This is a genomic window from Halovibrio salipaludis (genome assembly GCF_002286965.1).
Lineage (GTDB): Bacteria > Pseudomonadota > Gammaproteobacteria > Pseudomonadales > Oleiphilaceae > Halospina > Halospina salipaludis.
Map to the genome: position 1 here is coordinate 114,451 of NZ_NSKD01000007.1, position 56,702 is coordinate 171,152.

Sequence of the window (56,702 nt, forward strand, 5' to 3'; positions counted from 1 at the left end):
GCATCGATGACCGCGACATCACCCACCTGCCCATGCACGGCCGCGCCCGTGCCGGTATCGGCTATCTGCCGCAGGAGGCCTCGGTCTTCCGGCGCCTGACCGTGGCGCAGAACCTGATGGCGATCCTGCAGACCCGCAGCGACCTGACAAAGGCCGAACGTGAGGAACGCATGGAGTCACTCCTGCGTGAGTTCCACATCAGCCACATCCGCAACAGCCTCGGCATGAGCCTTTCCGGCGGCGAGCGCCGCCGCGCCGAGATCGCCCGCGCGCTGGCGGTGGAGCCGGCCTTCATCCTGCTGGACGAGCCCTTTGCCGGGGTAGACCCGATCTCGGTCAGCGACATCAAGCAGATCGTGCGCCAGGTGCGCGATCGGGGCATCGGTGTGCTGATCACCGACCACAACGTGCGTGAGACGCTCGACATCTGTGAAACCGCCTACATCGTCAGCGAAGGCCACATCATCGCCTCCGGCACCTCCGAGGACATCCTCGCCAATCAACAGGTCAAGGAAGTCTATCTGGGCGACGAATTCCGTCTGTGACACGGTCCTCCCAAAACCGTTGTCGCCCCGCCCAATTGGCCTGTACACTCGATCCAAAAGACGTTAAGCAAAATTCCTGCCGGGCTACTACAGGGCCGGATTAAGGTTACGTAAATGCGGGACAATCAGTAACGGGAAAGCAGTCGATGGTCATGAAAGCGTCCCTGCAGCTGAAGATGGGCCAGCAGCTCACGATGACGCCCCAGCTTCAGCAGGCAATACGGCTACTCCAGCTCTCCACACTCGACCTGCAACAGGAGATCCAGCAGCAGCTGGAATCCAATCCCATGCTTGAAACCGCCGAGGAAGCCGAGGCGGAGGCTGAGGCGGGAACTGACGACAGCGACACCGCTGACACCAGTGAGCACAGTGACAGCAGCGAGGAGGCCCGGGAATCCGGTGAGCCGGAAGGATCGCAGGAGGACGGATCACAGGAAACCGCTGACGCCGAACCCGAAAGCTGGGAAAACGAGAACTGGCAGGACAACAGCGAGATCCCCGACAACCTGCCCGTGGATACCGCCTGGGACGACGTCTACCAGACTGCACCCGCCACGCCCGCCAGTTCACGCCCCGAGGACGAAGGCGGCGAATCGGACTTTGAGAGCCGCAACAGCCGCGGCGAGACCCTTCAGGATCACCTGCACTGGCAACTCAACCTCACCCCCATGTCCGAACGCGACCGCGCCATTGCCCACGCCCTGGTGGATGGCATCGACGATACCGGCTACCTGACCCAGAGCCTCGAAGAGATCCACCAGGGCCTGAGCGCGCCGGACGACGAGGATCCTCTGGAGATGGACGAGGTTGAAGCGGTACTGCACCGGCTGCAGCACTTCGACCCGCCCGGGGTGGCCGCCCGGGACCTGCGCGAGTGCCTGCTGATCCAGCTCAATCAGCTGCCCGCGGACACTCCCTGGCTCAAGCAGGCACGGCTGGTGATCAGCCACTACATCCAGCTGCTCGGCAGCCGTGACTACCGCCAGCTCATGCGCCGCAGCCGGCTCAGCGAAGCGCAGCTCAAGGAGGTCCTGGGGCTGATCCAGAGCCTGCACCCCCGCCCCGGGGACGCCATCGGCGAGGAAGAAACCGAATACGTGGTCCCGGACGTGATCGTCACCCGCCAGGAAGGCCGCTGGAAGATCGAACTCAACCCCGAGATCGCGCCCCGGCTGCAGGTGAACAGCCTGTACGCCTCGCTGATCCGCCAGTCCGACTCCAGCGCCGACAACACCTACCTCAAGGACCAGCTCCAGGAGGCCAAATGGTTCATCAAAAGCCTTCAGAGCCGTAACGAAACCCTGTTGAAAGTCGCCTCCCAGATCGTCGATCATCAACAGAGGTTCTTCGAGGAAGGCGAGGAAGCGATGAAGCCGCTGATCCTCTCCGAGATCGCCCAGGCGGTGGAAATGCACGAGTCCACCATATCCCGCGTCACCACCCAGAAGTACATGCACACCCCGCGGGGCATTTACGAACTGAAGTATTTCTTTTCCAGCCATGTGAGCACGGACGAAGGCGGCGAGTGCTCGTCCACAGCCATCCGTGCCATGATCCGCAAACTCATCAACGAGGAGGAAAGCCGAAAACCGCTGAGCGACAACCGTATAGCGACTATACTCAGTGATCAGGGCATCAATGTGGCACGCCGCACGGTGGCGAAATACCGCGAGGCGATGCACATTCCACCCTCGAACGAACGCAAACGTCTCGTCTAGAGGGTTTTACGCCTGTATGATGGCCACCTTCCGGTGGCCGGGCCGAACCGGAAACAGGAGCGGACTATGCAACTCAACATCTCAGGTCACCACATCGAGCTGACTGAAGCCCTCAAGGACTATGTCCGGAGCAAGATGGACAAACTTGAGCGACACACCGACCAGATCAGCAACACCCAGGTGACACTGTCGGTGGTCAAACAGCGACAGACCGCCGAAGCCACGCTCCATGTAACCGGGGGCGAAATCAACGCCAAGGCCCAGCACGACGATATGTACGCGGCGATCGATCAGCTTGTGGACAAGCTTGACCGGCAAATTCTCAAACACAAGGAAAAGCAGGTGGAACGCATGCACGGTGCGGCCACCCGCTGATCCCAAGCGGTATCCATGGTCCATTCATCACTGTCCATTGAATCCATCCTTGCCCCGGAACTGGCCCTCTGCGGTGTTCCGGGGACCAGCAAGAAACGCATCCTCGAGACCATTGCCGAAAGGGTGGCCCAGCACTACCCGGAGCTTGAGGAGAACCAGATCTTCAACAATCTGGTGGCGCGGGAGCGCCTCGGCAGCACCGGCATCGGACAGGGCATTGCCATTCCGCACTGCCGGCTCGAGGACTGCAAGCGCGTGGTGGGCGCGCTGCTGACGCTGGATGAACCCATCAACTTCGATGCCATCGACAGTGAGCCGGTGGATCTGCTGTTCGTGCTCCTGGTGCCGCAGAACGCCACCAGCGAGCACCTTGAGCTGCTCAGCCAGCTCGCGGAGAAGTTCAATGACCGCGGCCTGTGCCGGCGCCTGCGCCAGTGCCAGGACTCGCAGGAACTCTATGACCTGATTGTCGCCAGCGAGAAGGCATCGCCGTAACGTCGACCCATCCAGCCAGCGGGAGATCGGGCTGTGAAACTGACCATCGTGAGCGGCCGCTCGGGCTCCGGCAAGAGCACCGCGCTCCATGTGCTGGAAGACCTCGGCTACTACTGCATCGACAACCTGCCCATCGGACTGCTGCAGCCGCTGACGCGCAAGGCGCTGGAATCGGACGAGCAGCAGAGCGACATCGCCGTCAGCATTGACGCCCGCAATCTCTCCGCGGACATTGCCGATTTCGAGAACCTCTACCGCCAGCTCCAGCACCCGGACCTGAGGGTGGAGGTCATCTATCTGGACGCTGCGGACAGCATGCTGCTGCAGCGCTTCCACGCGACCCGCCGCAAGCACCCCCTGAGCACACCGGGACGCTCGCTGTCCGAGGCCATCCAGGACGAGAAAGCCCTGCTGGAACCCATCGCGCGGCTGGCGGACCTGCACATCGACACCACCGAGCGCTCCATGTACGAGCTGCGCGACATGGTACGCGAGCGGATCGTGGGGCGGGACGAACAGCAGATGGCCCTGCTGATCCAGTCCTTTGGCTACAAGCACGGCGTGCCCATCGACTCGGATTTCGTCTTCGATGTGCGCTGCCTGCCCAATCCCTTCTGGGACGAATCCCTGCGCGGCTATACCGGCCTGGATGCCCCCATCCGTGAATACCTGACGGGCCAGCCCGGCACCACAACCCTGCTCGAGGACATCAAGGGGTTTCTGGACCGCTGGCTGCCGGAATTCCACACGGTGAACCGCTCCTACATGACGATCTCCATCGGCTGCACCGGCGGCCAGCACCGCTCGGTCTACATGGCCGAGGAGCTGGCGGCGCACCTGCGCCAGGCCTTCAATACCGTCCAGGTCCGGCACACCGAGCTGCCCCACGCGCAACCGACGCCCTGAACACAGCGGAAGCCCAATGATCCGAGAATCCATCACCATCATCAACAAACTGGGCCTGCATGCCCGCGCCGCCGCCAAACTTGTAAGCTGCGCCGAACAGTTCGAAAGCAGCATCCAGCTGGGGCGTGACGGGCGGGAAGTGGACGGCAAGAGCATCATGTCGGTGATGATGCTGGCAGCCAGCTGTGGTACGGACATTGAACTGATCATCGAGGGCGCGGACGAGACCGACGCCCGGGACGCGCTGGTGGAACTGATCAACAACCGTTTTGACGAGGACGAATGAGCGACGCTGATACCCCAGGGCAACCGCAGGAAGAGCTGCCCAGCAAAAGCCAGGCGAAACGGGAGATGCAGGATCTGCGCGAGCTGGCTGCGGCCCTTGCCGCCCTGCCCGAGGAGCGTATCCACCAGCTGCCCGCCTCCAGCGCCCTCATCGAAGGGCTCCTGGAAGTCCGGCACCTGCCGGACGGCGATCCGCGCCGGCGCCAGACCCTCTACCTGGGCCGCCAGATCCTCGAGGAGGACGAACAGGCCCTGCGCCGGGCCGTGGCCGGTCAGACCGCGGGCACACCGGAACACACCCGCCGCCTGCACATGGCCGAGCGATGGCGTGAGCGCCTGATCCATGAAGGCAAGCCGGCGCTGACCGAGTTCATGGACCGTTACCCACAGACCGATGTCCAGCACCTGCGCCAATTGATCCGTAATGCGGCCAGGCAGTCGGACAGTGGGGATCGCAACAGCCCGCGCCGACGCCTCTACCGCTACCTGCGCGAGCGCATTGACGAGGGCGAGCAGCTGTAGGAAATCGCTTACACGGCGGATGGGCGATGTCCTATTTCCCCGGAAACGGATCTGACTAGAATAGGCAGTGGCAGGGACGCAATGCGGTGCAGGAGGCACCTGGTCAAAGGGACGGACAGCGCTCAGGGAGTCGGGCAGGGCCGGTGCAGTTCGGGAGGCAGGGAAGCCGCCCGTCTGGACCACCTCAATCACCCCGTACCGTCATCTCCGGGTCTGTTCTGTTCCCACCCCAATCGCGAACAGACAGGAGCACATCACGATGAAAGGAATCGTTTCCGCAACCACCCGCCTGCTGGCGCTCGCGCTGGTTCTGGCAGTCATGCCAGTCATGGCCCAGGACGCCGCGGAAGAGACCGAAACCGTCAACATCAATACCGCCAGCGCGGATGTGCTGGCCGAAGCCCTTCATGGCGTGGGGCCGGCCAAGGCGGATGCCATTGTTTCATGGCGCGAGGAGCAGGGTGAGTTCACCACCCCCGAGCACCTTGAGGAAGTGGACGGCATCGGCCCGGCCACTGTCAGTGACAACCGGGAGAAGATCCGCCTCGACTAGAGGCGTCGATGCTCCCATACCGGGATGGCGCTGCGGGTGCTGGCCAGCTGGTCGCGGTCCAGGACCGCACTGACCACACCGGGCCCATCCTCGGAGCGCTCGGCGACCACGCTGCCCCAGGGATCAATGATCATGGAGTGGCCCCAGGTCTGCCGACGCTCATCGTGCTGACCGCCCTGATTGGGGGCACAGATCCAGACCTGATCCTCAATCGCCCGGGCCCTAAGAAGCGGCTCCCAGTGGGCCTCACCGGTCCGGTGGGTGAAGGCGGAAGGCACCACCACCCATTCCGCGCCTGCCTCCCTCAGCCGCCGGTAAAGCTCCGGAAAGCGCAGGTCGTAGCAGATGCTGAGCCCGAGCCGTCCTGCCGGGGTATCCACGGTCACCACCTCATCGCCGGGTTCGAACAGATCCGACTCCTGATAGCGGCCCTGGGAATCCCCCACCATGGCATCAAACAGATGGATCTTGTCGTAGCGGGCCACCCGCTCACCCTGATCATTCCAGACTATGCAGGCGGCCCGCACACGGCCATCGGGCACCACGGTGCCATCCGGGCGGGTGCCCATGGGCAGGGAACCGGCCACGATCCAGAGGCCCAGGCGTGCGGCCTCGCGACCCACAAAGGACTGGATGGAGCCGTCCTCCCCGCGCGCCTCGGACTGGCCCAGCTCGGCCAGCCGCCGGTTCTGGAAGGCCGCGAAATTCTCCGGAAGAACCGCCACGCGGGCCCCGTCCCCAGCCGCCTGCTCCAGCAGCTCGCGGGCGCGCACCAGGTTCTGTTCCACCTCAAAACCACTGACCATCTGAATGGCCGCTACCGATACGGATGCCGTCATCGCCTGATCTCCCCTGCAGGCCTTGCGGGGGCTTCCACACCCACCTCGGGCCGTTCATAGCTTTCCAGATCCGACTCCGTGTCAAACAGGTTCCGGAGTTCAATCTCCGGGTCACTCCAGGTGCCCTCCACGGTATAGGTGGCACTGGTCACACGACTCAGGATACCGCCAAACACCTTATCGAGCACGAAAAGCGCCCCTCCGATGGGAGGCGCATAGCCGAACAGAACCGCTGCCAGTGGCAGATTCTGGGTAACCGGCAGCACCACCACCAGGCGCATATCGAGTGCCTCACTGATCAGATCCGCCTCACCGCTCATGCGGAACCCGCCGGAAGGCGCCTGGATCGACACAGCCGGATCAAAGATCAGGCGCCCCTCGTGGATCAGCACTTCCCCTTCGATATGGTCAAACGGGACACCGGACTCATAGACGTCCGAAAAATCCAGCTGCAGGCGCCGCCAGAGCGTATCCGTGTTCAGCAGGCCAAAAACCCGGAACACGCGCGCGCCCTCAATGTCCTGATCAATGATGCCATCCTCAAGCCGGAAGTCCATGGCCGCGCGCAGACCGGAGAGACTGAAATCCGTGGGCCCGCCGGGCCAGGCCATGTTCAGAGAGGCCTCGGTCCGCTGGCTGCTGATCGGAACCATGGTTTGACCGATCAGCGCTTCCAGCCCCTTGAGGTCCCCGCCCTCCAGGGTTCCGGAGAACTCGGTGACGCCATTGCTGGCCGTGGGCTGCCAGACCATGCTCCCATCCACGGCCAGATCCCCCATGGTAAACGCCAGCGGATCCAGGCGGATACGGCTGCCATCCGGCGCCAGCACCAGCGACAGATCCGTCAGCCGGCGCTCCCCGACAACAAGGCGGCCGATGCGTATCTCCATATCGGGCCAGTCCCGGGCGCCGGTGCTCAGTATGGCGCTGTCCAGCTCTGGCGCTCCCCCGCCATCAGGCGCCGTTGCCGGGAGCATCAGGTGATCGAGATCCACCGCCAGTGCCCGCTCACCGCCATTCCCAAGGGTGCCACTGATCCAGTCCGAATCCAGCTGCACCTGCCAATCGCCCCCTGAGTCCGCCTCCGCCCGAATGCGAAGCGGTGACAGAGTCCAGTCGCTGAAACGCGGCTCACCAATACCAAGCTCGACCCTGAGCGGCGGCAGGTCGGGCCGTTCCCGCGCTGCGCTCTGGCCAGGGGCTGCCTCTTCGCCCACCGGAACGTCAGCCAGGGCCCGCCACCACTGTTTCAGGTCGGCGCGCGGTAGATTCCCGGTGAGGCTGAGAACCGGCTCCTCCGGAAGCGCCGTGCGCCGCACGCCCAGACCAATGCGCCCGCGCTCTACCCTCCCGTCACGCATCACCAGCCGGAACGCACCCAGTGGCTGCCAGTCCCCCTCGATGCGCACGGCCTCCGAATCCGCACCGCCGAAGTCCACCTGGGCTGTCAGGCTGTGACCCTCACCGGCTTCCTTGCTGAACGGTGCCGGCCAGTCCAGAACGAGGTCTGAAAGATCGCCATCCAGCCGCAGGGAAGGGCCTTCCGTGGGCCGGAAGGCCGCACTGTAGTCGAGCTGGCCGCTGACCCGGGGTAGCGGATGACCCAGCCACTCCGCCAGCCTTGGCACCGCCAGACCTCCCTGCTGGCGGAAAACCGGGGCCTGTTCCGGGCCATCACGCACCTGCAGCGTCACCGGCTCCCCCATGAAGCGCGCATCCAGGTCCGTATTGCTGAATCCGTCATCCGTGGAGAACCGGATCGGCCCGTTCACATCCCGCCACTCAAGCTTTGCTGGAAGGAAGCGCACACGACCCTCGGCCAGGGCAAACCGGAGATCCACCTCCGGGTCCCGCGCCTGGCCCGGCCACAGGCTGAGAGACAGGTCGACATGGCTGGAGCCGGTCACGCGGAGGTCTCCCAACCAGTCACCAGTGATCGCTGCAAGAGGACTGCTGCGCCACTGCTCCGTTAGCAGCTCGCCCTCGCGACGGGCCCCGGTATCCACATCCACGCGCAGCCCTTCCCCATCGTCACCCGTTACCCGGATCTGACTGGGCTCAAGCTCAACACCGGCCACCACGCCTTCATCCAGCCGGATATGGCCCTCGTCACCCTGCACCCGCACCTGCCCGGCAGCGCCCTCCAGTGTTGGCCACTCAGGATCGTAGGTCAGCTCAGTGTCCCGGAAGCGGTACGCCATACTGGAGGTGAAGGCACGATCACGGGCAGTTTCATCGGCATCGTCACCGCCGATATCCCCATGACCGTAATACCACCCACTGGTCACGGTGCCCCTGCCTACGGCCTCGGTGAGGAAGGAATAGAGTTCCGGGGGTACCCGTTTACGGGGTACAAAGCGGCCCAGCATGCCAGTTCTGCCGCCAGCAATGCCGACCCGCAGTGACAGCGTATCCGAGCTCCCCTCATGCAGCCGCAACCGGAATCCGCCAGAGGCATCCATACCCTCGTGCCGCCCGACAAGACGCCGTGCCGCCACCTCCCAGCCATCACTGCGACGTGACCAGTGGACGCGACCGGCGAGGCGCTGGAAACGCCAGTCCGTGTGGAACAGCTCCGGGAATCCGATGCGGGACGGGCCGGATTCAAGGGTCACTCGACCTTGCCGTGGGCCGGTCTCAAGGTAGCCGTCCAGCCCACTGCCCGAAGGCGCCCCTTCGACCGCCGCCACAGCAATGTCTTTGAAGGCACCCCGCAGCCGCCAGTCGCCGTTGTCGGGGACGGTGATTTCAAGATGCTCCATCAGGCCTGTGGGATCATGGCCGGCCAGGCGCTCCTGCTCCTCTTTCGGCAACAGGCCGCTGTGGCGCACCAGCGAGCTGGCCGCCCCCAGATCCAGGCCCTGTGCGGCCACTGTCAGGCCATCACTGGTGCGTTCCGCCCGGACGGAGAAGGCGCCGGCTTCCTGTCCGCCCCAGCGGAAGGCCGAGCCGCGCGTCTCCAGAAGCCAACCCGCGTCCGTTTGCCGCCACAGCAGATCCGCACTCAGATCCCTGAGCCGGGTGACAGGAGCTACCGGCGATGCCAGACCGAGCTCAGGCAGCCGCAGCGACACCCGTGCCCGCTGGAGCCGGGCCCGACGGAACCTCAACCAGGTCTCGGCCCGGGCATTGAGCGAATCAACCGCCATCCCGCGCCATTCATAGGGGGTGAGCAGGTCACTGAAAACGCCAGCGGAATCCAGATCCAGGAAGAGGTCCCCGGTGAAGCCGCTACTCAGAAGGTGCTGCCCTTCCAGGGCAAAGGCGCCGAGGCGCCGGCGCTCATCGCCGCCCCTGACCAGATGCCCACTGGCGGAAAACAGACCGTCCTCAAAGCGCACGTCCATTGCCGGAACACTGAGTGATACAGGCTCCCCGGAAGCCGGCTCGACGCGCAGTCGCAGATCCGTCAGCGTTACAACGGGATCGGACAGAAGCCGTCCCGCCTGGTCGATCCATTCGCCCAGATGCCCATCCAGGGCCGCCAGCGCCCCCGAGGCGGCACCGGCCGGTCCCCCGGGCTCCTCGTCACTGTCGGATGGCTGCCACAGGCCGGCAACCGCAATCCCGCCATCCGGGTGCTGCACCAGTGTCGCCTCGGCCCCATTGGCACGGAGCTCGCGGAACACCAGACGCAGACGCACCAGCGAGGCCCAGCTGTCGAGCCGGATCTTCAGCTGCCCCAGTGAGGCATCCGTCTGGCCCGGCTCTCCGACCGTCATTTCCCCAACCCGGAGGACAGGATCCAGCCCCTGCCAGTCACCGCTGAGACCACTGAGGTGCACGGGCCTGTCAAGCGCCCGGGTCAGCGCTGTTTCGATCTCGGCTTCGAAATGATGGAGGTTGGCCATGACCTGACGGCCCAGGCCCACGTAGAGCGCGGCGACAATCAGCAGCGTCAGGGCGCTGATCCAGACGACCGTTACCAGACGGTTGAGCAGTGCCCACAGCACCGGGCGGACACCCCCCGATGCGGCCCTGCTCATAAACCGCACCCCCGGGAAAAGCGGGCTGTGGCGCTAGAGCAGGACCACATCGTACTGCTCCTGGCTGTAGACCAGCTCAACCTGGAACTTGATGGTCTTGCCAATAAAGGTCTCGAGGTCCGCAACGTTATCCGAATCCTCGTCCAGAAGCCGGTCGATCACGCTCTGCGAGGCCATCACCAGCAGCCCCTCCACATCGTAGGCGCGATTGACCCGCATGATCTCGCGGAAGATCTCGTAGCAGACCGTCTCCGGTGTCTTGAGAAACCCCCGACCATTACAGACCGGGCAGGGTTCGCACAGCAGCTGCCCCAGGCTCTCGGTGGTGCGCTTGCGGGTCATCTCCACCAGACCCAGTTCGGACACGCCGGTGATCTTGGTCCGGGCATGGTCCCGTTCCAGCATCTTCTCGAGCATGCGCAGCACCTGGCGCTGGTGCTCCGGGTCGGCCATGTCGATGAAGTCGATGATGATGATGCCGCCGAGATTACGCAGTCGCAGCTGGCGGCTGATGGCGCGGGCCGCCTCCAGGTTGGTCTTGAAGATGGTCTCTTCGAGATTGCGGTGACCGACAAAGGCGCCGGTATTCACATCGATGGTGGTCATGGCCTCGGTCTGGTCGATCAGCGCATGACCACCGGATTTGAGCTGCACATGGCGGCTCAGCGCCTTCTGGATCTCATCCTCGACACTGTAGAGGTCGAAAAGGGGGCGCTCGCCGGGATAGAACTCGATCATTTCGCGCAACTGCTCGACAAAGCGGTCCGCGAATGCCAGCAGTTTCTCGCAGCTTTCCCGCGAATCGATACGGATCTTCTCCGTCTGGACCCGCACCAGATCCCGCACCGTCCGGATGAACAGCGGCAGGTCCTCGTAGATCACCCCCGGGGCCTGAACATCACGGGCGCCTTCCATGATGGACGTGGACAGGCGGTTGAGGTAGTCCATGTCCCGCCGGATATCGTCCTCTCCCACACTCTCGGCAGCAGTACGGACAATGTAGCCCCCGGCGTCCAGCTCATAGTCCCTCGCCACCGACTGGATCAGCTCACGCAGGCGTTTTCTCTCGGCTTCATCCTCGATGCGCTGCGAGATCCCGATGTGGGACATGGCCGGCATGTAGACGAGATAGCGTGACGGGATGGAAAGATGGGTGGTCAGGCGTGCGCCCTTGGTGCCAATCGGGTCCTTGGTCACCTGCACAATGATCGACTGGCCCTCACGCAGCAGCGAACGGATGTCCGGAACCGTGCGTGGCGCGCTGCTGTCGCCGTCACCACCGAGTTCGGCCACATCCGAGGCATGGATGAAAGCGGCCCGCTCCAGCCCGATATCCACAAAGGCCGCCTCCATGCCCGGAAGCACCCGTACCACCTTTCCCTTGTAGATATTGCCAACAATGCCCTTGTTGCGGGTCCGCTCCACATAGGCTTCCTGGAGCATGCCGTTTTCCACCAGGGCCACCCGGGTCTCGACGGGCGTGACGTTGATCAGGATTTCTTCACTCATCAGACGTCACCCACCACTGATGCACGGGCTGATCCACCTGATGCAGCAGGTCCGTGACCGCCTCCAGAGGCAGCCCCACCACAGCGGTATAGCTGCCGGACAGCTCCGAGACCAGCGCCGCCCCGCGCCCCTGGACCGCGAAGGCTCCGGCCTTGTCCAGTGGTTCGCCCGTGGCCACATAGTTATCAATCTCGGCGCTGGACAGCGGACGCAGCCGCACCCGTGAGGCAACCACCCGTTCACGGACGGCGTGGGGGCCAGCCAGCGCCACACCACTCATCACCTGGTGCTCGCGCCCGGACAGCCGGGCCAGCATGGTCCGGGCTTCCTCGGCATTGGCGGGCTGGCCCATGATGCGGCCATCCATGACCACCGTCGTATCCGCCCCCAGGAAGAGGCGTCCGGCATCATGCCACCCGGCCTGACAGGTCAGCGCCTTCTGCCTGGCCAGCCGCAGAACATAGAGATCCGGTGCCTCATGCTGACCCGGGGTCTCATCGATGGAGACAGGGGCGACCTCGTGCCGGATCCCGATCTGATCCAGCAACTCACGGCGCCGCGGTGAGGCGGAGGCCAGTACCAGTGGCTGGAAGGCTGGACTGCTCATTCGTATTACTCCAGCTTACGATTCACGAAATCCCAGAAGCTCCGGAAGACCGGCCATATGAGACCACTGGTAACCGCGGGAAGCAGGTAGTCAAAGCCGCCGCCCGCCTCCCCCAGCAACTGGTGAAGGAAGTGCACCACCATGTGCGCCAGGCCGATCATGAGAAAAACCACGAGCGACTGCTGCGCCAGGGGGAACAGTTTCATCCGCTGATGGGCGGCCAGCACCATGAAGGCGATCAGGGCCATGGCCAGGGCATTCATACCCAGAATATCCGCGCGCAGCACATCCACCAGCAGGCCCAGACACCAGGCCAGCACAATACCGAAGGTCTGTGGCGCCCGCAGCACCCAGTAGATCACGACAAGCCCGATCCATTCCGGGCGCCATTGCCCGATCTGCTGCGGGAACAGCGAGATGGTGCCCACCAGGGCGACAAGGGCACTCAGGATAGCCACCGGGTAACTGACCGAACGCTGCACCATGCTCAGTCCTCCTCCCCAGTCGCCGGTGATGGCGTGTCCCCGCCGCTGATCGAGCCACCGCTGAACACCACCAGCACCTGGCTGCTGCTGTTGAGCCTGGCCATGGGGCGGGCCTCGACCCGGGCAAAGGGCTCACCCGGATCGTGTTTGATGCTGTTGATCCGCGCCACCGGATACCCCTGGGGAAAACGCCCGCCCAGCCCGGAGCTGACCAGCAGATCCCCGACCTCAATATCGGCGGTATCCGGCACATGGGCAAGCTCCATGCGATCATGCTCGCCGGTGCCGAACATGATCGCACGCAGCCCATTGCGGTTAACCTCCACGGGAACCGCATGACTGTTGTCGGAAATCAGGATGGCGCGGGAGGCATGGGCACTGGTATGCACAATCTGCCCCATGAGGCCCTGGGCATCGAGCACCGCCTGACCTTTGCTCAGCCCATCGGATTCGCCCTTGTTCAGGATGATCTCATGGGTCAGTGGGTCCGGTGTCACGCCGATCACATCGGCGACGAGCACCCGGTCATCCAGCTGTTCAGAAGCGTTCAGGAGTTCCCGGAGACGAGCATTCTCTGCAGCAAGGGCAGTGTAGCGCTGGGCGCGGCGCTCCAGCACCAGCAGCCTGGACTCCAGGGCTTCGTTCTCCTGGAGCAGCTCGGAGCGGCTGGTGGTCAGCTCCCCCATCCAGTCCAGGAAGCGGTCCGGCGCATGCCCCAGCCAGTAGACCGGCGTCAGACCGGTCATGAGCCAGCTGCGAACCCGGTCACCATAGGGCAGGTACAGGTCCGAGCCGACCAGCACTCCGGACAGGAGCACCACCAGCACCAACCTGGGACCAATGAGTGGGCCTTGCGTGAAAAGCGTGTTGATGGACCGTCCCCCGTTCAGAACGACAGCCGCCGCTGGCCCCGGGACGGCAGCGGCGGGTCTTCTTGCGATTCAACCGGAACCGGTGGCGACTCTGTCAGTCGTCCTGGGAAAACATGGTCACGCCGCTCTTGTCGATGCGCTCGAGCGCCTTGCCACCACCCCGTGCCACGCAGGTCAGCGGATCTTCCGCCACCACCACGGGCAGGCCGGTTTCCTCACTCAGAAGACTGTCGAGGCCACGCAGCAGCGCACCGCCACCGGTCAGAACAATGCCACGCTCCGCGATATCGGAGGCCAGCTCGGGGGGCGACTGCTCAAGCGCACTCTTGACGGTCTGAACAATCTGCGACAGCGATTCCTGCAGCGCCTCCAGGATCTCGTTGCTGTTGAGCGTGAACTGGCGCGGCACGCCCTCGGCGAGGTTGCGCCCACGCACATCGATCTCGCGCACTTCCAGCCCCTCATAGGCACAGCCGATCTCGTGCTTGATGCGCTCGGCCGTGGAATCCCCGATCAGGCTCCCGTAGTTGCGGCGCACATAGGTGACAATGGCTTCGTCGAACTTGTCACCACCAACGCGCACCGATTCCGCATAGACGATGCCGTTGAGCGAAATGATCGCGATCTCAGTGGTCCCCCCACCGATGTCCACGATCATGGAACCGCTGGCTTCCTCCACCGGGAGCCCCGCGCCGATCGCGGCCGCCATGGGCTCCTCAATCAGGAACACCTCCCGGGCACCGGCACCGAGGGCGGATTCGCGGATCGCCTTGCGCTCCACCTGGGTGCTCTTGCTGGGCACACAGACCAGAACCCGCGGACTCGGGGTAATGAAGCTGTTCTCATGCACCTTGTGGATGAAGTGCTGAAGCATCTTCTCGGTGACCACGAAATCCGCGATCACCCCGTCCTTCATCGGGCGGATGGCCTTGATGTTGCCCGGAGTCCGGCCCAGCATGCGCTTGGCCTCACTGCCCACGGCAGCGACTTTCTTCTGCCCGTTGGAGGTGCTGACCGCAACAACGGAAGGCTCATCCAGGATGATCCCGCGGCCGCGGACAAAGATGAGCGTGTTGGCGGTCCCCAGATCAATGGACAGATCGCTGGAGAACGCGCCTCTGAGTTTCTTGAGCATCGGTGCTGTTTCAACCTGGCTTTACGGATTCGATGGCTGGCCTCGCCTTCCCCGTTGCGTGGCGAAACCTCTTGGATGCCGGAACTTTAGCAGTGGCGGGGGGTTCAGGCAAGACGACCGGCATTGTGAGCGGCCAGGCAGCAATGGAATAATGCCTGTTTCATAAACAACAGTGGACGTCATGTCGCAGCCTCTGGCAGCCCGCCGAACCGGACCAACCATCAGATCCGTTGCCCTGCTATTGCTGGCAGTACCCGGCTCAGCGACCGCGTTCTGGGGTGACACCCTGGTCATGGAACCGCAGCCATTCCGCCAGGAGCGTGTCCTGGAGGGGCGCACCTTCCAGTACAATGACGAAAGTTTCATCCAGCGCAACAGCTTCACGGCCAGAGCCCCTGAGCTCCATGCCGCCCCAGTACCCCGCGACCACATTGAAGGTACGGGCGGAAGCACGCGTACCAGAGAGCTTTTCCTGGATGCCAGCGTCAGGGTCACCCGGCAATTCGACGATGAAGGAACGCTGGACTTCCAGTACCGATTCCGCCGGAGCGAGGACTTTGACGGGCGCTATACCCGCAACCTTCTGGGCATTGGCGTGCATCCGGGGGGCGGCTTCCAGGCGCGACTGATGGCGGATGTGCGCGGGGACAAATCCCGCATCGACCTCCAGCCCGAACTGGGCTGGCAGGATGACGCCGGCAACGCGGCGCGATTCGCCGTGGTTCTCCCGGAGTACCTGTTCAACAGCAAACAGGATGAGGACCAGTACCTGAGCGAACCCATCACCCTGTTCAGCGCCGGCGAATGGCACCCTTCCGCTGACAGCACCCTGCGCAGCTATATCAGCGCGTCACCGGAAACCGAACTGGAAATCCCATCACTGGAGCGTCGCTTCCGGGATGAATCCCTGCAGGGTGGCGCCAGTATCCAGTACCGCCCCTGTGAACGGAGCCGGCTGCGCTGGCTGGCGGAAGGCCTGGCCACCAATCGCCACGAAAGCGCCACCACCAGCAACCGGTCAGCGGCCATGGAAAGACGCGCCTGGCGCAGCCGGATCGCTCTGACACTGGGCGGCGACCCCGTCAGCCAATGGCGCCTGGGCGGGGAATTCCTGAGCCTGTCCGAGAAGGGCGCCCTGATCGGCGGGGCGCAGCAGCTTTCCAGCCGGGACGAACATCTGGTGTTCGCGGGCCTGACAACCCCGCTATCCCCGGACTGGCATTTCGCCCCGGAGCTGTTCATCAGCCATGTTGACGGTGAGTCTCTGACCGGCATCGACCGCCGGCGCACCAACCAAGACGGCACCTATGCCAAGGCTTCACTGCCGTTCACCTGGTCGCCTGGCAACGGCGCCCGGCTCACGCTGAACCCCACCGTGGAACTGCACAGTGCCGCCTTCGGTGGCGGCAACCTGCGCGTGCGCATCCCGCTCTAGGGGGTTCGGATCAGGGCTGCATCTGCTATCATCCCGCGCTCCGAAGGGAAGGAAACGGCATGAGCATTTCCAGAGACAAGATCGAACAGGTGGCCTGGCTGGCGCGCATCCAGCTCGAGGACTCCGAGAAGGAAGCCCTCGAGGGCAAGCTGAGCGACATACTCGGCATGGTCGACCAGCTCCAGGCCGCGGACACCGACGGCATCACCCCCATGGCCCACCCGCTGGACGCCACCCAGCGGCTGCGCCCGGATGAAGTAACCGAAACCAACAAGCGCGAACGGTTCCAGGCCGTGGCCCCCGAGACACAGGACGGGCTCTATCTGGTTCCGCGGGTAGTGGAGTAAGCGCCGCCATGCACACCAGCACCCTTTCCGAACTGGCCCGGGCACTCGAGGCGGGCGAAACCACCAGCGAAGCGCTCACCCGCGAAACCCTGGAGCGCATCCGGGCGCACGACGGACGCTACAACAGCTTCATCACCGTCGCGGAAGAGCGCGCCCTTGAACAGGCCCGCGCCGCCGATAAGGCCCGTACAGACGGTCGGGCAGGCCCTCTGACCGGTATTCCCTTCGCGCACAAGGACATCTTCTGCACCGAGGACCTGCTCACCACCTGCGGCTCGCGCATGCTCGAAAACTTCGCGCCGCCCTATAACTCAACCGTGGCCCAGAAGCTGGACGACGCCGGCGCGGTCTGCGTGGGCAAGGCCAACATGGACGAATTCGCCATGGGTTCGTCCAACGAAACCAGCTACTTTGGCCCGGTGACCAACCCTTGGGGTGACGGCCTTGTTCCCGGCGGTTCCTCCGGCGGCTCCGCCGCGGCCGTGGCGGCACGCCTGGTGCCCGCCGCTACCGCCACCGACACCGGCGGCTCCATCCGCCAGCCCGCGGCACTGTGTGGCCTCACAGGCCTCAAGCCCACCTATGGCCGCATCTCCCGGTACGGCATCATCGCCTTCGCCTCCAGCCTGGACCAGGCCGGCACCCTCACCCGCGATGCGCGGGACGCGGCCCTGATGCTCAACACCATGGCCGGATTCGACCCGAAGGACTCCACCAGTCTGGACCGCGAGGTGCCGGATTACAGTGCCAGCCTTGAGAACGACCTGAGCGGGCTGCGCATCGGCCTGCCAAAGGAATACTTCTCCGATGAACTGTCACCGGCAATGGCCGAGCAGGTCCGCAGCGCCGTGCGCGAGTACGAAAAACTCGGGGCCACAGTGAAAGAGATCACCCTGCCCCACTCGCACCTGGCCGTGGCCGCCTACTACGTGATCGCGCCCGCCGAAGCGTCCGCCAACCTTTCACGCTTCGACGGCGTGCGCTACGGCCACCGCTGCGACAACCCGCAGGATCTCAACGACCTCTACCTGCGCTCGCGCTCCGAAGGCTTCGGCGAAGAGGTCAAACGCCGCATCCTGGTCGGCACCTACGCCCTCTCGGCCGGCTTCTTCGACGCCTACTACCTCAAGGCCCAGAAAGTCCGCCGCCTGATCCAGCAGGACTTCACCAATGCCTTCAATGAAGTCGACCTGATCATGGGCCCCACATCGCCCTCACCGGCCTTCGCCCAGGGCGACAAGACCGACGACCCGATCAACATGTACCTGGAGGACGTCTTCACCATCGCCTCCAACCTGGCGGGCCTGCCGGCCATGTCCATCCCCGGTGGCATGGTGAACAACCTGCCAGTAGGGCTGCAGATCATCGGCAACTATTTCGACGAAGCGCGCATGCTCAATGCCGCCCACCGTTTCCAGCAGGTGACGGACTGGCACAGGCAGGTAGCGCCGAACAGTGCCTGAAACAGCTGGGTGCCGGAGGGTGTGGGCGGGGTAACCCGTTACAGGAAGCTCGGTCGCCAGGGATGGCGACCGCGCAGCGTCCAGGGATGGATTCATAGCGATTCCTGTAACGGGTTACCCCGCCCGCACCAGCAATAAACAGGAAAGCTAGAGACAACTCCGCGGGAGCATAAACGCCATGCAATGGGAAACCGTGATCGGGCTGGAAGTCCACGTACAGCTCGCCACCCAATCCAAGATCTTCTCCGGCGCCAGCACTGCCTTCGGCGCCGAACCCAACGCCCAGGCCAGCGCCGTCGACCTGGCCATGCCCGGCATGCTTCCCGTGCTCAACGAAGGCGCCGTGCGCATGGCCGTGCAGTTCGGCTTCGCCGTTAATGCTGATATTGCGCACCGCTCCGTCTTTGACCGCAAGAACTACTTCTACGCTGACCTGCCCAAGGGCTACCAGATCAGCCAGATGTACCACCCCATCGTGGGCAAGGGCGAAGTCAGCGTGAACCTGTCCGACGGCAGTGAGCGCACCATCGGCATCGAGCACGCCCACCTGGAGGAAGATGCGGGCAAATCCCTGCACGAAGACTTCCAGGGCCAGTCCGGTATCGACCTCAACCGCGCCGGCACGCCCCTGCTCGAGATCGTCTCCGAGCCGGACATGCGCAGCGCCGAGGAAGCCGCTGCCTACCTGCGGAAGATCCACGCCATCGTCACCTATCTCGGCATCTCCGACGGCGACATGTCCCAGGGCTCCATGCGCTGCGACTGCAACGTCTCAGTGCGCCCGAAAGGCCAGACCGAATTCGGCACCCGCAGCGAGATCAAGAACGTCAATTCCTTCCGCTTCGTGGAAAAAGCCATCAACACCGAGGTGGAACGCCAGATCGAGCTGATCGAGGACGGCGGTGAAGTCCAGCAGGAAACCCGGCTGTACGACGCGGACAGGGATGAAACCCGCTCCATGCGGACCAAGGAGTTCGCCAACGACTACCGCTATTTCCCGGACCCGGATCTGCTGCCGGTCGAAATCGACGACGAGTACATCGACCGCATCCGGGATGACCTGCCGGAACTGCCGGACACCAAACAGGCCCGCTTCATCACCGAGTATGGCCTGAACGCGGACGAAGCCGCTCCCCTGGTGCAGAGCCAGACGCTGGCTGACTACTTCGAGCAGGTCGCCCGGGGCAGCGGCGATGCCCGCCAGGCGGCCAACTGGATCATGGGCGAACTGGCCCGACTGATGAACCAGAACGAGGTCGAGATCCAGGACTGCCCGGTAGGCGCCAGCGATCTTGCCACTCTGATCCTGCGCGTCCAGGACGGCACCATCTCCGGCAAACTCGCCAAGCAGGTCTTTGAAGCGCTGTGGAATGGCGAAGGCAGCCCGGATGAGATCATCGATAAGCAGGGGCTTAAGCAGGTCTCGGACAGCAGTGAGATCGAGGCGCTGGTGGACCAGGTGCTGGCGGACAACCAGGCCATGGTGGACGACTATCTTGGCGAGGAAGTGGCCAAAAAGCAGAAGAAGAAGTTCAACGCCCTGGTCGGCCAGGTCATGAAGGCCTCACAGGGCAAGGCCAACCCGGCCCAGGTGAACGACATACTGCAGCAGAAGCTGACCTCAAGCGATTAGGGTGCTACATTCTGTAACAGAATTCGGCAGATCAGTGCCTTGCGCACGATTTGTATAGTCTGTGTACACCAACTACGCTGATAGTCAAATCGCGTCAATCGGTATTGACCCATGTCAGCACTCTCGTCATCCACAGGCTTCACCGGCAGGCCCAACCTGCGCCACTACCATCGCATCCCGGTGAACCTGGAAGCGTTCCTGGAGCGTGGCGGCGAAGCCCTGCCCCGCTGCCCCATCAACAATCTTTCACGCGCCGGTCTCCAGATCGAGTGCACCCCGGAGACGCTTGACCAGCTGGTTCCCAATGGCGAACCCGTGGCCCCCCAGATGGCCATTCCGGTCCAGGTGGCGTTCACCGTTCCCGTAGGTGAATCCGACAGCGCCTGCATCCGGGCCCGATGCGACGTGGTGACAGTGCGGCGCATTGCCCGCGACTGCTTTCATGTGGGCATGTCCTTCGCTGAGTTCGAGGAAGACGCCGTCCCGATGCTCGATCACTACATCAATGAGCAGCTTTCGGCCGGCGTCTGAACGGACCCTTCTTCCTCACCCTCACGCTCTGGTATAATTCCGCGTTCAGTTGAAGCCGTTTGTTATAAGAAGCGGTTCCATTCCGAGTCAACAGCGGTACAGAGCGCGATGACCCAATACAACCTCACGCACCTCAAACAGCTGGAAGCGGAAAGCATCCACATCATGCGGGAAGTGGCAGCCGAGTTCGACAACCCGGTCATGCTCTACTCCATCGGCAAGGACTCCTCGGTGATGCTCCATCTGGCCCGCAAGGCTTTCTGGCCCGGCCGGATCCCCTTCCCGATGCTGCACGTGGACACCACCTGGAAGTTCAGGGAAATGATCGAATTCCGGGATCGCATGGCCGAAAAGTACGATCTCGATATGATCGTCCACATCAATGAGGAAGGCGTAAAGCAGGGCATCGGCCCCTTCAGTCACGGCAGTGCCAAGCACACCGACGTGATGAAGACCCAGTCGCTGAAGCAGGCCATGGAGAAGTACAAGTTCGATGCCGCCTTTGGCGGGGCCCGCCGTGACGAGGAGAAATCCCGCGCCAAGGAGCGCGTCTACTCGTTCCGGGACGAGAATCACCGCTGGGACCCGAAGAACCAGCGCCCGGAGCTGTGGAACATCTACAACGGCCAGATCAACAAGGGCGAGAGCATCCGCGTCTTCCCGCTCTCCAACTGGACCGAACTGGACGTCTGGCAGTACATCCACCTCGAGAACATCGAGATCGTGCCGCTTTACTTCTCCAAGCCCCGGCCCGTGGTCGAGCGCGACGGCACCCTGATCATGGTCGATGACGACCGCATGCCCCTGGAGCCGGGCGAAGAGCCCGAAATGAAGTCCGTGCGCTTCCGCACCCTGGGCTGCTACCCGCTGACCGGCGCCATCGAGTCCGAGGCGGACACGCTGCCCGAGATCATCCAGGAGATGCTGCTGACACGCAGCTCCGAGCGCCAGGGTCGAGTCATTGACCACGACAGCGCCGGCTCCATGGAGAAGAAGAAACAGGAAGGCTACTTCTAAGCGCGCCCAACCCGGTTTTCGGAGACAAGATCCAATGTCACATCAGTCAGACCTGATCGGCACCGACATCAACGCCTACCTCAAGCAGCACGAACAGAAGGAACTTCTGCGGCTGCTGACCTGCGGCAGCGTGGACGACGGCAAGAGCACCCTCATTGGCCGCCTGCTGCACGACACCAGCATGATCTACGAAGACCAGCTGGCAGCGCTGGAGTCCGACAGCTCCAAGGTGGGCTCCACCGGCGAGAAGCTGGACCTGTCGCTGCTCGTGGATGGCCTGCAGGCCGAGCGGGAACAGGGCATCACCATCGACGTGGCCTACCGCTACTTCTCCACCGCCAAGCGCAAGTTCATCATGGCCGATACCCCCGGGCATGAGCAGTACACGCGCAATATGGCCACGGGCGCCTCCAATGCGCAGCTCGCGGTTATCCTGATCGACGCCCGCCATGGGGTGCTGACCCAGACCAAGCGCCACTCCTTCCTGGCTTCGCTGCTGGGCATCAAGCACGTGGTCGTCGCCATCAACAAGATGGATCTGGTCGACTACAGCGAGCAGCGCTTCAATGAAATCAGGGAGGAGTACCAGCACTTCTGCGGCAACCTCGGACTGGAAGACGTGCGGTTTGTGCCGATCTCCGCACTCGAGGGCGACAACGTCGTCTATCCCAGCGAGAACATGCCCTGGTTCGACGGCAAGCCCATGATGCAGGTGCTGGAGACCGTCCCGATCTCCCACGACAAGGACTTCGAGCATTTCCGGTTCCCGGTCCAGTACGTGAACCGCCCGAACCTCGACTTCCGGGGCTTCTGCGGCACCATCGCCAGCGGCGTTGTGAAGCCGGACGATGAAGTGGTGGCCCTGCCCTCGGGCCGCTCCACGCGCGTGGACCGGGTCGTGACCTTTGAAGGGGATCAGGACGAAGCCCATATCGACCAGGCGGTCACCCTGACCCTGAAAGACGAGATCGACATCAGCCGTGGCGACATGCTGGTGCACGCCGGCAACATGCCCGAAGTGGCCACCGCCTTCAACGCCAACGTGGTCTGGATGACCGACCAGCCACTGGCTCCGGGCCGCCAGTACGACATCAAGCAGGGGCCTCGCTACACCTCCGGCGCCATGCGCCGGGTGCACTACAAGACGGATGTGAACACCCTGGAGCAACAGGAAGGCAGCGAACTGGGCCTGAACGAGATCGGCCTGTGCGAGTTCGCGGTCAGCCATCCGCTGGCCTTTGACCCCTACCCGAACTGCGGCTCCACCGGTGCGTTCATCATCATCGACCGGCTGACCAACATCACCATCGGCGCCGGCATGATCAAGAGCACCGCCAGCGACGCCGAAGGCCTGATGAACCCGGTCACCACCGAGGAATGGCAACGCCGGCTCGACCAGAAACCGCTGATCATCGACTGCGGTGGCGAAGCCGCGGACAAACTGGCCACGGCCCTGCAGCGCAGCCTGTTCGACGTGGGCAAGACCGGCATCGTGCTGGACAACACCAACACGGACTCCGAGGAAGACCGCGGCAGCATGGCCGAGGTTCTGCGCAGCCAGGGGCTGATCGTGTTCACAACCGGCATCAGCGGAACCCCAGCGGACTACAGTGTCAGCGCCGATAACGACGCGGGCATCAGCAAGGCCGTCCAGGAGCTGCTCCAGACGCTGCGCCGGGAAAAACGGCTGCAGGGCTGACCCATGGCCATCCGCCAGCTCAGGCTGATGCGGGCCGCCCTGCCCGGTGGCGGCCAAGCGGCCAAGGTCACCGCCGGCCAGCCCATGGCCGAGCCGGGCGGTGACTACGAAGGCCTGCACCGCCAGCTCAAGAAACTGTTCAACAGCCGCCCCGGCAAAGCCTACGGCCGCTTCTCGGACGACGTCGGGAACCACCCCATCCGCGGATGGCTGGGCAACTACCTGGACGGTCAACAGAGCTTCGAGGCCTTCACGGACCAGCTTCTGGACCAGTGGCAGGAGGAGGTCACCCGCGCGGACACCGACCCCGAGCGCCCACTGCTCATCGTCCATGAATCCCTGGCCGACGGCGAGGTCCTCTACCTGTTTGCACTGGAAATGGATGCCGTCTTCACCCTGGATACCACCCTGGAACTAACCCCCACGGAAACCATCAGCCGCTCCCGCCTGAACCTGGCAGCCCGCGTTGAACTGGAGGACTGGCGCGGCGAGCAGGGCTCGGAGAACTACCTGACCGTGCTCCAGGGCCGCGGCACCGGCGAGATCGGCAAGTGCTTCGCGCGCCTGGTGGGCTTTCAGCAGGAAGTGGATGTGGAAGCGGAGACCCGCACCTTCCTGGAGGCGGTGGAATCCTTCGCCCAACAGCAGACAGAACCCGAACACGCCCAGAGCGTGCGCCACAAGGCATTCGAGTTCTGCAACGAGCAGGAAGCCCTTGGCGAGCCAGTCCCCCTCTCCGCCCTCTCCAGCTACATCGACGACAGCCAGCCGGAACGCTTCGCGGAGCACGTGGCGGAATCCCAGGCGGTGGAGCCGGACCGTGTCCTGCACCCGGACCGGCGCAAGGTCCGCAAACTGGTCCGTATCGCCGGCAAGGGCAACGGCCTGAGCCTCTCCTTCTCCTCCGACCTTGTGAACCAGGCCGTCCACTACGACCGCGACCGGGATGCGCTGATCATCACCCAGGTCCCCCGCAGCCTCAAGGAACAGCTCCAGAGTTATCTGGACGACGCTTCCGACTAAGTCGCGCTACCCATAAGCTGTACGCATTGCGGCGGGGGAGCCCTTTCAGGGAGGCTCGATGACAGGATGTCATCGCGCCAGCGCCCAGGGATGGGTTTACAGCGGTCCCTGAAAGGGCTCCCCCGCCGTAATGCCTGGTACTGATTCCCATGCCGGAGACAACATCTCAATCTCGCCACTTACGTCCAAACCAGTCCAGGCGTTATAATCACCAATCTTCCAACCAGACAGAACGCCGCCAACCATGGGAAAGAAACTCTTCATCAAGACCCACGGCTGCCAGATGAACGAATACGACTCCTCGCGCATGATCGACCTCCTGCGCGAGAGTCACGAGGTGGAGCTGACCGACACCGCCGACGACGCGGACATCCTGCTGCTCAACACCTGCTCCATCCGTGAGAAGGCCCAGGAAAAAGTCTTCCACCAGCTCGGCCGCTGGAAAAAACTGAAGAACGACAACCCGGACGCCATCATCGGCGTCGGCGGCTGCGTCGCCAGCCAGGAAGGCCAGGCCATCATCGACCGGGCGCCCTACGTGGACATGGTCTTCGGCCCCCAGACCCTGCACCGCCTGCCCGAAATGATCACCAAGGCGGACAGCGAGGGCGGCGTAGGCGTGGTGGACGTCAGCTTCCCCGAAATCGAGAAGTTCGACGAACTGCCCGGGCCTGGCGTCGATGGCCCCTCCGCCTTTGTTTCCATCATGGAAGGCTGCAGCAAGTACTGCTCCTTCTGCGTGGTGCCCTACACCCGTGGTGAAGAACTGAGCCGCCCCGTTGAGGACGTGCTTGAAGAGGTTCGGGACCTCGCCAGCCAGGGCGTGCGGGAAGTCAACCTTCTTGGCCAGAACGTCAACGCCTACGACGGCGAAACCCTCGATGGCGACACCATGGACCTGGCGGAGCTGATCACCTGGGTAGCGGATATCGATGGCATTGACCGCATCCGTTTCACCACCTCGCATCCGGTGGAGTTCTCGGACGCGCTGATCAACGTCTACGAGCAGGTCCCGGAACTGGTCAGTCATCTGCATCTTCCGGTACAGGCCGGCTCGGACCGGATCCTGGCGCTGATGAAGCGCGGCCACACGACCCTGGAGTACAAATCCAAGATCCGCAAGCTGCGCCGCATCCGCCCGAACCTGAGTCTCTCCTCGGATTTCATCATCGGTTTCCCCGGTGAAACCGAGAAGGACTTCGAGGACACCATGAAGCTGATCAACGACGTGGGCTTCGATGTGTCCTTCAGTTTCGTCTACAGCGCCCGCCCCGGCACCCCGGCGGCGGACCTGCCGGACGATACCCCGGAAGAGGTCAAGAAAGAACGCCTGAAGATCCTGCAGGACCGCATCAACCAGCAGGCCATGGACATCAGCCGCAAGATGGTCGGCAACACCGAGCGCATTCTTGTCACGGGCGTGTCCAAGAAAGACCCCGGTGAGTACCAGGGTCGGACCGAGAACAACCGGGTCGTCAATTTCCGCACCGACGTGCCCGGCGTGGTCGGCTCGTTCGTGGACGTTGAGATCACCGAGGCATTGCCGAATTCACTGCGCGGCGTCATGATTGACGACAACCGCTACTGAGCCGAGGGCCGATTGAGCGCCGACACCCGAGAATTCCAGCTGGAACCCGCCGATACGGAACGTCTGGCCGCACTCTGCGGCCAGTTCGACGAACACCTCAAGCACATCGAAAAACGCATGGGCGTGCGCATCGGTTACCGGGGGCACCACTTCCGGATCACCGGTGACGGCGAGGCCGCAACGGCGGCCATGGAAGTGCTCAAACACCTCTATCGGGAAACCGAGGCCAGTGATGACATCAGCCCGGACACGGTGCACCTGTTCATCCGCGAATCCGGCTTTGAGCGCCTTCCCGAGACCAGCGGCTATGACGGCGCCCAGCAGGTCATCGAAACACCCCGCCTGAAGATCCAGCCCCGGGGCGACAACCAGCAGCGCTACGTGCATGCCATCCGGACCCACGACATCAACTTCGGCGTGGGCCCGGCTGGCACAGGCAAAACCTGGCTCGCCGTGGCCTGTGCCGTGGAGGCCCTCCAGGCCGAGGAAGTCAAGCGGGTCATGCTGGTCCGCCCAGCGGTCGAAGCCGGTGAAAAGCTGGGTTTTCTGCCGGGGGATCTTTCCCAGAAAGTCGATCCCTACCTCAAGCCGCTCTATGACGCCCTCTACGAGATGCTCGGCTTCGAGCAGGTGAACAGGCTGATCGAGCGCGGCGTGATCGAGATCGCCCCGCTGGCGTTCATGCGCGGGCGCACCCTCAACAACTCCTTCATCATCCTGGACGAGAGCCAGAACACCACCCGGGAACAGATGAAGATGTTCCTCACGCGCATCGGCTTTGGCTCCACCGCCATCATCACCGGCGACATCACCCAGATTGACCTGCCGCGCGGCCAGCATTCCGGCCTGGAGCACTGCCTGCGTGTGCTGCGGGAGGTCAAGGGCATTGGCATCACCTACTTCGGCGCCGAGGACGTGGTCCGCCATCCGCTGGTCCAGCGCATTGTGGAAGCCTATGACGACTGGGACGATCGCAACGCATGAACCGGGTAACCCTGGACCTGCAGCCTGAAACCAGTAACGCCAGCCTCCCCTCTGAGGCGGCATTTCAGGCCTGGGTACAGCAGGGCTGGCAGGGCAGCAATGCCATCGAGGTCACCCTGCGCATCGTGGATGAACCCGAGGGTCACGAGCTGAACCACCAGTACCGGGGCAAGGATTACGCGACCAATATCCTGTCCTTCCCCTTTGAGGCCCCACCCGGCGTGGATCTGGGCCTGCTCGGTGACCTGGTCCTCTGTGCCGGTGTGGTTGAACGGGAGGCCCGGGAGCAGGGCAAGGCGCTTGAGGCCCACTGGGCACACCTGGTGATTCATGGCATGCTTCACCTGCAGGGCTATGATCATCAGGACGTCAATGAAGCGGAAACCATGGAGAATCTTGAGGTACGCCTCCTTGCTGAACTTGGTTTTTCCGACCCCTATCAGTAGCACCCCGCGAACAGGAATCCGGAAAGGACCCCATGAGCGACGACTCATCCAACGGCCAGACGAAGAGCTCCTGGCTGGAGCGATTATCCCAGGCCTTCTCAAGTGAACCCCGCAGCCCAGAGGATCTTCTGCGCATCCTGCGCGATGCGGAGTTCCAGCAGCTGATCGACTCCGATGCCATGAGCATCATCGAGGGCGCCATGCAGGTGACGGACATGCGCGTGGAGGAGATCATGATTCCGCGCTCGCGCATGGTGACGGTCAAGGCCGAGGCCGACCCTTCCTCGTACATCAGCGAGGTCATCGAATCCGCCCATTCTCGATTCCCGGCCATTGGCGATACCTCGGACGAGATCATCGGCATCCTGCTCGCCAAGGACCTCCTGCCGCTGGCCCTGCGCAACAACCTCACCCGTGACAGCATCCGCGACATCCTGCGCCCGGCCACGGTCGTCCCCGAGAGCAAGCGCTGCAACCAGTTGCTCAAGGAGTTCAAGGAGAACCGCAACCACATGGCGATTGTGGTCGACGAATACGGCGGCGTGGCAGGGCTGATCACCATCGAGGACGTGCTTGAGCAGATTGTCGGCGACATCGAGGACGAGCACGACGTTGATGATGACGACCGCATCCGCGAGCGCGAGCACGGCATCTACGCGGTCAAGGCCCAGACGCCCATCGATGAATTCAATGAATTCTTCGGCACGGATCTGGACCAGGAAGCTTTCGACACCATTGGTGGCCTGATGCTCAAGGAGTTCGGCCGCCTGCCAAGGCGTGGTGAAACCACCACTGTGGACCGTTTCCGGTTCAAGGTTCTGAACGCCGACAACCGCAAGATCCGCCTGATCCAGGTCAAACCCATCGCATGACGCGGGACGCGCCATGATCCAGAACCGCCTTTTCCGTATTCCCGCGCTGGTGGCCACCGGCGCGCTCCAGACACTCGCGTTTGCCCCCTTCTATCTGTGGCCCGCTGCGCTGCTGTCCCTGGTGCTGATCCTGCTTCTGTGCAGCGGCCGGGAGGCGAAGCCCCTGTTCCGGGACGGCTGGTTCCTCGGCCTGGGGCTGTTCGGCAGCGGCGCCTCCTGGGTCTACGTCAGCATCAGCGAATACGGCATGACGGCCGCGCCGCTGGCAGCGATCATGACACTGCTGTTCGCCATGGGACTGGCGCTGTTTCCGGCCATCGCCTTCTGGTGCTGGGGCCGGCTCGCAGACGGTCACGCCGGGCGCAGCCTGTGGCTGTTCCCGGCCGTCTGGGTCCTGATGGACTGGGTGCGCGGCTGGCTTCTGACCGGTTTCCCCTGGCTCTATGCCGGCACCGCCCAGGTGGATGGTCCCATGGCGCCATGGGCACCGGTGCTTGGCGTGCACGGCGTCACCTTTGTTACAGCCGTCACAGCGGCCCTGCTGGTCACCGCCTGGCACCATTACCGCAACGGCCCCCGCTGGCTGCCCGCCGGTTTCGTGGCCGCCGCCATACTGCCCTGGCTGCTGGCGCCGCTGCTCAGCCTGGTGGCGTGGACCCAGCCGGAAGGCGAGCCCCTGTCGGTCGCGGCCGTCCAGGGCAACATCTCCCAGCATGACAAATGGGATCCCGACATGCTCCGGAACCAGATCCGGACCTACCGGGAGCTCACCGAGCCGCTCTGGGGTCGGGACCTGATCCTGTGGCCGGAAACCGCGCTGCCCGCCACCCAGGGCCAGTCAGCCCAGGTTCTGGATGCACTGGAAAGCCGCGCCTTCGAGACCGGCACAACGCTGGTCACTGGCCTGCCCTGGTACGGCAACAGCCCACACTACGCGGAGCCGGTCTTCCACAACAGCCTGATGACAGTGGGCCCCGGCCAGGGAACCTATCACAAGCAGCGGCTGGTGCCATTCGGTGAATACGTGCCGCTGGAATCACTGCTGCGCGGCACCATTGAATTCCTGAGCCTGCCAATGTCGGTTTTCCGGCCGGGACCGGAAAACCAGCCCCCGCTGCAGGTTGCCGGTGGTGCCCGCACCCATCCTGCTATCTGCTATGAGATCGCCTATGCGGACTTCGTGGCCCAGCAAGCCGTAGACACCGGTTTCCTCATGACGGTGAGCAACGATGCCTGGTTCGGGCGTTCACTCGGCCCCTTCCAGCATCACCAGATTGCCCGCATGCGGGCGCTGGAGACCGGGCGGGAGCTGCTGCGCGGTACCAATAACGGGATCACGTCCATCGTGGACCGGGAAGGCCATATCCGCATCCGCGCCCAGCACTATGAGCGGGATGTTCTGAAGGGGGAAATCCAGCCGATGACGGGGACCACACCTTTCATGGCCACCGGCTCATGGCCGGTCATAACGCTGGCGGCCGTGATGATCGTGTTCGGCCGCCAGCGCCGGGAAAAGGCAAAGGCCTAGACCACCGCTTCCGCCACCTCGTGAATGGCCATAACTCCCCCTAGCACCACACCACAGAGTGCGAGTGCCAGTAGGGTATTCACCGAATACTTGATCATCTGGTACTGGCGACGATTGGTCTTCTTGAGCTCGCGGGCCCGCGCCCGCTTCTCGGTGAAGAGATAGAGCAGACAGTTCAGCGGACTGAAGATCGGCCAGCCCTTGCGCCAGTATTCACCAACGCTCTTATAGCGCTCCTGGCCACGGAATCGGTACACATAGATCATGGACCCTGCAACAAAGGCCACGATCAGGATAAAAACGGTCACAGCGACCGGCATGGGCAACCTCCCGGAATGAATGGTTTGAACCGCCATTCATTCCGGGATAGTTCGCAAAATCAAGCAAAGACTGTGGGCTCAGTCTGTGCCGGGCTCCACATCCGGCGTGTGCGCCGTAATCCGCTCGAAGTAATGGGATTCACACCGCTCACAGGGCTCCAGTCGGGTTGTTTCAGCCAGTGTCCGCATGTGACCGCAGTTCAGACAGCGCAGAACACCGGCCATGGCCAGCTCGCCCGCAAAATAGTGATCCGCGTCCGTGTTCTGCAGCTTCTGCTGGAGTTCGAGGGTATCCAGGCGGGTGGGATCGGCGATGGACAGAAGCCGCTCCACCAGCCAGTCCTCGATCCATTCCAGGTCCGTGCGCAGCCACTCCGCCACACCGTCGCCGGTGCTGGACACAAAGCCCAGCAGATGGGAGAGATCCCGGCGCAGGTAGGCCGCGAGCAGATTCAGCTCATCACGGGTGAGTTCGGCCACCTCCTGCTCAAACTCAACCGCTTCCTCAATTTCCTGCTGGAGCTGCTCCCAGGTTCGTTCCTCCGCTTCCGCGAGGCGGGACTCCACCCGCTCGAGCATACGGTTGTAGGCGGTCTCGGCACCGTCGCTGAGACGGGGACGCTGCTTATCGGCCACTGTTCTCTCCTGCTGATGGGTTGGAAGTCGGCATGCCTACCTGTCACCTTCTCTCTACGCTAGAATGAGCCCTTTCCCGATGCAACAGCCATTTTCGATCCGAGAGCATAAGGCACCGACCCATGGAAGAGCATTACCGCCCCGACGCCGTCGAGCGCAACGCCCAGCAGTACTGGGAGTCCAACGATGTCTTCGCGGTACGGGAAGAACCCGGCAAGCCCAAGTACTACTGCCTTTCCATGTTCCCCTACCCCAGCGGCAGGCTGCACATGGGGCATGTGCGCAACTACACCATTGGTGATGTGATCTCGCGCTTCCAGCGCATGCAGGGCAAGAACGTGCTGCAGCCCATGGGCTGGGACGCCTTCGGACTGCCGGCGGAGAACGCGGCCATCAGCAACCGCACCGCCCCCGCCGCCTGGACCCGGCAGAACATTGAACACATGAAGACCCAGCTCAAGCGCCTGGGCTTCGGCTATGACTGGAACCGGGAACTGGCCACCTGCGACCCGGATTACTACCAGTGGGAGCAGTGGTTCTTCACCAAGCTGTATGAAAAGGGCCTGGTCTACAAGAAGAACGCCACCGTCAACTGGGATCCGGTGGACCAGACGGTGCTCGCCAACGAACAGGTGGTGGATGGCCGCGGCTGGCGCTCCGGGGCTGTGGTCGAACAGAAAGAGATTCCCCAGTGGTTCGTCAAGATCACCGACTACGCCGATGAACTGCTGGACGACCTGGATCAGCTCGAGGGCTGGCCGGAACAGGTCAAGGCCATGCAGCGCAACTGGATCGGCCGCTCCGAGGGGGTCGAGCTCGACTTCCAGATGGAGGACGGCTCCGAAACCCTGCGGGTCTATACCACCCGTCCGGACACCCTCTATGGCGTGACCTACATGGCCGTGTCCGCACGTCACCCGGTCGCGGAGAAGGCGTCTGAGCGTTCCCGCGAGGTGGCCGAGTTCGTGGAGGAGTGCCGCCACACCGTCGCTTCCACCGCCGATGTGGAAACCATGGAGAAGAAAGGCGTGGAGACTGGCCTCTACGCCCTCCACCCGCTGACCGGTGAGCGTCTCCCCGTTTACGTCGCCAACTTCGTGCTGCACGAGTACGGCACCGGTGCCCTGATGGCGGTGCCCGCCCACGACGAGCGCGACCACGAGTTCGCCCGCAAATACCGCATCGCCATCCGCCAGGTCATCAGCCCCAACGACGGCCGCGACGTGGACACCTATGTGGAGGCGTTCAGCGAAAAGGGCCTGCTGACCAATTCCGGCCCCTACACCGGCACCAGCTCGGACGAGGCCTTCGCGGCCATCGCGCAGGACCTGGAGAAGCGCGGCATCGGCAAGCGCAAGACCAATTACCGCCTGCGCGACTGGGGCGTCTCCCGCCAGCGCTACTGGGGCGCGCCCATCCCCATGCTCACCCTCGAAAACGGTGAGTCAGCCCCGGTACCGGAAAGCGACCTGCCAGTGGCACTGCCCGAGGACGTGACCATGGACGGCGTGCAATCGCCGCTCAAGACCGATCCCGAGTGGGCGAAGACCACCTACAACGGTGAGCCCGCCTTCCGCGAGACGGACACCTTCGACACCTTCATGGAGTCCTCCTGGTACTTCGCACGCTTCTGCAGCCCCTGGAAGGACGACGGCATGCTGGATCCGGAAGCGGCCAACTACTGGCTGCCCGTGGACCAGTACATCGGCGGCATTGAGCACGCCATCCTGCACCTGCTCTACGCGCGCTTCTTCCACAAGCTGCTGCGCGACGTAGGCCTGGTCAACAGCGACGAGCCGTTCAACCGCCTGCTATGCCAGGGCATGGTACTGGCCGAGACCTGGTACCGCGAGACGGCCAATGGCGGCAAGGAATGGTTCTCGCCCCAGGACGTGGACGCTGAGTACGACGGTAAGGGCAACGTGGTCAGCGCCACGCTCAAGGCAGATGGCAAGCCCGTCCACCCCGGTGGCGTAACCAAGATGTCCAAATCCAAGAACAACGGCATCGATCCCCAGGCCATCATCGATGAGTACGGTGCCGACACCGTGCGCCTGTTCATGATGTTCGCGGCCCCGCCGGAGCAGTCGCTGGAGTGGTCCGACAGCGGTGTGGAAGGCGCTCACCGCTTCCTGCGCCGGCTCTGGCGGATGGTGCACCAGCACGTGAGTGACGGCGGCACAGACGGGGCCATACCGGGCGAGCCCGATGAGGCCCAGCAGGGCATGCGCCGCAAGACGCATCAGACCATTGCCAAGGTCAGCGACGACTTCAGCCGGCGCCTGACCTTCAATACGGCCATTGCCGCCGTAATGGAACTGCTCAACGACGCCGGACGGTTTGAGATCCGCAACGACGGCGACCGGGCGGTGATGCAGGAGGTTCTGGAGACAGCCGTTCTGGTGCTGGCGCCTGTGGCCCCCCACATCACCCATGAACTGTGGCAGGCCCTTGGCTACACAACCGCCGTTGTCGACGCTGAATGGCCTGTGGCCGACGAGCGCCTGATGAAACAGGACAGCATTGAGCTCGTGGTGCAGGTCAACGGCAAGCTCCGCTCACGCATCCAGGCGGACGCCGAGGCCGACCGGGACCAGCTCGAGGCCCTGGCCCTCGCGGATGAGAATGTCCAGCGCTTCATCGAGGACAAGACCGTGCGCAAAGTGGTTGTGGTGCCCGGCAAACTCGTGAACGTGGTCGCCAACTGATCCGGCTCCGGAGGTCCCCCATGCCCCAGGCCGCCTGGAAACCCATACTCACGCTGGCCCTGGTCACAGTGCTCACCGCCTGTGGCTTCCAGCTCCGGGGCTCGGGCATGGTGCCGGATGCCCTGGCACCCCTGGCCCTGTCCTGCGGCGAGGGCGTGCCCGGCCCGGTCTGCTCGGGTTTGCGTGAACGACTTGGCCTCTACAACATCCTGGCTGAAGACGACGAAACCGCCGGATACCGCCTCAAGCTCAGCGGCTATGAGCAGGAACGGCGCACGAGTGCCCTGGATGACCGGGCGGCCGCCGCTGAATACGAACTCAGTGCCCGCATAGCGGTGGCATTGACCACGAGGGACGGCATTCCCCTTCTGGCGGATACCGAACTGAGTGCCCGCGAGTTCTACCAGGCGGATGAGCAGCAGGTGCTGGCCGGAGAGCGGGAACAGCAGGGCATCGAGGGCCTTCTCCAGGACCAGCTGGTCCAGCAGGTCACCCGCCGGCTGATGCCCTTCACCGAGGAGCGCATCCGCCGGATCCGCTCCGAGCACGAAAACAGTACGGACACGGACGAATGAAGGTCACCCCGGAACAGCTCCCGGATCAGCTGGCCAAGCGCCTGGATGCCGGTTACCTGGTTACCGGCGATGAACCCCTCCTGGTCCAGGAGGCCTGTGACCGCATCCGCGAACGGGCTGTGGCCGAAGGCTACGAGGAACGCACGGTCTTCCAGACGGACCCGCAGTTCGACTGGCAGCAGGTCCATGACGAGACCCAGGCACTGTCGCTGTTCGCCAGCCGCCGCCGCATCGAGGTGCGCCTGCACAGTGGCAAGCCCGGCAAGGGCCGTGAGGTTCTGGAAGCCTTCGCCAAGGCGCCCCCGGAGGACGTCATCCTGATTGTCTCCGGCCCACGCCTGGACAGCGGCGAGACCAGCAAGGCCTGGTTCCGCAACTGGCAGAAGGTCGGCCTCCACGTTCCGGTCTGGCCGGTGGATCCAGCGGACTTCCCCCGCTGGCTCTCACGCCGCGCCGAAACCATGGGCCTGAAGCTCACCCGCAACGCCGTGGCCCAGCTCAGCGAGCGCCTGGAGGGCAACCTGCTGGCGGCCCACCAGGAGCTGGAACGACTCAGGGTGGTCGCCGGGGATGAACCGGTGGATGACGCTGTTGCCATTGGGGGTGTTGAGGACAGCAGCCGTTACAACGCCTTCGAGCTGAGCGCCGAGGCGCTGTCCGGCAACCGGGTTCACGCCCTGCAGATGCTGCGGCGCCTGGAAGAGGAAGGGACCAATACACTGGCCATACTGGGCGTGCTCCAGCGTGACCTGAAGCATCTTGCCAACCTGCAGCACAGCCTGCGTCAGGGCAGCAATGCGGCCACCTGGTTCAAGCACAACGGGGTGCGCCAGCCGCCGCTTCGAAAGGCCCTGGAAAAGGCCTCACGCCGGCACAACAGCCAGTCGATCAGCAGGGCCTGGGAACAGGCCAGACAGGTGGACCGGGCCAGCAAGGGGCAGGACCCGGCCATGCCGCCCTGGTCCGCCCTTGCCGCCCTGGTCGAGACGCTCTCCGCTTAGCCGAACTCGGCCTCGTCGAACGCCATCATGCTGTCGCCGCCATTGCGGATGGACTCCGCCAGGGCAACCGACTGCGGCAGGATGCGGTCGAAGAAAAAGCGCGCGGTCTTGAGCTTGCCGGTGTAGAAGCCGGAGGTATCATTCTCCGCCTTGGGCGCGGCTGCCTGCACCATGCGGACCCACAGATAGGCTTCGGCGGTGAGGCCGAACAGATCCAGGTAGTCCACCGCGGCCGCACCGATCTCCGCCGGATTGCCATCCGCTGCCTTGATGACGCTCTCGGTCACATCGGAAAGACGCTCAAGAACCGCCGCCAGGGGCTGGATGTAGTCGGCCACTGCCGGATCATCCTGGTTCGCATTGATATAGTCGGCCACGTCGTTCGCGAAGAGTTCGAAGAACTTACCGCCATTACCGACAACCTTGCGCCCCATCAGGTCCATGGCCTGGATGCCGTTGGTCCCCTCGTAGATCTGGGTGATGCGGGTATCACGCACCAGCTGCTCCTGGCCCCACTCGCGGATATAGCCGTGCCCGCCGTAGACCTGCTGACCGATCACACAGGTATCCAACGCCCGGTCGGTCAGGAAGGCCTTGGCCACCGGCGTCAGCAGCGCCACCATGCCATCGGCTTTCTCCTTCGCTTCCGGGTCCTCGGCGAACTTGGCCTGGTCCAGCCACTGGGCCACGTAGGTAATAAAGGCACGGCTGCCTTCGGTATGCGCCTTCATCTTCAGCAGCATCCGCCGCACGTCCGGGTGCACGATGATCGGATCCGCCTGTTTGTCGGGGTTCTGGGGACCATTGGGTGAGCGGCTCTGGATGCGCTCGCGGGCATAGGCCAGGGCATGCTGGTAGGAGGCTTCCGCCGCGCCCACACCCTGGATGCCCACACCCAGACGCTCGTAGTTCATCATGGTGAACATGGCCATCAGGCCCTTGTTGGGCTCGCCCACGAGCCAGCCACGGGCATCATCGTAGTTCATGACACAGGTCGCGGAGCCGTGGATGCCCATCTTCTCCTCCAGTGACCCGCAGGAGACGTTGTTGCGCGCGCCCAGGGAATCGTCCTCATTCACTTCGTATTTCGGCACGAGGAAGAGCGAGATGCCCTTGGGTCCCGCCGGGGCGTCCGGCAGCTTGGCGAGCACCAGGTGGATGATGTTCTCCGCCATGTCGTGCTCACCCCAGGTGATGAAGATCTTGGTGCCTGAGATGCTGTAGGAACCATCATCGTTTGGCTTCGCCTTGGTCCGGATGATGCCCAGGTCCGTGCCGGCATGGGGCTCGGTCAGATCCATGGCCCCGGACCAGGTGCCATCGTACATCTTCGGCAGGTACTTCTCCTTGAGCTCCTCACTGCCATGGGCATGGAGCGCCAGGCACGCGCCGGCCGTGAGCATGGGGCAGAGGCCGAAGGCCATGTTCGCGCCCTGCATCATCTCCTCGACCTGCCCAACCAGGCTCTTGGGCATGCCCATGCCGCCGTAGTTGGGATCACCACCAAGGCCGACCCAGCCGCCTTCGGCGAAGGTCTGGTAGGCCTCCTTGAAACCATCAGGCGTGGTCACCTCGCCATCCTTCCACTGACAGCCCTGCTCATCGCCACTCTGGTTGATGGGGGCGAGCGTCCCTGCTGCGATCTTGCCGGCTTCTTCCAGAATGGCATCCGCCGTCTCCGGATCCACGCTTTCGCTGAGGCCGGGCAGGGATGCCCACTGGCCCGGTGCGTCGAAGATCTCGTTGAGCAGGAACCGCATGTCCTGCAGGGGAGCCTTGTAGTCAGCCATGGATTGATCCTCACTTTGAACGTCTGGCAGGGCCTATTCTACCCCGGGATTTCTGACAGAAAAGCCCGCACGGGGCGGGCTTTTCATGCTTACCGGATACTAACGGTTCAGAAGGCGAAATGCTCTTCCTGCATCTCCATCAGGTTACCGGCACCGCTGACCATGGCATCGGCGTGGGCCCTGGCCCGCGGCAGCATGCGCTGGAAGTAGAAGCGCGCGGTCTGGAGCTTGGCCTGATAGAACGCCTCTTCGGAGGTGCCTTCCTGGAGCTTGCGCTGGGCAACCTCGGCCATCTCGGCCCAGAGATAGGCCAACACACCGTAACCGGAGTACATCAGGTAGTCGTAGGACGCCGCCCCGACCTCCTCGCGATCCTTCATGGCGGCCGAGCCGAGCTTCATGGTCAGGTCGCCCCACTCCTTGTTGAACGCCGCCAGCGGCTCGATGAACTCAGCCAGCTCCTTGTTGTCGCCATGCTCCTTGCAGAACAGGTGCACCTTCTTGGTGAAGCGCTTGAGCGACTCACCCTGGGTCATCAGCACCTTCCGACCCAGCAGGTCGAGCGCCTGGATGCCGGTTGTCCCCTCGTAGATGGCGCCGATGCGTGCATCCCGCACGATCTGCTCCATGCCCCACTCGGAGATGTAGCCGTGACCACCATAGACCTGCATTCCCAGATTGGCGGCTTCGATACCGGTCTCGGTCAGGAAGGCCTTGGCGATCGGCGTCAGGAAGCTCAGCAGTTCGTCGGCTTCCTTGCGCGCTTCAGCATCTTCGCTGCGGGTGGTGATGTCCGCCTGCTGGGCCGCGTAATAGATCATCGCGCGGCCACCCTCGGCCAGCGCTTTCTGGGTCATCAGCATCCGGCGCACGTCCGGGTGCACAATGATCGGATCCGCATTGCCCTCCGGATTCTTCGGGCCGGACAGTGAGCGCATGGCCTGGCGTTCGCGAGCGTACTCAAGCGCGCCCTGGAAGGACAGTTCGGCGGAAGCAAGCCCCTGGATGGCCGTGCCGATACGGGCGATGTTCATGAACGTGAACATGTAGCCCAGCCCCTTGTGCTCCTCGCCGATCAGGTAGCCGGTGGCACCGTCGAAGTTCAGCACGCAGGTGGCGTTGCCATGGATGCCCATCTTTTCCTCGATGGACCCAACAGACACATTGTTGCGCTCACCGGGGTTGCCATTGGCGTCGGGGATGAACTTGGGGACCACGAACACGGAGATGCCCTTGGTGCCCTTGGGTGCATCCGGCAGCTTCGCCAGTACCAGATGGATGATGTTCTCCGCCATGTCATGGTCGCCGGCGGAAATGAAGATCTTTTCGCCGGTAATCGCATAGCTGCCATCGGAATTGGGCGTGGCCTTGGACCGGATAATCCCCAGATCGGAGCCACAGTGGGACTCGGTCAGGCACATGGTGCCGGTCCACTCGCCGCTGATCATCTTCGGCAGGAATGTCTGCTTCTGCTCATCAGAGCCATGCGCCTCCAGCGTGGAGATGCAGCCGTGGCTGAGCCCCGGGTACATGCCGAAGGACCAGTTGGCGGTGCCGACCATCTCACTCATCACCATGGACAGCGAATTCGGCAGGCCCTGGCCACCAAGTTCAACGTCACTGGTCATGGACGGCCAGCCACCTTCGATGTACTGCTTATAGGCTTCCTTGAAGCCCGTCGGCGTCTTCACCTCGCCGTTTTCCAGGCGACAGCCCTCCTGGTCACCGGTCTGGTTCAGCGGCGACAGCACCTGCTCACAGAATTTGGCCCCTTCCTGGATGATGGCATCGACCATATCCGGCGTGGCTTCTTCGCCGCCGGGGATCTGCTGGTAGTGCGTTTCGGCATCCAGGAATTCATTCATGACAAACTGGATATCACGCAGCGGTGCTTTGTACTGGGGCATGGCTCGTACCTCGGTTCATGCAATTAAACGGCTGTTTGAAACATACGTTTGGAGTGGGTCCCGTGTCAAGGGAGATACACTGCGGCAAATGCATTTTACGAGGGGCGTTCAGGCTGTGGCACGGAAGCCTGGATCGGTGGCGGTAGCGGCCTCCGTGGACGCTAGTTCCTCCACGTCACGGAAGAGGCTGATGCGGGCATCATCCCTGCCGGGACGATCGGAAGCGGAAGCTTCCGTTTCCGGAGTGCTCTGCCCCCGGTTACTGTCATTCTCACCTTCTTCCTGGCGGGACGAGCGCAGCTCCGACTGGGCCTGAAGAAGCTGACGGGTCGCCTCCTGGGCAACCCGGATATCCTGGGGCGATGGCTCAGCCGGGGCAAGCGCGGCCGAACGCACCGTCTGCATCTTGCTGATGGTGGCTTCCGGGTCATCAGGGATGGGGCTGGTATCAATGGAGACCTGCCCGCCGACGGCATAGAGCTGGCCATCCGGTCCGCGCTGGTAGGTGTAGGTGGGCGCACCGGCGTACTGGCCCCCCATGACCTGGTGCGCCTGTTCATGCTGGCGTACTTCCTGGTCCCGGCCTCTCAGTTCCTGAACGGCCGACTGCTGCTCCGGTGATGCCCCCTCAGAGCCCTGCTCCGGCTGCCGCCGCTCGCCCTGGCGGTTCTCCGACCCGGGTTCCGGCCCTGCCTCACCGCGGGGACGTGCCGGGCGCTGCGGCGAAGCCTCCTCGCCCGCGCCCCGGGCATAACGATCCCCCTCCTCCGGGCTCTGCCGGCGGGCCTGTTCACTGATGGAGACCTGGACACCGCTGCTACTGCTCTCACCACGCGACGAGGGAGATGCTGGCCTGGATGGACCTGTCGGGCTGGCCGGTGTTGCTGGGCTGACAGTTGCCCGGGAAGAGGAGGGGGACGTGCTGTTGCTGGGCGCACTGGTCTGCGGCGCGCTACCAGGGGCCGCGCCCGGAGGTGCGGCGCTTCGGGTTACAGCGCCGCCGGCGTTGCTGATCGCGGGCTGGATGGACGTAAGCTGCACGGCGATTCCATTCCAGGGTCAGGCACGTTCATCGAGCAGCGTCCCTACCATCTCGTCCGCTGTCCGAACCACTTCAATGGAAGCCTCGGCATTCCGCTGGTTGACCTTCAGATCCACGATGGAGCCCGCGAGGCTGTCCTCGCTTGCGCCAGCACCATCAGGAGCGGCGGCTTCCCGGGGAGGCGCCTCTGTGGTTCCCGAACGCGCAATACGGCTGGCCGCGTCCTGCATGCCGCGCTGGGCATCCTGGACACCGTTCACACCAATGGACAGGGCATTACTGATCATGGGCACACCTCCCGCCCAGAACGTTCATGAACATTACACCACAGCAGCGTTTAAAATTCAAACAGCCGGAACGACCCCGTTCACGCGCCAGGCAGAGGCAGCGACAGGTGGCGGGACGCCTCTTCGGCCATGGTGGTGGGGTCCTGCGAATCCAGCCAGGGCACACACCCCATGCACGGCGCCGGCATGCGCTCGCAGAGCGTCTCGAACGTCTCGTCTTCCCGCGCCATGGGCTCCGGCGTGCAGCGATTGGCCACCCAGCCCGCCAGGCGGCAGCCGTCACGCTGGATCAGCTCGGCACTGAGCAGGGCGTGGTTGATGGCGCCCAGGCGCAGCCCGACAACCAGGATGACGGGAAACTGGAGATCGCTCACCAGATCCACCCAGGTTTCATGGTCATTGAGCGGCACACGCCAGCCACCGGCGCCTTCAACCAGGAACAGGTCCGCGGGACGCATCATGGCACCCCGACAGAACCCCGCCAGGCGCTCGGCACTGACCCGCCGCCCGGCTTCCCGGGCGGCTACGTGGGGCGCGATTGCCGGTTCCAGCGCCACCGGGTTCACCGACTCATAGGGCATGGACTCGGTCATGGCCTCTGACAGCGCCAGGGCATCGGCATTGCGCAGGCCTTCAGGGGTCTGCTCACAGCCGGAAGCCAGGGGCTTCATGGCCAGGGTGCGCAGGCCATTGCGGGCTGCCAGGCGCAGCAGGCCAGCCGTGACCACCGTCTTGCCGGAGTCCGTGTCAGTACCTGTGATGAAGTAGGATTGTCGTGGCATGGGCGTTCTGGAAGGTTCCGGTTATTGCCTGGGGCCGGTCAGGTGCACAAAGGCCACCTGCCAGGTTGCGGGGACACCATACCGGGGATCCCGGTGGCGGTCATAGGCGCGGCACATGGCTTTCAGGCGCCCGGGGCCGAGCGCACCCCGGTGGCGGTGTTCATCCTTGTAGCGGGCCCCGAGGGTCTTGAGCTCACCCAGCAGCGCCATGACATCCGGGTACCACAGCACCAGCGGCTCAACATCAACAGTCACCCTCTCAAAGCCCTCGGCCAGCCGCGCCTCCAGCTCCGCCCGGGTCAGGAAACGATTGACGTGGCGACGGCCGGGATCGGCCTCCGCCCACGCGGATTCCAGTTCGGTCAGGGTTCCGTCCACCAGGGTCGCGAGATGGGCCCTACCCCCGGGCTTCAGCAATCTTGCCATCTCCCGGGCGACGGCACCGGTGTCCTCGCACCACTGGATCATCAGGCTCGACTGGATCCAATCCAGGCTGCCCGAGGCCAGCGGCACATTCGCGGCATCAGCCACGAGCCAGCGCGCATCCACGCCCCGGTGCGCCCGGGCGTAATCGATCATTCCGGGAGACAGGTCGGCGGCGATCAGTTCCTCGGGGGCCAGCTGGCGCTCCAGCTCCGGCAGACTGAAACCGGTACCGCAGCCCAGATCAAGCCCCACACCACCGCTCGGAGCCTTCATACGGGCCAGTAGATCCAGCGCCACGCGCTGCTGAAGGCGAGCGGCCTCATCATAGGTTTCGGCGGCGGCCCCGAAATCATCGGAGACGCGCTGGCGACTGACCTGGTTGAACTGCCGCGCATTCATGATGCCACCTGCTTAATAGCCCTATTGATCCAGTCCGTCACCCCCGCAGCCGTAGCAGGCCAGTGGCAGCCTTCAGCCACCAGGTGACAGCGCTCACCGGCCAGCCCGAGCGCTTCCGGTACCGCCCCGCTCACCAGTGCATCACGCCCGCAGAAAAGGTGCTGAGCCCACCCCCCTGCCTGCTGCCAGCTCTCGCGCTGGTCAAGCTGGGCAAGCCACTCCAGGCTGCTCGACAGCCCCTGCCGGTATTCCACGGTCAGCTCCGGCCACTCCAGCGCCTGGAGCTCACGGCGCACCTGCCGGGGAGACGTACTCCCCTGGCTGACCAGGGCGCAGAAGCGGCCGAGCGTCTGCTCCACATCCGTCAGCATGCCCTCCCGGAAACCACGGAAATCGGCATCTCCCATACCCACGGGCCAGTCCGGCGCCTCCAGAAATCGGGGTGTTGAGCACAGGGTGACCACACCGTTCACCTGACCCGGGAATCGCTCACGCGCCGCCATGGCCACCTGCCCGCCCAGGGACCAGCCCAGCCAGGGCACGCCCGCTGGAACACGGGCCATGACGGCATCCAGAGCGGACTCCAGATCCTGGTGCCCGACCGCCATCCGGGCCGGTTCCAGCATCACGGGCGCCGCCCCCTCGGGCAGCAGAGGCCGGAGGGCTGCTGCCGGAATACCCCAGCCGCCGACAACCACCACTCCGGTCATGCCGCTCCCGTTTCGCTGCGCGCGGCCCTGAGCGCCTCCAGGAGCCGCTCCATGTGTTCATCCGTGTGGCTGGCGCTGAAGGTAAGGCGCAGACGCGCCTCACCCTGGGGAACCGTGGGCGGACGGATCGCAGGCACCAGGATATCGCGCCGCGCCAGTGCCTCGCTCAGGGCCATGGCCCGGTCCGATGGCCCCACGATCAGTGGCTGTATCGGTGTCCAGGACTCCATCAGCCGGTAGCCGAGTGCGGTCGCTTCATCCCGGAACCATGCCACCAGCTTCGCCAGGCGTTCACGCCGCCAGCCCTCTTCCCGACAGAGTTCCAGGCTGCGCCGGGTCGCGGCCGCCATCGCCGGCGGCATGGCGGTGGTGTAGATGTAGGTGCGCGCCTTCTGCACCAGGTAGTCCACGAATTCCTGTGAGCCGGCAACAAAAGCGCCACCGACACCCAGTGCCTTGCCCAGTGTGCCCACCAGTATGGGCACGGCGGACTGGTCCAGACCGCGAACCTCGGCGATACCGCCGCCTTTGCTGCCAAGTACACCAATGCCATGGGCGTCATCCACCATCAGGGGCACACCCTGTTCCCGGCACAGTGCGGACAGACCGTCCAGTGGCGCCAGATCGCCGTCCATGCTGAAGACCCCGTCCGTCGCCACCAGCGTACAGCGTGACTCCGCCTCCAGAAGCCGGGCGGCGGCGCCGGTGTCGGCGTGGGTATAGCGTTTCAGGCGGGCACCCGCCAGACGGGCACCGTCCAGCAGTGAGGCATGGTTGAGGCGGTCCTGCAGGATCACGTCATGGCGCCCGGCCATGGCGGCAGTGACACCCAGATTGGCCATATAGCCCGTGGAGAACAGCGCCGCCGCTTCCCGGCCGGTGTGTTCCGCCAGCGCCTCTTCGAGCTCCTGATGGAGCCGGTGATGGCCGCTGACCATGTGCGAGGAGCCGCTGCCCACCCCTTGTTCACGGGCCGCGTCTGTAAGCGCCTCGATCACACCGGGGTGACTGGCAAGCCCGAGGTAGTCATTGCTGCAGAAGGCCAGCATCCGGCGACCATCCACAACGATCTCCGGGCCCTGGGCGGAATCCAGGACCCGGCGCTCCCGCAGCAGCCCCTGCTGGCGCAGGGTTTCGAGCTCAGCGGTGTAATCAGGCATTGGCCGCGTCATAGAACAGGGCACTCTGGCGCTCCTGCTCCATGCGGCGGGTCAGTTCGTCGACCTGGTCCTCGTCCGAACGGTCCGTCGCCAGCGGCTCCGGCACGATGCCAAGACGCCGGAACAGCGCCCGGTCCTGCTCGGCCTGCGGGTTCTCGGTGGTCAACAGCTGATCGCCGTAGAAAATGGAATTGGCACCGGCCATGAAACACAGCGCCTGCATCTGGTCGTTCATGTCCTCGCGACCCGCGGACAGGCGGACGTGGCTCTTCGGCATGAGGATGCGCGCGACGGCGATGGTGCGCACGAACTCGAACGGGTCGAGGTCCTCGACGTCTTCCAGCGGTGTCCCCGGGATCTTGATCAGCATGTTGATGGGCACACTTTCCGGGTGATCCGGCAGGTTGGCCAGCTGCAGCAGCAGCCCCGCCCGGTCGTCCTCATCCTCGCCCATACCCATGATGCCGCCGCAGCAGACCTTCATGCCCGCATTACGCACGTTCTCCAGGGTATCCAGGCGGTCCTGGTAGGTCCGGGTGGTAATGATCTGGTTGTAGTAGCGCTCGGAGGTGTCGAGATTGTGGTTGTAGTAATCCAGCCCCGCTTCCGCCAGCTCACTGGCCTGATCCTCCGTGAGCATGCCCAGGGTCATGCAGGTTTCGAGCCCCATGTCCTTCACGCCACGGATCATTTCCAGCACGTGCGGCAGGTCTTTCTTAGTCGGGCTGCGCCAGGCCGCGCCCATGCAGAAGCGGGTTGCACCGGTTTCCTTGGCCGCTTTCGCCTGCTCCAGGACCTTCTCGACCTGCATCAGCTTCTCTTTCTCGAGGCCGGTGTTGTAGTGGCCGCTCTGAGGGCAGTACATGCAATCCTCGGGGCAGGCGCCGGTCTTGATGGAGAGCAGGGTTGAGACCTGCACTTCGTTGGGGTCAAACCACTGGCGGTGCGCCTGCTGGGCCCGGAAGACCAGGTCGTTGAACGGCATATCCAGAAGTTCGCGGACCTCCTTCAGGGTCCAGTCGTGACGGATGGCATCGGAAGCGGTCATACTGGTGTCCTTATCCTGCTGATCAATGGTCTGCCACACGGAGGTGTCCAGACGGAATGGAAACCATGATAAGGATGGCCAGACGGCTGTCAACCAGAGCAACCCTGATGGTTAACAGGGTGAATGCAACCCGCCCCAGGCTGAGCCGGTGCGTCATCTGCCTGGGCCCGGACCAGGGCGGCGGACTCTGCCACGCATGCCTTCTTGACCTGCCGACAACAGCGCCCTGTTGCCAGCGCTGCGCCCTGCCGCTGTCCATTGGGGAGCGCGGAGCGAGCCTGTGCCGGCAGTGCGAGCGCACCGACCCACCCCAGGACCTGAGCCGCATTCCCTGGCGCTACGAGTGTCCCGTGGACCGCATGATCCAGAACTACAAGTACCACGGCGCACGCGCCCAGGGCGCCGCCCTGGCCCGTAACTGGCTGCAGGCCGCCGGGATGCCCGAGCCGCGACCATCGGTCCTGATTCCGGCGCCCATGGATCCGGGCCGGTTGCGCGAGCGCGGCTTCAACCAGACGGCGGAACTGGCGGACTGGCTCGGTCGCGCCACAGGGATACCGGTGTTGGCCGGCCGGCTCCAGCGCCATGGCGGCTATCGTGCCCAGGCCAGCCTGTCGCGCTCCGAGCGACGGCGCAACCTCAGGGAGGCTTTCTTCGTGGCCGGCAGCGCGCTCCTTCCGGAGCATGTCGCCCTGGTCGAGGATGTGGTCACCACCGGCGCGACCGCGGAAGCCATGGGGCACTGCCTGCGCCGGGCGGGAGTGGAGCGCCTGGAGGTCTGGGCACTGGCGAGAACGCCCTAGGCCTCAGTACAGCTTCTGGAGAACACGGTCGGCGAGCGCCAGGGAGGCGGTGAGCCCCGGGGATTCTATACCGAACAGATTCACCGCCCCGGCCAGGCCGTGCTCCCCTGGCCCCTGGATCATGAAATCCGCCGGTGTATCGCCAGGGCCGTGAATGCGCGGGCGGATGCCGGCATAGGCGGGCGTGAGGCGCGCGGGATCCACCCCTGGCCACCACTGGCGGACAGCGTCGGCAAAAGTGGTGGCCAGGGATTCCGGCACGGACCATTCCAGGGTATCCACCCAGTGCGCGTCCGGGCCAAACCGGGCCTGACCGGCCATATCGAGGGTCAGGTGCACCCCCAGCCCACCCTCAGCCGGCAACGGGTAGATCAGGCGCCGGAAGGGATGACGGCCGCTGTAGGCGAAATAGTGGCCCTTGGTGAACCACTGGCGCGGCACAGCCTCTTCAGGCATCCCTTCCCACCGCCGGGCAACGGGCACAGCACCCAACCCACCGGCATTCACCACAATGGCGGCGCTGAGTTCGCAGGGCGCCTCGCCGCCCACCTGGATGCGGTGGCGCCCCTGCACGGTTTCAATCCGCTCCACCGGCGCCTGGCGCACCAGCCAGCCGCCATGGGCCTCCATATCCCCCAGCAGGGCCTGCATAAAGGCGTGGGAATCCACAATGCCGCTCATCGGGGACGCCAGCCCGGCCGCCGCGTGGAGCTCCGGCTCCCGGGCGATCTCTCGGGTGCTGAGCCAAGCCAGTGCCACGTCGTTGTCCGCGGCATTGCGGCGCAGTCGCTCCAGGGCGGGGATTTCAGCCTCACCGGTGGCAACCAGCCACTTGCCGCAGCGCCGGTGGGGGACAGCGTAACGTTCGCAGAAAGCGTACAGCCGGTCCTGGCCCTCACGGCACAGCTCCGCCTTGAGCGACCCCGGCGGGTAGTAGATGCCCGCGTGGATGACTTCGCTGTTGCGCGAAGAGACCTCCTCACCGGGGTGGGCGTGGCGCTCAAGCACCAGCACCTCGTGTCCGGCCCTGGCCAGGGCCCGCCCCACGGCCAGCCCGACGACCCCCGCACCAATGACGACCGCATCAACCTGTTCCGAATCCATGGGCAAAGGATACCAGCCGGGACTCTGATTGAAACGCCCAAGCGGTTATACTGGTAATCTGGCCATTTCACCGGGGGAAGTATGTCGGACATCCGCCAGTTCATTGCGGTCATGATCGTGGCAGCCCTGTTTGTAAGCTGGCTGGGCTGGCGCGGCTATACCGTGATGGCGCTCAACGAAACGCTGCGCGAACAGTCCGCGCTGGCGGACTACCCCTATCCCTTCCGGGTGCTGCGCGTGGAGGGAGACACGGCCGTCATGAGCACACTGCGCTCACCCCGTGTGGACACCGCCCGGGCCATGCGGGAACTTTTCCCCGACCTGCGCCGGATACCGGAAACCAGCCGCGAATTCCGCCGCGCTGAACAGGAGTACGCCCGCCTTCAGGCACGGGCAAGTGAGACCGTCACCGCCTCGGGCAGCATCCGCCGGGTACGCTGGGAGCTGGACGAGAACTGGTACTACCTCAATAACATGGAGGCCCGTCGTACCCCCGGTCACGCGGCACCTATCAACCCCGCGACAGGCAGCTGACCCATGGAGACAATGGCGCACCCCTACCAGCACCTCACCCCTGACCTGGTTCTCGATGCGGTTGAGGCCTGTGGCTATGCGGTCAACGGCCGACTCTTCCCGCTCAATTCCTATGAGAACCGCGTGTACCAGGTCGGGATTGAGGACCAGAAGCCGCTGATCGCCAAGTTCTATCGCCCGGGACGCTGGTCCCGACCGCAGCTGGAGGAAGAGCACGGGTTTGTGGCCGAGCTGGAGTCCGCCGAGATCCCGGCGGTTGGCGCGCTCCCCATGCCCGGCGGCGGCTACCTGGCGGACTACGGCGGTTTCACGCTGGCGCTCTACCCCCAGCGCGGCGGCCAGGCCCCGGACATCACGCTTCCGGACACGCTGTTCCGCATTGGCCAGTGGCTCGGGCGCATCCATCAGGTTGGCGCCCGCCAGGACTTCCAGCACCGCCCCACCATTGACCCGGTCCGGGTGATTGATGAGGGGCAGCGCTATGTCCTGGATGCCGGGTTTGTGCCGGACGATCTGGTGGCGGCCTACCGCAGCCTTATCCCGGACCTGCTCGATGCCATCCGCGCCTGCCAAGAGCGCGCCGGCGAGGTGACGATCCAGCGGCTGCACGGGGACTGCCATATGGGCAACATCCTGATGCGCGAGGAGCGGCTGCTGTTCGTGGATTTCGACGACGCCCGTCAGGGCCCGGCTGTCCAGGACATCTGGCTGATGCTCAGTGGCGACGCCGAAGAGCAGCGCTGGCAGCTGGGAGAGCTCATCGAGGGCTACGAGCAGTTCAACCGGTTCAACCCGCTGGAATGCCACCTCATTGAGCCTCTTCGTACCATGCGACTGATCAACCAGGCCGCCTGGCTGGCCTGGCGGTGGGACGACCCCACCTTCCCCATGCACTTCCCCTGGTTCGGCCAGGCACGGTTCTGGTCCGATCACATACTGATGCTGCGCGAACAGCTCGCCAACCTGCAGCAGCCACCGGTCCGGCCCCCCGGGCCCTGACAGCGCCCACGAACAACGGAAACCGCACCATGAATGATCCAACCGGTCACTTTGATACCGAAACCGATGCCGTGTACGCCGGCGCCAGCGCCTCCGATGACCCGTTCCGGTTTGACGAGGCGGTCGCGCGCGTCTTTCCGGACATGATCCGGCGCTCTGTGCCCGGCTATACCACCATAGTGCCCATGATCGGGGTGATCGCGGCGCGTTTCGCACGGCCGGACACGGCGCTCTATGATCTGGGGTGCTCACTGGGTGCCGTGAGCCTGGCCATGCGCCACAGCGTGAAAGCCCATGGCGCCCGCATTGTGGCCGTGGACAACGCTGCCTCCATGATCGAGCGCTGCCGCCACTACATTGCCCTGGATGACGGTCAGCTCCCGGTGGCGCTCCAGTGCGCCGACATCCGGGACATCGACTACCAGCCCGCCAGCGTGGTCGCCCTGAACTTCACGCTCCAGTTCCTGCCCCCCGGGGACCGGGATACGCTTCTGGAGCGACTGTGCCGGACGCTGACGCCGGGTGGGGCCCTGGTGCTCTCGGAAAAGGTGGCATTCCCGGATGCCGCCGAACAGTCACTGCTGGAGGAGCTGCACCTGGACTTCAAGCGCGCCCAGGGCTATTCCGAAATGGAGATCAGCCGGAAACGCAACGCACTGGAAGAAGTGCTGATCCCCGAGTCCATTGCCACACACCGCCAGCGGCTGGAGGCTGCCGGCTTTGAGCAGGTCACGCTCTGGCACCAGTCGCTGAACTTCGTCTCCATCCTCGCCATTGCGCCGGAGGCGACGGCATGAGCACGGATTTTGACTGGCGCAGCGAATACGCCAACCTGCTGGACTGGCTGCGCGACAGCGGCCGGACGCAATGGCACGACCAGCTGGAACAGCGCCTGAGCAGCGTCTTCGAGACCCACCCGCACGGCGACCTGCCGCGCTGGCTGGCCGCCCTCAATCAACTTCCCCGGATTCCCGGGCCAGAGGCGGATCTGGACCAGCCGACGGTCACGCTCAGATCCCCCGGGGCACTGAGCCACGAACAGCAGGACCAGCTTGAACAGGGGCTGCGGGGCCTGATGCCCTGGCGCAAGGGCCCCTTTGATTTCTTCGGAACCCACATCGATACCGAGTGGCGTTCCGACTGGAAGTGGGACCGGGTCCGCCCCAGCCTGAGCGACCTGCGCAACCGTAACGTTCTGGATGTGGGCTGCGGCTCCGGCTATCACTGCTGGCGCGTCCTGGGGGCCGGCGCCCGACGGGTGGTGGGCATCGACCCTGGCATGCTGTTCCTGATCCAGTTCCAGGCGGTGCGGGGTTATCTGGACGATCCGCCTGCCCACCTGCTGCCCCAGCGGCTGGAGGATCTGCCCCACCAGCTGCAGCTGTTCGACACCACGCTGTCACTGGGCGTGCTCTATCACCGGCGCTCACCCATCGACCATCTGATCGAACTCAAGGGCACGCTGAAACCCGGCGGTGAGCTGGTGCTGGAAACACTGGTGATCGAGGGGGAAATGGGTGAGACACTGATGCCGGAAGACCGGTACGCGCGCATGCGCAACGTCTGGTTCATTCCCAGCGTGCCCACCCTGGAACGCTGGCTGCAGCGCGCCGGTTACCGGGACATCCAGTGCGTGGATGTAACGCGCACCACCACGGATGAACAGCGCAGCACGAGCTGGATGCAGTTCCAGTCACTGCCCGATTTCCTGGATCCGGAGGACGGGCACCGGACCATTGAAGGCTATCCGGCGCCCCGGCGGGCCACCCTGGTGGCCCGCAAGCCTGCCTGAGATTCAGGCGTTGAAGGGGTGGCGCAGGGTGACCGTCTCGATCCGGTCCGGCCCTGTGGAAATGACGTCGATAGGCGCCTCGATCTGCTCCTCCAGAAAGCGGATGTAGTTGCGCGCATTCTCGGGAAGCTGATCCATGGCCGTGATGCCCGAGGTGCTTTCCGACCAGCCGGGAAGGGTCTCATACACCGGCTCGATCGCCTCGTACTGGGTGCCGCGGATCGGTGGCCGGGTCACGCGCCCTTCACGGGTGATGTAACCCACACAGACCTTCACCTCATCCAGACCGTCCAGAACATCCAGCTTGGTCAGGCAGATGCCGGAGACACTGTTCACCTGGATGGCATGGCGCAGCGCTACCGCGTCAAACCAGCCACAGCGCCGGGCCCGACCGGTTGTGGTGCCGAACTCATGCCCCTGACGCGCCAGGTGTTCACCACAGGTGTCGAACAGCTCCGTCGGGAAGGGGCCGGAACCAACACGGGTGGTGTAGGCCTTGGTGATCCCGAGGATGTAGTCCATGTACTGGGGCCCGAAACCGGTGCCCGTTGCCGCGCCACCGGCAGTGGTGTTCGACGAGGTGACAAACGGGTAGGTGCCGTGATCAATGTCCAGCAGCGCCCCCTGGGCCCCCTCGAACAGGATATGCTCACCGCGCTTGCGCAGGTCATGCAGCATGTCCGTGACATCCGCCGCCATGGGCAGCAGTTCCTCGGCGTAGGCGCGGAAATCCGCCAGGGTGGCATCCACATCCACCGGCTCTTCGCCGTAGTACTCGGTGAGTACGAAGTTGTGGTAGCCCATCAGGTGGCGCAGGCCCCTTTCGAAGACTTCCGGATCCGCAAGGTCACCGAAGCGCAGGCCCTGACGGGATACCTTGTCCTCATAGGCGGGGCCGATACCACGCCCGGTGGTACCAATGCAGTCCTTGCCCCGGGCGCGCTCACGGGCCTGATCAAGACGCTCATGGGTCGGCAGAATCAGCGGGCAGGCCTCGCTGACCCGCAGCCGTGAACGCACATCCACGCCGCGCGCCTCCAGCTTGCGGATCTCCTCAAGCAGGGCCTGGAGTGCCAGCACCACACCATTGCCGATCATGCAGGTGATGTGCTTGCGCAGGATCCCTGAGGGAATCAGGTGAAGCGCAGTGGTCTCACCATCGATCACCAGTGTATGGCCGGCGTTGTGTCCGCCCTGGAACCGCGCAACAGCGGACACCTGCTCGGTGAGCAGATCCACGATCTTGCCCTTGCCTTCGTCACCCCACTGGGTGCCCAGCACTACGACGTTCTTACCCATGAATGGCTCGCTGATCCGTTCAGAAACTCATGATTGACGTTCACACCGCTGTGGTTACAGCGGCTCCACCTGCCAGTCACCGTCCCTCAGGACGAGCTGGCGGTCACAGCCGGGAGGTACCCGGTCACCGGCTTCGTCATCCAGCTGCTGGATGACCGTGTCAGTCCGGCGCAGCTCACTGATGCGCCGGCGCAGCGCCGCGTCCGTTCCAGCCGGCGCCAGGATGGCCCCCCCGCTGGCACCGAAGGCGCGCCACCCCGCTTCCAGGAGCCGGTTGAGATCGGCACTGAAGCCGGTCGCTGGCCGGGCGCGGCCGAAGTCCTCACCCACGGCGTCGTACCGACCGCCCTGGGCAAGCGCCTCCTCCTGCCCCGGTGTGTAGGCGGCGAATACCAGCCCGGTGTGATAGTTGTAGCCACGCAGTTCGCTGAAATCGAACCCGATGGCGACGCCGGGGTGACGTTCACGCACCCGGGCGGCGGTCTGTTCCAGCTGGTCAATGGCCTCGAGCACGGGCGCAGGCGCGCCCGCCAGCCGTTGCCGTGCGGCATCCGGCACACCCTCGCCACCACTCAGCCGGCCCAGCTCCCGCAGCATGGCGCGCGCGGAACCGGCTTCGGCAGTGCCCAGGAGCTCGTCCAGCTCCGGGATGGAGCGCCGGCGCAGGGCATCAAAGACCCGCTGTTCCAGGTCGCTGCCCAGTGCCGCCTCTTCCGCCAGGCACTGGAATATGCCCACATGGGCGATATCCAGGTGAACTGTTTCAACACCGGCCGCAGTCAGGGTTTCCAGCATCAGGTCGATGATTTCCTGGTCGGCGGCACTGCTGCGGCTGCCGAAAAGCTCGCACCCGACCTGCAACGGGGTGCGACTGGCCAGCATGCTGCTGGGGCGGGCATGCAGGACATGGCCGGCGTAACACAGGCGCGTGACGCCCGGGCGGCGCAGGCTGTGTGCGTCCATCCGCGCGGCCTGCGGGGTCATGTCCGCGCGCACTCCCATCATCCGGCCGGTCAGCTGATCCGTCAGCTTGAACGTCTGCAGATCCAGATCGTTACCGGTACCGGTCAGCAGCGACTGCAGGTATTCGATCATCGGCGGGATGATGAGCTCGTAGCCCCAGCGCCGATAGGTATCCATCAGCTCGCGGCGCAGGGCCTCGACCTTCTGGGCACGGGGCGGCAGGACATCAGCCACCCCATCGGGCAGCAACCATCGATCAGACGTACTCATGACGCTTGAATCCGTGATTGATTGACTGAGCAGGAACGTCTCAAGCGGTTCCAGGGGAACCTAGCGAACAACATAGAGCAGGGTCACCCCCATCAGCATGCTCGCGAAACCCGCCCATCGCATGTTTGAGGGCGCCATCTGTGCCAGAACTTCCACCATGCGCTGCCAGCGCTGCGGACACAGAAACGGCATGACGCCCTCCATGATGAGCACCAGCGCCAGAGCTGTCAGCAGATCCTGCCACATGGCAATACCAGGCACCGTTCGGGTTTGTTACAGAGCCGGGATTCTACGCCCATCGCGCCCATAAAAAAACCGGAGCCGAAGCTCCGGTTCCGGTAGAGCGGCAGAGCTTACTGCCCGCCCATGGGTCCGTCCAGCATGTTCATGAAGTCGCTCCTGGAATCCATCAGGAACACGTCCTGGCGACTGTTGAAGGTGCTGCGGTAAGCCTCGAGGGTGCGATAGAGCTCGTAGAACTCCTCGTTCTGCCCGAAAGCATCGGCGTAGATTTCCGCTGCCTCGCCGTCACCCTTACCGCGGATTTCCTGGGCCTCGCGGTTGGCTTCAGCCAGCAGTACGGTGACGTCGCGGTCAGCCGCCGCACGGATACCCTCAGCCTCTTCATTACCCCTTGAGCGGTATTCCTGGGCTTCAGCTTCACGTTCAGCGCGCATGCGCTCGTAGACCGTACCGCTGACCTCATCCGGGAGCTCGATGCCCTTGACCCGGATATCGATCACCTCGATGCCGAACTCCTCTCGGGTCAGCTCATCCACACTGCCCTGGATGACGGTCATCAGCTCGTCCCGCGCCCCGGAAACCACCTCGGTCATCGTCCGAAGACCGAACTGGTTACGCAGCCCGTTCTCAATGCGCGACGCCAGAAGCTCCTCAGCACGGGGCTCACTGCCCCCGGTCGCCCGGTAGAAATCGCCGACGTCCCGGATTTTCCAGGTGACATAGGAATCCACATCCAGCGGCTTCTTCTCGATGGTCAGATAACGCTGAGTCGGTATGTTGAGCGTCAGGATCCGTTTATCGAATTCACGAGCCGTCTCCACCCAGGGCAGCTTGAAATGCAGCCCCGGCTCAACACCCGTCTTGACCACCTCGCCAAACCGAAGAACAACGCCGCGATGGGTTTCAGGAATGATGTAGACGGTCGCCGACACGAGGTAGAGAACCACGACAACGGCTATGAGCGCCAGTATGCCTTTAGTGTTCATGCTTAACGCCTCTCCCGGCCGGAATTGCTGTTCTGCTCACGCATCCGCTTGATCACATCATCGCTGATCCGGTCAATGCGGTCTTCTGTGGAACCGATGCCCTGCTTCCCGGATCCATCACCGGATGAAGCGTCGTCCGCCATTGCCCTGGCACCGCCTTTCATCATCTGATCAAGCGGCAGCATCATCAGGTTGTTGCCTTCCTCTATGTCGACAACGACCTTGCTGGTCCCTGTAAGCACCTGCTGCATGGTCTCAATGTAGAGCCGCCGTGACGTGATCTCCGGCGCCTCCTCGTAGACCCCGAGCACATCGAGGAAGCGTGCCGTATCACCCTGCGCGGCCTCTACAACCTTGGCCTGATAGGCGTTGGCGTCCTCACGGATACGCTGCGCCTGCCCCCTGGCCTCGGGGACGACCCGGTTGCGGTACCTCTGGGCCTGGTCAATGATCCGCTGGCGTTCCTCACGTGCGCGCTGCACATCCTGAAAGGCCTCCTGGACTGCCTCCGGCGGCTGGGTACTCTCAACGTTCACCCGCAGGATCTGCATTCCCACAACGTAGCTGTCGAGAAATCTCTGAAGCCGCTCTTCAACGTTCTGGCCCAGCTCCGCCCGCTTATCCGTCAGCACACCGCTGAGCTGCGCGCTCCCCACCTCATGCCGCAGGGCACTGTCGGTGGCATAGCGCAGGGTCGTGTTGGGCTCCCTCACATTGAGTACGAAGTCCTTGGGATCCTGCACACGGTACTGGACACCCAGGTTCACGCTGACGATGTTTTCATCCGAGGTGAGCATATGCCCCGTGGACTTGAACGAGCGCACATCCGTGACGGTAACCATGCGGACATCGTCAAGCAGGGGAATCTTGAAATTCAGGCCGGGCAGGGTTGTCGTGTGGTACTCACCAAAACGCAGGACAACGCCGTTCTCCCGTTCATCCACAATGTAGACCGACTGCCAGGCCAGGAACCCGAAAACCAGCAGCCCGATCACAGCCAGGATCAGGCCAAAGCCGCCCCCGCCTGAACCACCACTGCTGCCCGAGCCGCCACTGCCGCCGGAGCCGCCCTTGTTGCCGAAAAGCCGGTTCAGCTTGTCGAGGCCCTTTTTCAGCGCCTCATCGAGGTCCGGCGGCCCCTGATCGTTGCCGCCGCGATTGCCCGAGCTCCAGGGGTCGCGGTCGTTGTTGCGGTTACCACCCGGTTCGTTCCAGGCCATAGTGTTCTCCGTCTGAGGTTATACGCTGCAGCGGCCCGGGGCTGCCGGGCACAACAGATGCAAATAGTAGGTGTTCTGAAAGGCCGCGACAACCGGGGGTACTACACCGCCTCTACCGCCATCCAGTCACTGCCGTCCAGGCAGGTCAGCCGATTCTCGTCCGTGCCCGCACGTGAAAGCAGCTGGTGCCAGTCGCGGGCCTCCATGCGCAGCTCCAGAACCGGCTCGCCACTGTCGGACATGCGCTCCGCCACCACGGCACCACTCTGGTAGAACTGGGCCCGCAGCCAGCCGTCCGCAGGGGAGAGTTTCACGTAGCGATGGATGACGTCCTCGGCCAGACGTTCCGCCACGGCATCGCGCAGCGACTCCATGCCGGCCCCGGTATGCGCGGACAGCCAGACGCGTACCGGACGACCGCTCTCGTCCCGCTCCACTCCCGGCTGTGCCCCGGGGATGAGATCAATCTTGTTGCACACCTGCAGAACCGGCACTTCGCCGGCCCCGATCTCTCCCAGGACCGATTCGACCTGCTGGATGGTGTCATCACGGGCCGGATCGGTGTTGTCGATGACATGAACCAGCAGTGACGCCTCGACCGTCTCCTCAAGCGTCGCGCGGAATGCCTCGACCAGGGTGTGCGGCAGATGCCGGATGAACCCAACGGTATCCGCCAGCACCACCGGGCCCACGTCCGGAACACTTACACGGCGCACCGTGGGGTCCAGGGTGGCGAACAGCTGGTCCGCCTCAAACACCGTGGAATCCGTCAGGTGGTTGAACAGGGAGGACTTGCCCGCATTGGTATAGCCCACCAGCGAGACCACGGGGATCTCGGCCCGCTTGCGCGACCGCCTGGCCTGCTCACGCTGACGCCGGACCTTCTCGAGCCTGCGGTTGATCTGGTTGATGCGCGAGCGCAGCAGCCGTCGGTCGGTCTCGAGCTGGGTTTCACCCGGTCCCCGCTGACCGATACCGCCTTTCTGCCGCTCCAGGTGCGTCCAGCCGCGGACCAGCCGCGTGGACATGTGCTCCAGCTGGGCAAGCTCCACCTGCAGCTTGCCCTCATAGGTGCGGGCGCGCTGGGCGAAGATGTCGAGGATGACCCCGGTGCGGTCCAGCACCCGGCATTTGAGCTCGGCCTCGAGATTACGCTCCTGGCTCGGGCTGAGCTGGTGATTGAACAGCACCACATCCGCGCCCTCGGCCTCCAGGGTCGCACGCAACTCCTCAAGCTTGCCCTTGCCCAGAAAGAAGCGCGAACTGGGCTGGTTGCGGGTCCCCGTGACGACGGCCGCGCAGGTCACCCCGGCGGACTCGGCGAGCTCACGGAACTCTTCCGGATTTTCCGGCTCCATCTCGGATGCCAGCGTAATGTGAACGAGCAGGGCCCGTTCACCAACCTCGGGACGCTCAAACAATCAGGTGCTGCTCCTCATTCGGGATCGACCGCCTCACCCTCGTCACCGGGATGCTGGGGCGCTTTCACATTACGCGACGGCACAATCGTGGAAATGGCGTGCTTGTAGACCATCTGGCTGACCGTATTGCGCAGCAGGACCACGAACTGGTCAAAAGACTCGATCTGCCCCTGGAGCTTGATGCCGTTGACCAGAAAAATGGACACGGGAATGCGTTCCTTGCGCAGGGAATTCAGGTAAGGGTCTTGTAGGGAATGCCCTTTTGACATGAGGCTGCTCCTGTTTTTTTATGATTGCTTGCGCCCGGGGCGATCCACGGGCGCTGTTCCTTTCATACCATGCGGCGTGGTGTCTGGATCACCGGAGACAGTGGTGCCGCCTTTGATGATTTTCAAGGCATCGGCCAACGGATCCCTGCCCTGACTGTCCAGCCAGTGCGCATCCGGCCACTTGCGCAGCCACGTGAGCTGGCGCTTGGCCAGCTGACGGGTGGCTGCCAGCGCGCGCTCAATCATATCATCATATTGGGTTGCGCCGCTCAGGTAGTCCCACACCTGACGATACCCCACCGCCCGGATGGACGGCAGATCCGGGGACAGGTCGCTGCGCGCATAAAGGGTCTGCACCTCCTGCAGCAGCCCCTGCTCCAGCATTGCCCTGAACCGGCGCTCGATCCGTTCATGCAGATCCCGGCGCTGCGGCGGAGCCAGCGCGAGGCTGACGGTACCTTCCGGGAGCCCGCCGCCCTGATCCTCACCGGCGCCCTGCGCCCAGTGCGCGGATATCGGTCGCCCTGAGAGGCGATAGACCTCCAGGGCACGGATCAGTCGCTGGCGGTTGTTCGGATGCAGCCCGGCGGCGGCCACCGGATCCACAGCT

At 64.1% G+C, this 56,702-nt stretch carries 56 protein-coding genes (2 of these 56 only partly in view); 29 read left to right on the forward strand and 27 right to left on the reverse strand.

The window, feature by feature from the left end; genetic code table 11:
• The 8 genes from lptB to CK501_RS13625 all read left to right on the forward strand — a co-directional run.
• Window positions 1-545, forward strand: partial view of an LPS export ABC transporter ATP-binding protein gene (gene lptB / locus CK501_RS13590; protein ID WP_095618285.1) — the 3' portion only. 181 nt of this gene lie to the left of the window's left edge; 545 of the gene's 726 nt are visible here — the last part of the coding sequence; its start codon lies beyond the left edge, outside the window; the stop codon is at window positions 543-545.
• Window positions 546-697: 152 nt separating this feature from the next.
• Window positions 698-2,263 carry an RNA polymerase factor sigma-54 gene (locus CK501_RS13595; RefSeq protein ID WP_095618348.1) on the forward strand — a complete coding sequence of 522 codons (1,566 nt, stop codon included), beginning with the start codon at window positions 698-700 and terminating at the stop codon, window positions 2,261-2,263.
• A gap of 66 nt (window positions 2,264-2,329) precedes the next feature.
• Window positions 2,330-2,638, forward strand: coding sequence for a ribosome hibernation-promoting factor, HPF/YfiA family (gene hpf / locus CK501_RS13600; RefSeq protein ID WP_077530637.1), 309 nt, complete (start codon window positions 2,330-2,332; stop codon window positions 2,636-2,638).
• 15 nt (window positions 2,639-2,653) lie between these two features.
• Window positions 2,654-3,133, forward strand: coding sequence for a PTS IIA-like nitrogen regulatory protein PtsN (gene ptsN / locus CK501_RS13605; protein ID WP_095618286.1), 480 nt, complete (start codon window positions 2,654-2,656; stop codon window positions 3,131-3,133).
• 33 nt (window positions 3,134-3,166) lie between these two features.
• Entirely contained in the window at window positions 3,167-4,039 is an 873-nt protein-coding gene (gene rapZ, locus CK501_RS13610; protein WP_095618287.1) for an RNase adapter RapZ, read from the forward strand.
• Window positions 4,040-4,055: 16 nt separating this feature from the next.
• Window positions 4,056-4,325 carry an HPr family phosphocarrier protein gene (locus CK501_RS13615; RefSeq protein WP_095618288.1) on the forward strand — a complete coding sequence of 90 codons (270 nt, stop codon included), beginning with the start codon at window positions 4,056-4,058 and terminating at the stop codon, window positions 4,323-4,325.
• Window positions 4,322-4,846 carry a ribosome biogenesis factor YjgA gene (gene yjgA / locus CK501_RS13620; RefSeq protein WP_095618289.1) on the forward strand — a complete coding sequence of 175 codons (525 nt, stop codon included), beginning with the start codon at window positions 4,322-4,324 and terminating at the stop codon, window positions 4,844-4,846. The genes CK501_RS13615 and yjgA overlap by 4 nt, the downstream gene beginning before the upstream one ends.
• Before the next feature lie 259 nt (window positions 4,847-5,105).
• Window positions 5,106-5,399: a ComEA family DNA-binding protein gene (locus CK501_RS13625; RefSeq protein ID WP_095618290.1), complete on the forward strand. Its 294-nt coding sequence runs from the start codon at window positions 5,106-5,108 to the stop codon at window positions 5,397-5,399.
• On the opposite strand, the gene CK501_RS13630 is transcribed toward CK501_RS13625, so the two are convergent.
• Genes CK501_RS13630 through CK501_RS13660 form a run of 7 tightly spaced genes read right to left on the reverse strand, consistent with a single transcriptional unit; the run spans window position 5,396 to window position 14,832 of the window.
• Window positions 5,396-6,238, reverse strand: a complete 843-nt coding sequence (locus tag CK501_RS13630) for a carbon-nitrogen hydrolase family protein (protein ID WP_095618291.1) — start codon at window positions 6,236-6,238, stop codon at window positions 5,396-5,398. The genes CK501_RS13625 and CK501_RS13630 overlap by 4 nt on opposite strands.
• Window positions 6,235-10,224, reverse strand: a complete 3,990-nt coding sequence (locus CK501_RS13635) for a YhdP family protein (protein WP_095618292.1) — start codon at window positions 10,222-10,224, stop codon at window positions 6,235-6,237. Before CK501_RS13635 ends, CK501_RS13630 begins: the two co-directional genes overlap by 4 nt.
• Window positions 10,225-10,257: 33 nt before the next feature.
• Entirely contained in the window at window positions 10,258-11,733 is a 1,476-nt protein-coding gene (gene rng, locus CK501_RS13640; protein ID WP_095618293.1) for a ribonuclease G, read from the reverse strand.
• On the reverse strand, window positions 11,726-12,340 hold the full coding sequence (locus CK501_RS13645) for a Maf family protein (protein ID WP_095618294.1): 615 nt from the start codon (window positions 12,338-12,340) through the stop codon (window positions 11,726-11,728). The genes rng and CK501_RS13645 overlap by 8 nt, the downstream gene beginning before the upstream one ends.
• 5 nt (window positions 12,341-12,345) lie before the next feature.
• Window positions 12,346-12,825: a rod shape-determining protein MreD gene (gene mreD / locus CK501_RS13650; RefSeq protein ID WP_198949524.1), complete on the reverse strand. Its 480-nt coding sequence runs from the start codon at window positions 12,823-12,825 to the stop codon at window positions 12,346-12,348.
• Between the two features lie 2 nt (window positions 12,826-12,827).
• Window positions 12,828-13,766 carry a rod shape-determining protein MreC gene (mreC, locus tag CK501_RS13655; protein ID WP_332888984.1) on the reverse strand — a complete coding sequence of 313 codons (939 nt, stop codon included), beginning with the start codon at window positions 13,764-13,766 and terminating at the stop codon, window positions 12,828-12,830.
• A gap of 25 nt (window positions 13,767-13,791) precedes the next feature.
• A complete protein-coding gene (locus CK501_RS13660; protein WP_095618296.1) occupies window positions 13,792-14,832 on the reverse strand; it encodes a rod shape-determining protein in 1,041 nt (346 codons plus the stop codon).
• 292 nt (window positions 14,833-15,124) lie between these two features.
• On the opposite strand from CK501_RS13660, the gene CK501_RS13665 reads away from it, so the two are divergent.
• The 13 genes from CK501_RS13665 to lnt all read left to right on the forward strand — a co-directional run bounded on the left by CK501_RS13665 (window position 15,125) and on the right by lnt (window position 29,398).
• Window positions 15,125-16,267, forward strand: a complete 1,143-nt coding sequence (locus tag CK501_RS13665) for a hypothetical protein (protein ID WP_143421440.1) — start codon at window positions 15,125-15,127, stop codon at window positions 16,265-16,267.
• 59 nt (window positions 16,268-16,326) lie between these two features.
• Complete coding sequence (gene gatC / locus CK501_RS13670) at window positions 16,327-16,614, forward strand: Asp-tRNA(Asn)/Glu-tRNA(Gln) amidotransferase subunit GatC (RefSeq protein WP_077530624.1); 288 nt, start codon at window positions 16,327-16,329, stop codon at window positions 16,612-16,614.
• Window positions 16,615-16,622: 8 nt separating this feature from the next.
• Window positions 16,623-18,077: an Asp-tRNA(Asn)/Glu-tRNA(Gln) amidotransferase subunit GatA gene (gatA, locus tag CK501_RS13675; RefSeq protein ID WP_095618298.1), complete on the forward strand. Its 1,455-nt coding sequence runs from the start codon at window positions 16,623-16,625 to the stop codon at window positions 18,075-18,077.
• Window positions 18,078-18,255: 178 nt separating this feature from the next.
• The gene (gatB, locus tag CK501_RS13680; RefSeq protein ID WP_095618299.1) at window positions 18,256-19,710 is read left to right on the forward strand and encodes an Asp-tRNA(Asn)/Glu-tRNA(Gln) amidotransferase subunit GatB; all 1,455 of its coding nucleotides are present in this window, start codon (window positions 18,256-18,258) and stop codon (window positions 19,708-19,710) included.
• A gap of 111 nt (window positions 19,711-19,821) precedes the next feature.
• Window positions 19,822-20,241: a PilZ domain-containing protein gene (locus CK501_RS13685; protein WP_095618300.1), complete on the forward strand. Its 420-nt coding sequence runs from the start codon at window positions 19,822-19,824 to the stop codon at window positions 20,239-20,241.
• A 36-nt stretch (window positions 20,242-20,277) separates the two neighbouring features.
• Window positions 20,278-21,258 (forward strand): sulfate adenylyltransferase subunit CysD, encoded by a 981-nt coding sequence (cysD, locus tag CK501_RS13690; RefSeq protein WP_408607575.1) that lies wholly within the window; start codon window positions 20,278-20,280, stop codon window positions 21,256-21,258.
• 34 nt (window positions 21,259-21,292) lie between these two features.
• Window positions 21,293-22,957, forward strand: a complete 1,665-nt coding sequence (gene cysN, locus CK501_RS13695) for a sulfate adenylyltransferase subunit CysN (protein ID WP_095618302.1) — start codon at window positions 21,293-21,295, stop codon at window positions 22,955-22,957.
• Window positions 22,958-22,960: 3 nt separating this feature from the next.
• On the forward strand, window positions 22,961-23,980 hold the full coding sequence (locus tag CK501_RS13700) for a nucleoid-associated protein (RefSeq protein WP_095618303.1): 1,020 nt from the start codon (window positions 22,961-22,963) through the stop codon (window positions 23,978-23,980).
• Between the two features lie 244 nt (window positions 23,981-24,224).
• Window positions 24,225-25,568: a tRNA (N6-isopentenyl adenosine(37)-C2)-methylthiotransferase MiaB gene (miaB, locus tag CK501_RS13705; RefSeq protein WP_095618304.1), complete on the forward strand. Its 1,344-nt coding sequence runs from the start codon at window positions 24,225-24,227 to the stop codon at window positions 25,566-25,568.
• Window positions 25,569-25,580: 12 nt separating this feature from the next.
• Window positions 25,581-26,552, forward strand: coding sequence for a PhoH family protein (locus CK501_RS13710; protein ID WP_095618305.1), 972 nt, complete (start codon window positions 25,581-25,583; stop codon window positions 26,550-26,552).
• Entirely contained in the window at window positions 26,549-26,998 is a 450-nt protein-coding gene (ybeY, locus tag CK501_RS13715) for an rRNA maturation RNase YbeY (RefSeq protein ID WP_095618306.1), read from the forward strand. The genes CK501_RS13710 and ybeY overlap by 4 nt, the downstream gene beginning before the upstream one ends.
• Before the next feature lie 32 nt (window positions 26,999-27,030).
• Window positions 27,031-27,870, forward strand: coding sequence for an HlyC/CorC family transporter (locus CK501_RS13720; RefSeq protein WP_095618307.1), 840 nt, complete (start codon window positions 27,031-27,033; stop codon window positions 27,868-27,870).
• 13 nt (window positions 27,871-27,883) lie between these two features.
• Window positions 27,884-29,398 (forward strand): apolipoprotein N-acyltransferase, encoded by a 1,515-nt coding sequence (gene lnt, locus CK501_RS13725; protein ID WP_095618308.1) that lies wholly within the window; start codon window positions 27,884-27,886, stop codon window positions 29,396-29,398.
• On the opposite strand, the gene CK501_RS13730 is transcribed toward lnt, so the two are convergent.
• Window positions 29,395-29,718, reverse strand: a complete 324-nt coding sequence (locus tag CK501_RS13730; RefSeq protein ID WP_095618309.1) for an aspartyl/asparaginyl beta-hydroxylase domain-containing protein — start codon at window positions 29,716-29,718, stop codon at window positions 29,395-29,397. The two genes, lnt and CK501_RS13730, sit on opposite strands and share 4 nt — an antisense overlap.
• Before the next feature lie 78 nt (window positions 29,719-29,796).
• Window positions 29,797-30,354, reverse strand: coding sequence for a zinc ribbon-containing protein (locus tag CK501_RS13735; protein WP_095618310.1), 558 nt, complete (start codon window positions 30,352-30,354; stop codon window positions 29,797-29,799).
• A 122-nt stretch (window positions 30,355-30,476) separates the two neighbouring features.
• Between CK501_RS13735 and leuS the strand changes: the two genes are divergently transcribed.
• The 3 genes from leuS to holA are packed head-to-tail and all read left to right on the forward strand — an operon-like array spanning window position 30,477 to window position 34,638.
• A complete protein-coding gene (gene leuS / locus CK501_RS13740; RefSeq protein WP_095618311.1) occupies window positions 30,477-33,062 on the forward strand; it encodes a leucine--tRNA ligase in 2,586 nt (861 codons plus the stop codon).
• Window positions 33,063-33,082: 20 nt separating this feature from the next.
• Window positions 33,083-33,637, forward strand: a complete 555-nt coding sequence (locus CK501_RS13745; RefSeq protein ID WP_095618312.1) for an LPS-assembly lipoprotein LptE — start codon at window positions 33,083-33,085, stop codon at window positions 33,635-33,637.
• Window positions 33,634-34,638: a DNA polymerase III subunit delta gene (gene holA / locus CK501_RS13750; protein ID WP_095618313.1), complete on the forward strand. Its 1,005-nt coding sequence runs from the start codon at window positions 33,634-33,636 to the stop codon at window positions 34,636-34,638. The genes CK501_RS13745 and holA overlap by 4 nt, the downstream gene beginning before the upstream one ends.
• On the opposite strand, the gene CK501_RS13755 is transcribed toward holA, so the two are convergent.
• The 9 genes from CK501_RS13755 to bioB form a co-directional block, all read right to left on the reverse strand.
• Complete coding sequence (locus CK501_RS13755; protein ID WP_095618314.1) at window positions 34,635-36,428, reverse strand: acyl-CoA dehydrogenase C-terminal domain-containing protein; 1,794 nt, start codon at window positions 36,426-36,428, stop codon at window positions 34,635-34,637. The genes holA and CK501_RS13755 overlap by 4 nt on opposite strands.
• Before the next feature lie 107 nt (window positions 36,429-36,535).
• Entirely contained in the window at window positions 36,536-38,335 is a 1,800-nt protein-coding gene (locus CK501_RS13760; protein WP_095618315.1) for an acyl-CoA dehydrogenase C-terminal domain-containing protein, read from the reverse strand.
• Between the two features lie 108 nt (window positions 38,336-38,443).
• A complete protein-coding gene (locus tag CK501_RS13765; protein ID WP_198949526.1) occupies window positions 38,444-39,376 on the reverse strand; it encodes a putative metalloprotease CJM1_0395 family protein in 933 nt (310 codons plus the stop codon).
• 18 nt (window positions 39,377-39,394) lie between these two features.
• Complete coding sequence (locus CK501_RS13770) at window positions 39,395-39,664, reverse strand: flagellar biosynthesis protein FlgE (protein WP_095618316.1); 270 nt, start codon at window positions 39,662-39,664, stop codon at window positions 39,395-39,397.
• 80 nt (window positions 39,665-39,744) lie between these two features.
• A complete protein-coding gene (gene bioD / locus CK501_RS13775) occupies window positions 39,745-40,446 on the reverse strand; it encodes a dethiobiotin synthase (protein ID WP_095618317.1) in 702 nt (233 codons plus the stop codon).
• A 21-nt stretch (window positions 40,447-40,467) separates the two neighbouring features.
• A complete protein-coding gene (gene bioC, locus CK501_RS13780; protein ID WP_095618318.1) occupies window positions 40,468-41,271 on the reverse strand; it encodes a malonyl-ACP O-methyltransferase BioC in 804 nt (267 codons plus the stop codon).
• On the reverse strand, window positions 41,268-41,981 hold the full coding sequence (locus CK501_RS13785; protein WP_095618319.1) for an alpha/beta hydrolase family protein: 714 nt from the start codon (window positions 41,979-41,981) through the stop codon (window positions 41,268-41,270). The genes bioC and CK501_RS13785 overlap by 4 nt, the downstream gene beginning before the upstream one ends.
• Window positions 41,978-43,141, reverse strand: a complete 1,164-nt coding sequence (gene bioF, locus CK501_RS13790) for an 8-amino-7-oxononanoate synthase (protein ID WP_095618320.1) — start codon at window positions 43,139-43,141, stop codon at window positions 41,978-41,980. The genes CK501_RS13785 and bioF overlap by 4 nt, the downstream gene beginning before the upstream one ends.
• A complete protein-coding gene (bioB, locus tag CK501_RS13795; RefSeq protein WP_095618351.1) occupies window positions 43,134-44,189 on the reverse strand; it encodes a biotin synthase BioB in 1,056 nt (351 codons plus the stop codon). Before bioB ends, bioF begins: the two co-directional genes overlap by 8 nt.
• Before the next feature lie 107 nt (window positions 44,190-44,296).
• Between bioB and CK501_RS13800 the strand changes: the two genes are divergently transcribed.
• The gene (locus tag CK501_RS13800; protein WP_143421441.1) at window positions 44,297-44,992 is read left to right on the forward strand and encodes a ComF family protein; all 696 of its coding nucleotides are present in this window, start codon (window positions 44,297-44,299) and stop codon (window positions 44,990-44,992) included.
• 3 nt (window positions 44,993-44,995) lie between these two features.
• Here the strand turns inward: CK501_RS13800 and CK501_RS13805 are convergent, their stop codons facing one another.
• Window positions 44,996-46,096: an NAD(P)/FAD-dependent oxidoreductase gene (locus CK501_RS13805; protein WP_095618322.1), complete on the reverse strand. Its 1,101-nt coding sequence runs from the start codon at window positions 46,094-46,096 to the stop codon at window positions 44,996-44,998.
• Window positions 46,097-46,177: 81 nt separating this feature from the next.
• Here CK501_RS13805 and CK501_RS13810 point away from each other — a divergent pair, with 81 nt between their 5' ends.
• Genes CK501_RS13810 through cmoB form a run of 4 tightly spaced genes read left to right on the forward strand, consistent with a single transcriptional unit; the run spans window position 46,178 to window position 49,421 of the window.
• The gene (locus CK501_RS13810; RefSeq protein WP_095618323.1) at window positions 46,178-46,630 is read left to right on the forward strand and encodes a hypothetical protein; all 453 of its coding nucleotides are present in this window, start codon (window positions 46,178-46,180) and stop codon (window positions 46,628-46,630) included.
• Between the two features lie 3 nt (window positions 46,631-46,633).
• The gene (locus CK501_RS13815; RefSeq protein WP_095618324.1) at window positions 46,634-47,629 is read left to right on the forward strand and encodes a serine/threonine protein kinase; all 996 of its coding nucleotides are present in this window, start codon (window positions 46,634-46,636) and stop codon (window positions 47,627-47,629) included.
• A gap of 29 nt (window positions 47,630-47,658) precedes the next feature.
• A complete protein-coding gene (gene cmoA / locus CK501_RS13820) occupies window positions 47,659-48,426 on the forward strand; it encodes a carboxy-S-adenosyl-L-methionine synthase CmoA (RefSeq protein ID WP_095618325.1) in 768 nt (255 codons plus the stop codon).
• A complete protein-coding gene (cmoB, locus tag CK501_RS13825) occupies window positions 48,423-49,421 on the forward strand; it encodes a tRNA 5-methoxyuridine(34)/uridine 5-oxyacetic acid(34) synthase CmoB (protein WP_095618326.1) in 999 nt (332 codons plus the stop codon). Before cmoA ends, cmoB begins: the two co-directional genes overlap by 4 nt.
• 3 nt (window positions 49,422-49,424) lie before the next feature.
• On the opposite strand, the gene CK501_RS13830 is transcribed toward cmoB, so the two are convergent.
• The 8 genes from CK501_RS13830 to miaA all read right to left on the reverse strand — a co-directional run.
• Complete coding sequence (locus tag CK501_RS13830) at window positions 49,425-50,720, reverse strand: adenylosuccinate synthase (RefSeq protein ID WP_095618327.1); 1,296 nt, start codon at window positions 50,718-50,720, stop codon at window positions 49,425-49,427.
• Window positions 50,721-50,774: 54 nt separating this feature from the next.
• On the reverse strand, window positions 50,775-51,953 hold the full coding sequence (locus tag CK501_RS13835) for an ATP phosphoribosyltransferase regulatory subunit (protein WP_095618328.1): 1,179 nt from the start codon (window positions 51,951-51,953) through the stop codon (window positions 50,775-50,777).
• Window positions 51,954-52,013: 60 nt separating this feature from the next.
• Window positions 52,014-52,199, reverse strand: coding sequence for a DUF2065 domain-containing protein (locus CK501_RS13840; protein ID WP_095618329.1), 186 nt, complete (start codon window positions 52,197-52,199; stop codon window positions 52,014-52,016).
• A 107-nt stretch (window positions 52,200-52,306) separates the two neighbouring features.
• Window positions 52,307-53,182: a protease modulator HflC gene (gene hflC, locus CK501_RS13845; RefSeq protein WP_095618330.1), complete on the reverse strand. Its 876-nt coding sequence runs from the start codon at window positions 53,180-53,182 to the stop codon at window positions 52,307-52,309.
• Window positions 53,183-53,184: 2 nt separating this feature from the next.
• Entirely contained in the window at window positions 53,185-54,402 is a 1,218-nt protein-coding gene (gene hflK, locus CK501_RS13850) for an FtsH protease activity modulator HflK (RefSeq protein WP_095618331.1), read from the reverse strand.
• Between the two features lie 101 nt (window positions 54,403-54,503).
• Window positions 54,504-55,823 (reverse strand): ribosome rescue GTPase HflX, encoded by a 1,320-nt coding sequence (gene hflX / locus CK501_RS13855; protein ID WP_095618332.1) that lies wholly within the window; start codon window positions 55,821-55,823, stop codon window positions 54,504-54,506.
• A gap of 14 nt (window positions 55,824-55,837) precedes the next feature.
• Entirely contained in the window at window positions 55,838-56,092 is a 255-nt protein-coding gene (gene hfq, locus CK501_RS13860) for an RNA chaperone Hfq (protein WP_077530587.1), read from the reverse strand.
• Window positions 56,093-56,110: 18 nt separating this feature from the next.
• A protein-coding gene (gene miaA, locus CK501_RS13865) for a tRNA (adenosine(37)-N6)-dimethylallyltransferase MiaA (RefSeq protein ID WP_095618333.1) crosses the window boundary here: on the reverse strand, window positions 56,111-56,702 show its 3' portion. 434 nt of this gene lie beyond the right edge of the window; the window shows 592 of its 1,026 coding nt (coding positions 435-1,026); the start codon falls outside the window, past its right edge; the stop codon is at window positions 56,111-56,113.

Coding starts and splice junctions, on each gene's coding strand:
- CK501_RS13755 (WP_095618314.1), bottom strand. CDS start 36,428: ATGGCTGACTACAAGGCTCCCCTGCAGGACATGCGGTTCCTGCTCAAC.
- CK501_RS13685 (WP_095618300.1), top strand. CDS start 19,822: ATGTCAGCACTCTCGTCATCCACAGGCTTCACCGGCAGGCCCAACCTG.
- hpf (WP_077530637.1), top strand. CDS start 2,330: ATGCAACTCAACATCTCAGGTCACCACATCGAGCTGACTGAAGCCCTC.
- CK501_RS13615 (WP_095618288.1), top strand. CDS start 4,056: ATGATCCGAGAATCCATCACCATCATCAACAAACTGGGCCTGCATGCC.
- lnt (WP_095618308.1), top strand. CDS start 27,884: ATGATCCAGAACCGCCTTTTCCGTATTCCCGCGCTGGTGGCCACCGGC.
- CK501_RS13785 (WP_095618319.1), bottom strand. CDS start 41,981: ATGACCGGAGTGGTGGTTGTCGGCGGCTGGGGTATTCCGGCAGCAGCC.
- hflK (WP_095618331.1), bottom strand. CDS start 54,402: ATGGCCTGGAACGAACCGGGTGGTAACCGCAACAACGACCGCGACCCC.
- ptsN (WP_095618286.1), top strand. CDS start 2,654: ATGGTCCATTCATCACTGTCCATTGAATCCATCCTTGCCCCGGAACTG.
- CK501_RS13595 (WP_095618348.1), top strand. CDS start 698: ATGAAAGCGTCCCTGCAGCTGAAGATGGGCCAGCAGCTCACGATGACG.
- gatA (WP_095618298.1), top strand. CDS start 16,623: ATGCACACCAGCACCCTTTCCGAACTGGCCCGGGCACTCGAGGCGGGC.
- bioB (WP_095618351.1), bottom strand. CDS start 44,189: ATGACCGCTTCCGATGCCATCCGTCACGACTGGACCCTGAAGGAGGTC.
- CK501_RS13660 (WP_095618296.1), bottom strand. CDS start 14,832: ATGCTCAAGAAACTCAGAGGCGCGTTCTCCAGCGATCTGTCCATTGAT.
- bioC (WP_095618318.1), bottom strand. CDS start 41,271: ATGAATGCGCGGCAGTTCAACCAGGTCAGTCGCCAGCGCGTCTCCGAT.
- CK501_RS13810 (WP_095618323.1), top strand. CDS start 46,178: ATGTCGGACATCCGCCAGTTCATTGCGGTCATGATCGTGGCAGCCCTG.
- CK501_RS13630 (WP_095618291.1), bottom strand. CDS start 6,238: ATGACGGCATCCGTATCGGTAGCGGCCATTCAGATGGTCAGTGGTTTT.
- ybeY (WP_095618306.1), top strand. CDS start 26,549: ATGAACCGGGTAACCCTGGACCTGCAGCCTGAAACCAGTAACGCCAGC.
- gatB (WP_095618299.1), top strand. CDS start 18,256: ATGCAATGGGAAACCGTGATCGGGCTGGAAGTCCACGTACAGCTCGCC.
- CK501_RS13815 (WP_095618324.1), top strand. CDS start 46,634: ATGGAGACAATGGCGCACCCCTACCAGCACCTCACCCCTGACCTGGTT.
- hflC (WP_095618330.1), bottom strand. CDS start 53,182: ATGAACACTAAAGGCATACTGGCGCTCATAGCCGTTGTCGTGGTTCTC.
- holA (WP_095618313.1), top strand. CDS start 33,634: ATGAAGGTCACCCCGGAACAGCTCCCGGATCAGCTGGCCAAGCGCCTG.
- CK501_RS13625 (WP_095618290.1), top strand. CDS start 5,106: ATGAAAGGAATCGTTTCCGCAACCACCCGCCTGCTGGCGCTCGCGCTG.
- CK501_RS13830 (WP_095618327.1), bottom strand. CDS start 50,720: ATGGGTAAGAACGTCGTAGTGCTGGGCACCCAGTGGGGTGACGAAGGC.
- CK501_RS13805 (WP_095618322.1), bottom strand. CDS start 46,096: ATGGATTCGGAACAGGTTGATGCGGTCGTCATTGGTGCGGGGGTCGTC.
- bioD (WP_095618317.1), bottom strand. CDS start 40,446: ATGCCACGACAATCCTACTTCATCACAGGTACTGACACGGACTCCGGC.
- bioF (WP_095618320.1), bottom strand. CDS start 43,141: ATGCCTGATTACACCGCTGAGCTCGAAACCCTGCGCCAGCAGGGGCTG.
- cysN (WP_095618302.1), top strand. CDS start 21,293: ATGTCACATCAGTCAGACCTGATCGGCACCGACATCAACGCCTACCTC.
- CK501_RS13645 (WP_095618294.1), bottom strand. CDS start 12,340: ATGAGCAGTCCAGCCTTCCAGCCACTGGTACTGGCCTCCGCCTCACCG.
- rng (WP_095618293.1), bottom strand. CDS start 11,733: ATGAGTGAAGAAATCCTGATCAACGTCACGCCCGTCGAGACCCGGGTG.
- CK501_RS13720 (WP_095618307.1), top strand. CDS start 27,031: ATGAGCGACGACTCATCCAACGGCCAGACGAAGAGCTCCTGGCTGGAG.
- cmoA (WP_095618325.1), top strand. CDS start 47,659: ATGAATGATCCAACCGGTCACTTTGATACCGAAACCGATGCCGTGTAC.
- CK501_RS13835 (WP_095618328.1), bottom strand. CDS start 51,953: ATGAGTACGTCTGATCGATGGTTGCTGCCCGATGGGGTGGCTGATGTC.
- miaB (WP_095618304.1), top strand. CDS start 24,225: ATGGGAAAGAAACTCTTCATCAAGACCCACGGCTGCCAGATGAACGAA.
- mreD (WP_198949524.1), bottom strand. CDS start 12,825: ATGGTGCAGCGTTCGGTCAGTTACCCGGTGGCTATCCTGAGTGCCCTT.
- CK501_RS13730 (WP_095618309.1), bottom strand. CDS start 29,718: ATGCCGGTCGCTGTGACCGTTTTTATCCTGATCGTGGCCTTTGTTGCA.
- CK501_RS13760 (WP_095618315.1), bottom strand. CDS start 38,335: ATGCCCCAGTACAAAGCACCGCTGCGTGATATCCAGTTTGTCATGAAT.
- hfq (WP_077530587.1), bottom strand. CDS start 56,092: ATGTCAAAAGGGCATTCCCTACAAGACCCTTACCTGAATTCCCTGCGC.
- yjgA (WP_095618289.1), top strand. CDS start 4,322: ATGAGCGACGCTGATACCCCAGGGCAACCGCAGGAAGAGCTGCCCAGC.
- CK501_RS13840 (WP_095618329.1), bottom strand. CDS start 52,199: ATGTGGCAGGATCTGCTGACAGCTCTGGCGCTGGTGCTCATCATGGAG.
- CK501_RS13745 (WP_095618312.1), top strand. CDS start 33,083: ATGCCCCAGGCCGCCTGGAAACCCATACTCACGCTGGCCCTGGTCACA.
- gatC (WP_077530624.1), top strand. CDS start 16,327: ATGAGCATTTCCAGAGACAAGATCGAACAGGTGGCCTGGCTGGCGCGC.
- CK501_RS13770 (WP_095618316.1), bottom strand. CDS start 39,664: ATGATCAGTAATGCCCTGTCCATTGGTGTGAACGGTGTCCAGGATGCC.
- CK501_RS13700 (WP_095618303.1), top strand. CDS start 22,961: ATGGCCATCCGCCAGCTCAGGCTGATGCGGGCCGCCCTGCCCGGTGGC.
- CK501_RS13635 (WP_095618292.1), bottom strand. CDS start 10,224: ATGAGCAGGGCCGCATCGGGGGGTGTCCGCCCGGTGCTGTGGGCACTG.
- CK501_RS13665 (WP_143421440.1), top strand. CDS start 15,125: ATGGAACCGCAGCCATTCCGCCAGGAGCGTGTCCTGGAGGGGCGCACC.
- cmoB (WP_095618326.1), top strand. CDS start 48,423: ATGAGCACGGATTTTGACTGGCGCAGCGAATACGCCAACCTGCTGGAC.
- leuS (WP_095618311.1), top strand. CDS start 30,477: ATGGAAGAGCATTACCGCCCCGACGCCGTCGAGCGCAACGCCCAGCAG.
- CK501_RS13800 (WP_143421441.1), top strand. CDS start 44,297: ATGGTTAACAGGGTGAATGCAACCCGCCCCAGGCTGAGCCGGTGCGTC.